The sequence below is a fragment of the Leucobacter viscericola genome, assembly GCF_011299575.1.
Classification (GTDB): Bacteria; Actinomycetota; Actinomycetes; order Actinomycetales; family Microbacteriaceae; genus Leucobacter; species Leucobacter viscericola.
The window spans coordinates 515,472-572,234 of record NZ_CP049863.1 but is presented as its reverse complement, the minus strand read 5'-3'; the positions used below and the strand labels follow the sequence as shown (position 1 = coordinate 572,234).

Sequence of the window (56,763 nt, the reverse complement as noted above, 5' to 3'; positions counted from 1 at the left end):
CTCGCAACAATTACCAGGCATGGCAATCATTGGTTTGCCCGACACCGCGCTTGCCGAGGCGAAGCTGCGTGTACGTACGGCCACGACGCAGGCGGGGATGCCTCTCGCTGACCGGTTCATCACCGTGAATTTGAGCCCGGCAGCGCTACCAAAGCAGGGGTCCGGGTTTGACCTGGCTATCGCACTGTCTGCGCTCGCCGCATCACAGCGCCTGCCACGTGAGCAGTTATCCTCCATTGCCCATCTGGGTGAGTTGAGCCTCGACGGTGAGTTGCGGCGACCCGCAGGGCTTCTCACCGCAACGGTAGCGGCACGAGAACTGGGGTTTCGGCGGGTTATGGTGCCCGAGCGCGGTGGGGCAGAAGCTGCCCTTGTGCCTGATATTGAGGTCATTGCTGTTCGAGACCTTGCGGGGGCGGTTGCGTGGCACCGCGGCGAGCCAGAAGGATGGCGTGTGCTCCCTTATGCGGGTGAGGATACGGAGGCAGGTGCGCACAGCAGTTCCGCCTCTGCATCGGACGACACGCTCTCCGCGGCAGGAGACATAGCCGATATTGTTGGGCAGCCGGATGCGATTGAAGCGCTCACTATTGCGGCTGCTGGAAGACACCACATATCGTTGCTTGGTCCGCCGGGCGCCGGTAAAACAATGCTGGCAACACGATTGCCCACAATCCTGCCCGATCTCACCCCCGACGAGGCGATCGCGGCAAGCAGTATCGCATCGATCGGAGGAGCGCCGCTCACCGGCCTGGTTCAGCGACCACCGTTTGAGAGTCCGCACCACACCGCTTCAAAGATGGCATTGATTGGTGGTGGCTCCAACAGTGAGGTGCGTCCCGGTGCGATCACTCGCGCGTGCCACGGAGTGCTGTTTCTAGACGAGGCCCCGGAATTTCCTCGCTCGGTTCTTGACGCGCTCCGGCAACCGCTTGAATCCGGGCACATTGAGATTCACCGCTCTCGAATACGCACTTCGCTCCCAGCCCGTGTGCAATTGGTGCTCGCCGCAAACCCCTGTCCGTGCGGATACGCCGGGTCGCCAGACACGGTGGCGCAGTGCAGCTGTACCCCCAATGTTCGGATTCGATATTTGCAGCGTATTTCGGGGCCGCTGGGAGACCGCATCGACCTGCGACTTGCTGTTCGCCGAGTCCCAAGCGTGATGCTGAACGATATTGAAGCTCCTGCTCCCACGAGTGGCGAACTGCGTGAGCGAGTGACGCAGGCCAGAGCTGCCGCCGCAGTTCGGCTAGAGGACACACCCTGGACGACTAACGGAGAGGTGAAGGGGCCTTGGCTACGCACGACCCAGCTGAGACTGCCTCGCAAAGATACGGTGGTGCTGGATCAGGCGCTCGGACGGGGATCCATCACCCTTCGGGGGTACGACAGAGTGTTGCGTGTGGCGTGGACAATCGCAGACCTCGCCGGGCTCGACCGCCCCAGCCGAAACGAGATATCCAGGGCGCTCGTGCTGCGAGGAGGGGATTTGCTATGAGCAAGTCCCTGGTCCATGTTCGTGCAGACCGTGAACTGTGCAAAGGGTTGGCGTCGCTCCACATAGGCGGTGTGAGCGGCGTGGGTGAGGGCGAACTGTCACAGGAAGCGGCGGATGTGATGCTTGCGAGGGTGGTGTGGTCTCACCTGGTAGAGCCTGGAGACGCCGTCGCGGCTACCCTTATCGACATTTTGGGTGCCGGACCCGCGCTCGATCTGGTCGCATCTGAAGTAAACGCCAGGAGTATAGGAGCCGCGATGAAAACTGCCCTAGGGTGCGCAGACAATAATCTGCCTCTATCCCTTCGGCAGGTGTCTGCCGGTATGAAACGATGGCTGCCCCGTCTCGACCGTGTGGCAGTTCTAGCTGATATCTCACTCGCGGCGGCGGCGAAAGCACACGCCGTTTTGCCCGAGTCAGCAGCTTGGCCTATGCGGTTGAACGACCTTGGGCCGCACGCTCCGGTGATGCTCTGGGCCCGTGGTGAGCCCTCACTCCTGAGTCAAGCCTCGCTTGCCGTGGTTGGGGCACGCGCCTGCACAAGCTATGGAACATACGTCACTGCCGACCTTGTGAGCAGCGCCTGCGCTGCGGGAATCACAATTACCTCGGGAGCAGCCTACGGAATCGACGCGGTGGCTCACCGCGCCGCGCTCGCCGCCGAAGCCCCAACGATCGCTGTGCTGGCGGGTGGGGTTGACCGCCCCTATCCAAGCGCTCACGGGGCGTTACTCGAAAAAATTGCGTCGACGGGAGTTGTTTGCTCGGAGGTCGTGCCCGGCACGGCACCGACCCGATGGAGGTTCCTGCAGCGAAATCGCATTATTGCCGCGCTATCCCAGGCGACGCTGATCACCGAGGCGGGCCTCCGCTCTGGCTCGCTCAACACCGCGGGGCATAGCGCAGAGATCGGTCGCCCCCTCGGTGTGGTCCCCGGGCCAGTCACCAGCCCGGCCTCGCTCGGATGTCATCGGCTGATCCGCGAGTATGGGGCGACGCTTATCTCCAACGGCGCTGACCTCCGTGAATTGCTAGGGCTAAGTGATCTTGAGGTCCTCAACGCCTCTGAGGCGGGTGGCCTGAGCGCAAATGGCGTAGACCAGCCTAGGGAGTCTGCAATGCATCGACGAGTGATCGACGCGCTGCCTCTGCGAGGCTGGCAGACCGTGGCTGTGACAGCTCGAACTGCCGGCGCGGACGTAGAGGAAGTGAGTGCCGCGCTCGCCGAACTGGAACTTCTGGGATGCGTTGTGCGTCGCGAAACACCGAATGGAGGTGATGTGCAATGGTCGCAGAAGCGTGGAGAATGAGGGCATGGGCCTAAGTGAAGCGATTGAGCAGTTTCTTGCGGCTGTTCAAACGGAGTATGGGTACTCCGAGCACACCGTGCGTGCCTATCACCGAGACCTGCACAACTTCAAAGACTATGCAGAAAACCAGGGTGTCAAAGACGTTGACGGCTGCGACATCGAACTCATGCGCGGTTGGCTGTGGGCGCGGCAGCAAAAGCAGCTTGCCCCCACAACGATTGCGCGTAACGTTGCAACGCTGAAATCGTTCGGAGTGTGGCTCGAACGTAAGCGACTCGTACCTGGAAACCCCGCATCGCGGCTGCGGGCTCCTCGAGCTCCCCGTACGCTACCGCGGGTGCTGAGCGATTCTCAGATCACTCGTATCTTGGAGCGTGCTGCGGGGCGTGCGGCGGAAGGCGATCCTGAGTGCCTGCGAGATCACGCCGTATTGGAGCTGCTCTATTCCTCTGCGCTGCGGGTGTCGGAGTTGTGCGGGCTGCCAGTTACGGGGTTTGACCGTCGAGAGCGACTGGTTCGTGTACTCGGAAAAGGAAACAAGGAGCGTGTGGTGCCCGTCGGTGGGCCCGCTGCCAAAGCGGTGGAGCGTTACCTTGAAGAGGGGCGCCCACTGCTCGCTCAACGGAACGCCAGCCCACCCTCGACACTGTTCCTGGGGAAACGAGGGGGAGAGCTCAGCAGTAACGCGGTCTACAGGCTCGTTGCTCACGAACTCGAACAGGAGCCGGGAGGCGGGCCACGGGGACCCCACACGCTACGCCACACAACCGCAACCCACCTTCTGAATGGAGGTGCGGATCTGCGCGTCGTACAAGAAGTTCTTGGCCACTCCAGTCTCGCTAGCACGCAGGTCTACACCCACGTGTCGACCGAGCGTCTTGCGGAAAGCTATCGTCAGGCGCACCCACGCGCCTGACGCACCTGACACGCATGGCGGTCGTGTCGCTGTTGAGTCACCAGGGCCGTAACTTCGGGCGCCCTCGAAAGTAACGCAGCGGGTTCACGTAGTCCTCTTCGACACGAACCCCAACGTGGAGGCACTCCTCGTAGCAATGACCACCACTCGATACGGTGCCAAGAAACTGCCCAGTTGACACAGCATCACCCGCTCGGAGCTCGCTTGTTATCGGTTCGAGCGACAGCACTGTGCGCTCATCAACTCGCACTGACAACACTCCGCGGTCAACAACCGTGCCGACAAAAGTGACTGTTCCTGACGTGGGAGCCCGAACAGCGAGACCGGGGCCTGCTGGAAGGTCAATACCGCGGTGCCCGGAAGCGTAGGGGGTTGGCGGTCCCAGATACGGCCCCGAGACAGTGAGCGAATGGCCGACTGGAGGGATCCACAGCGCGGTTGGTGAGGGAGAAGGTGGGGATGCCTCCAGTGGTGCAGACGAAGCACTCGCGGTTGCGCCAAGAAGCGTGAGACTGATGCCCAACAGAACGGCAGCGAGAGCGCGGCGAGAACGGTGAGTGCGGGATTGCTGGGCGGGGGAGTTCATAGAGCAACGCTGTCACGGCGAGAGAAATGGTGCGGAGCAGAGGGGCAAATGTGGATAAGTAGTGGAGGTGGGAGCGATAAGGCGAGGGTGTGAGCGAACCTGTAAACAAGTCCCGCGCGCACCCCAAGCGGTGATACACTTATCGCTGCGCCTTGAAAGAGGTGACTTCGCGTGCCCACCCATCGGAGTGATGCCACCGGTCTCTGTTCGAAAGAACGGGGCGGCTGATCCCGCGGGCACCAGGATCTGACTGCAACCGCAGTCGATATGCAACCGAAAACGCATGCTCATTGAGCGTGCAGAAACAGGAGACAGCAATGGCTGTTGTAACCATGCGCCAGCTGCTTGACAGCGGCGTCCACTTCGGACACCAGACTCGCCGTTGGAACCCGAAGATGAAGCGTTTTATCTTCACCGAGCGCTCGGGTATCTACATCATCGACCTGCAGCAGTCGCTCGGGTACATCGATGACGCCTACGAGTTCGTGAAGAACACCGTCGCACGCGGCGGCAACATTCTTTTTGTTGGCACCAAGAAGCAGGCTCAGGAAGCAATTGCTGAGCAGGCTACTCGCGTCAACCAGCCCTACGTGAACCAGCGCTGGCTGGGTGGTCTGCTGACCAACTTCCAGACTGTTACGGGCCGCCTTGAGCGCATGAAGGAGCTCGAGCAGCTCGACTACGAGGGCACCACGAGCGGCTTCACCAAGAAGGAGCTCCTCCTCAAGAAGCGCGAGCTCGACAAGCTGCAGAAGTCACTCGGTGGTATCCGCCACATGACCAAGACTCCGTCAGCGATCTGGATCGTTGACACCAAGAAGGAGCACCTCGCAATTGACGAGGCGAAGAAGCTTGGTATCCCGGTTATCGCGATCCTTGACACCAACTGCGATCCCGACGAGGTCACCTACCCGATCCCGGGTAACGATGACGCCATTCGTTCGGTTGCACTGCTCACCCGCGTGATTGCGGATGCCGCTGCTGAGGGCCTCATGGAGCGCCACCAGAAGCCTGCCGAGGGTGCAGAGACCCCCGCTGAGCCGCTTGCTGAATGGGAAGTTGAACTGCTGAACGCAGACGCAAAGCCCGCTGAGGAAGCTGCAGAAGCAGTAGAGGCAGCAGCTGAGGTTGTCGAGGAAGTTGCTGCAGAGGCAGCTGCTGAAGAGGCACCCGCTGCAACCGAGGCACCCGCCGAAGAAGCAGCCGCGAAGTAATTTCGCCCCACCGCTTTCATCTGAACAAACTTTTTAAGGAGTGACACATGGCTGCAGTATCCATGGCCGCTATTAAAGAGCTGCGCGAGCGCCTCGGCGCCGGCATGCTCGACAGCAAAAACGCACTGACCGAGGCTGATGGTGACATCGAGAAGGCCATCGAGATCCTGCGTCTTAAGGGACTGAAGGGTGTTGCCAAGCGCGGCGACCGCGAGGCAAGCGAGGGCTTGGTTGCTGTAAAGCAGACCGACGGCGCTGCCACGATGATCGAGCTCGTTTGCGAGACCGACTTTGTTGCGAAGAACGAGAAGTTCATTGCGCTCTCCGAGCGTGTGCTTGACGCAATCGCAGCCGCTGGTGCCGCGAACGCTGAGGAAGCACTCGCTGCTCCCGCAGAGGGCAAGACCGTGAACGACATCATCACCGACGAGTCCGCCATCATCGGCGAGAAGATCGTGCTCCGCCGCGTTTCACGCGTCGAGGCTCCGGCGACCGCTGTCTACCTGCACCGCACCTCGAAGGATCTGCCGCCGCAGATCGGCGTGGTTGTGGGCTACGAGGGCGACGACGCAAAGGCTGCTCTGAGCATCGCTCAGCACATCTCCTTCGCTGATCCGCTCTACGTCACCCGCGAAGAGGTTCCGGCTGCTGACGTCGACAAAGAGCGCGACATCGTCACCGAGATCTCGAAGAACGAGGGCAAGCCCGAGGCTGCTCTGCCGAAGATCGTTGAGGGACGTCTCAACGCGTTCTTCAAGCAGGTCGTTCTGAACGAGCAGGTGCACGCACTTGACGAGGAGAAGCGCGACGTGAAGAAGGTTGCTGAGGCAGCTGGCATCACCGTTAAGAGCTTCGCCCGCAGCAAGGTTGGCGCGTAACGTTTACACACTGGGAGGCCCGAGCATTTGCTCGGGCCTCTTTGCTGTGTGCTCCGCAGGGCGCGCAGCATCATCACCGGTAGGCCCAGTAGTCTGTTCTGAGGCCAGCCCGAGAAGGAGAAACACCCATGCCCGAGACTGTCGATCGCAAGCGCCGAGTGATGCTCAAGCTTTCAGGAGAGGCGTTTGGGGGTGGCACTCTCGGTGTGAACCCTGACGTTGTGAGTCAGATCGCCCGCGAGATTGCGGCCGCCGTTGAAACCTCCGAGGTTGCGGTTGTGGTGGGCGGCGGCAACTTCTTCCGCGGCGCTGAGCTCTCACAGCGCGGCATGGACCGCGCCCGTGCAGACTACATGGGCATGCTCGGTACGGTCATGAACGCCCTCGCGCTGCAGGATTTCCTCGAACAGGCCGGCGTCGATAGCCGGGTGCAGTCGGCAATCACCATGACTCAGGTCGCTGAAACGTACATTCCGCTGCGCGCAATCCGCCACCTCGAAAAGGGGCGCGTTGTCATCTTCGGTGCGGGCGCCGGGCTCCCGTACTTCTCAACTGACACCGTCGCGGCACAGCGTGCGCTCGAGATCCACGCCGATGAGGTTCTCGTGGCTAAAAACGGCGTCGACGGTGTCTACACCGCCGATCCCAACAAGGATCCGAACGCCACACTCATCGAGCAGATCACCTACAACGATGCGCTCGTGCGTGGCCTCAAGGTCGTAGATTCGACCTCGTTTAGCCTCTGCATGGACAACGGCATGCCGATGCGCGTTTTTGGTATGGAACCGGCTGGAAATGTCACCGCCGCGATCCGTGGCGAGAAGCTCGGCACCCTCGTACACCGCTAAGCTTGATTGACGAACCACTTCAGAAGGAGAACACCGTGATCGATGAGGTCTTCGCAGACGTAACTGACCGCATGAATAAGGCGGTCGAATCCGCGAAAGAGAGCTTCGCCACGGTGCGCACCGGTCGGGCAAACCCCGCACTGCTGCAGAACCTGATGGTTGACTACTACGGTACTCCGACGCCTCTGCCGCAGCTTGCCTCGGTGCAAAACCAGGATGCCCGCAGCCTTCTCATTACCCCTTACGACAAGGGTGCGATGAAAGACATTGAGCAGGCGATTCGTGACATGCCAAACCTGGGTGCAAACCCCTCCAACGACGGCACCGTTGTTCGTGTCACACTTCCCGATCTCACAGAGGAACGCCGCAAGGAGTTCGTGAAGATCGTTAAGGGCAAGGCTGAAGACGCTCGTGTTGCGATCCGCAACGTTCGCCGTCACGGCATGGGGGAGTTTGACGCGCTGAAGAGTGAGGTCGGCGAAGATGAGATTGGTCGCGCCGAGAAAGAACTCGAAGCGATGACCAAACAGTACGTCGAGCAGATCGACGATGCGCTGAAGCGCAAAGAGGCTGAACTGCTGGAGGTCTAGCCACAATGTCGGGCGCGGATCGGCGGGACGAGATCAGGGCTCACCTGGAATCGACCCGCGCGCAACTTGAGGCGACCAACGCCAAAATCGAAGCCAGGGCTGGGCGGAATCTTTTTTTCGCGATAGCTTCAGGGCTCATTTTTGGTGCGGTCTTTCTCGCCAGCCTGTTTTTGATCAAGCAAGTTTTTGTGCTGCTGGTCGCGATCATCGTGTCGATCGCCCTGGTTGAGCTGGCTTCTGCGTTCAGAGTGGCTGGCAGGCGTGTTCCGCGCATTGGAGTTGTGCTGGGTGGCCTTGTGGTGGTCGCCGGAGCCTATTTCTGGCACGCAGAGGGCATGCTCATCGGGTTGTTTGCCGGATCGGCGATAATTACCGTTTGGCGGCTCGTTGAGGGCCTGATGCCCCGCTGGGAGATGCCTCCTCGCACGCTTGTGCGGGATGTCTTCTCGGGACTGTTTAGCCTCGTCTACGTCGCGTTTCTCGCCTCCTTTACGGTGCTGCTGGTCGCAAAAGAGAACGGTGAGTGGTGGGTTCTCTCGCTCGTCGCGATTGTGGTGTCGGTTGACGTTGGCGCCTATGCGGCCGGTGTCACTCTCGGTAAGCACAAAATGACTCCGCGCATCAGCCCAAATAAAACCTGGGAGGGTTTCGCGGGTGCCGCAGTTGCCTCGGCCGCGGTTGGTGTTGTGGTGTCGATTTTTGCGCTGGATCAGCCGTGGTGGGTCGGTATTGTGCTCGGCGTAGTTGTGCTGCTCACTGCTACCGGCGGAGATCTCACGGAGTCGCTCATTAAGCGAAACCTGGGGGTTAAAGATATGAGCAGCTGGATCCCCGGCCACGGTGGGTTCCTCGACCGCCTTGATTCGATTTTGCCCTCTGCCGTTGGAGTGTACGGTGTGGCCTTAATTCTCGGAGTTGTTTCATGACCAAGTCTTCACAGCGGAAGGAGAAGCGCGCCATGCAAAATGGAGTGGTGCACGCAGCTTTTCCCCTCGCAACAAAACGTCAACTCGGATACAACCAGGAGCAGGTCGACAGCTTCCTGAGCCGAGCTCGTGCAACCTACGAGGGGGGTGCTCCCGACGAGAACCCCCTGACAGCCGACGATGTGCGTCGGATGGCCTTCGTAGTGAAGTCGGGCGGATACTCTGCGCGCTATGTTGACGCCGCGATGGACCGCCTTGAAGAGGTCTTTTTTGAGCGTGAGCGACGCGCGCAGGTGCGCTCCGAGGGTGAGGACGCGTGGTGGGACGACACCAGGGCTCTTCTCTCCGAGGTTCGCGGCAGGCTGCAGCGCCCCCGCGGCAAGCGTTTTCGCAGGCGAGGCATCTTTGCAACGGGTTATCGTCGTGCCCAGGTAGACGCGTTTCTGGATCGTGTTGCCGGCATGTTTGAGAACCGAGAGCTGAGCTTGAGTCCTGCCGAGGTTCGTGACGTTGTGTTCCATTCCCAGTGGCGCGGCTACGACGAAGACCAGGTGGATGCCCTTCTTGACGGCGTGGTTGAGCTGATTCTGGCAACGCGTTAACCGATCGGCTGTGTTCAAACTGTGATTAACGTACAGTGGCGTTGAGTGACGCGCCCGCCTGATATAGAATCGTAATATTGTGGCTTCTTCGAAACCTTCTTCCATGACCTTCTGGTCCCGCTTTCGTGCACCCCTCGCGGTTGTTGCCGTAGCCGGATTTCTCGGAGCTGCTGTCGTCGCTCCCTTCGCAATGCCGGTGGCTCCTGCTGAGGCGGAGACGATGGCCTTTAAGGCTCGTATTCACCAGGAGTTCGTGCCCAACGAGTCTGCCGATGCAGACCTCGTGTACACGGATGTCTCGGTGGTCGAACTTCCTGATCCCGCAGAGGTGAAGCGCAAGCAGGAGGCCGAGAAGGCTGAAAAGGCGGCAAAGGCCGCGGAAGCAGCCGGTGCATCTTCGGGCCAGTCTTCATCGAGTGCGCCGCCGAAATACAGCGGTGGTGGATCACCCGCCGAGTGGATGGCCGCTGCTGGCATCGCGGAGTCGGACTGGGGCTACGTCGACTACATCGCCTCGCGTGAGAGCGGCTGGAACCCCAACGCCACGAATGCTGGCTCGGGTGCCTGCGGACTCATTCAGGCGCTGCCGTGCAGCAAAGTTCCTGGAAATGGTTACGACCCCGTCGATAATCTGCGGTGGGCGAGTGGCTACGCGGTTGGCCGTTACGGAAGCTGGGCTGCTGCCTACGACTTCTGGACTTCAAACCACTGGTGGTAAGCCACCCTCGACATGGCGCGTAATCGGCGACCCAATAAGTACCAGCGCGCGGCCCAAGAGCCACCTCGCGACGTTACTCGTCTTGCATATGGGGGAGCGCGCAAGGAGCTGAGGCGCGGCGTCGAGTGGTTCGTGCGTGAGATCCCGGCACATCGTGCTGAAAAAGCTTACCGATGCCCGGAATGCGGCACCGAAGTGCCCATAGGGCAGGCGCACCTGGTCGCCTGGAGTGCCGAGCACTTTTTCGGTGACGAGGCTGCGGTGCGGGATCGCCGCCACTACCACCTGCACTGCTGGCGGCTTGCCTAGTCGGCGTTGACGCGCGCCTTAGAACAGCGTTGGGGGTGCCGCTGGTTGCTCTAGCGATACCTCAGGGGTTGGTGAGGAACTCACACCCGCGAGACCTGGTCCATGATCTGGAGTGCGACCAGCCTGAAACGCCGTGGCCGCGGCCCGGGCGCGATCGTCCGCTGCCTCGTTGAGCGGATGCCCCGCGTGTCCCTTCACCCACTCAAACTGCACCTGACGTCCCGTGAGAGCCGCATCGAGCTGCTCAAGGAGCTCGCGGTTCAGAACCGGTTTTCCGTCGGCCTTGCGCCAGCCGCGGCGCTTCCAGCCCGGCATCCACTGCGTGACCGAGTTAATCACGTACTGACTGTCACACAGCACGTGCAGCGGCTCCTCGGCGCGATCAGCGGTTGCGTGCAGCAAATCCAACACCGCCATAAGCTCACCCTGGTTGTTGGTCGCACGAGGCCACCCGCCTGCGCGCCACTGCTGCTCATCGACGACCCAGGCCCAGCCTGCCGGACCCGGGTTGCCGAGTGCTGATCCGTCTGCCGCAGCGGTGATTGTCATGCGTCTATCTTGCCAGAGTGTGTCGCTCGGGTTGGGTAGGCTGAAGCGCGAGAACAGAACTTACCCGTGTGAGATTCAGAGGAGACGGTGTGACAACGACGATCAGAAGTAATACGGTGTTGCGCGCGAGGCGTGAAGACATCGAGTTGCACACGTCGGACGGCTTAACTCTCGTTGGGGAACTCGCCCTGCCACAGGATCGGGATCCAAAGGTAACCCTTGTCTGTCTGCACCCGCTGCCAACTCACGGGGGTTTTATGGACTCCCACATCTTGCGTAAGGCGGCGAACAGGCTGCCCGAGCTGGCTGACCTTGCCGTACTGCGATTCAACACCCGGGGGACAAGCTCACCTCGGGGAACAAGCGAGGGGGAGTTCGGTGAGGGCATCACCGAACGAGCAGATGTTGCCGCGGCAATGGCGTTTGTACAGGATCGGGGGCTACCGAACCCTTGGCTGCTCGGCTGGTCGTTTGGAACTGAGCTCACGCTGAAATACGGGCTGGAGCACAATATCGAGGGCGCGATCCTGCTCTCTCCTCCGCTGCACCGCGCCACGGAAGCAGACGTTGCTGCTTGGGCAGACGCGACGCCGCAGTTGGTTGCGCTGATCCCCGAGTTTGATGACTATCTGCGCCCTGAAGAAGCCAGAGTGCGCTTTGCCGCGGCGCCGAACGCGCGGCTTGTGGCCGTCGAAGATGGCAAGCACCTGTGGGTGGGGGAGAACCAGACTCGCCGGGTGCTGAACGAGATCGTTGCGACGGTCGGCACCGCTGCGACGCCGCTCCCCGGTGAGGTGAGCGACGCGCAGCTGGCCTAGAACCTAGCGGTCGGTTTCGGCCTGGGGAATCTGCACGGTTACGTCCGTGTCTTCTTCAGAAAGCTCGCTGTCCGTTGCCTCGGCAACTGGGCGCTCCACGAGTCGGCCAGCAACCGTGCTCATCTTCTGAGCGTTGGTGATGACCTCACCGAGGCTCTCGAAGTAGCGGGCGACCGCACCTCGTTCGACCTTCAGCTGGGTCATACGATCTTCGGCAGCGGCAAGCACCTTCGTAGCGCGATCCTCGGCTGCCGCGAACGTGGTCTGCGCGCGTCGTTCTGCCTCGAGGATCGTCGCTGCGGCCTGCTGCTCTGCCTCCGCACGGAGGTTGCGTGCAACCTGCGTGGCCTCCTGCGAAATGGTTTCGTATTCTTCGCGGGCCGCCTCAAGCTGTGAGCGAAGCTCAGCCAGCTCGTTTGTTGTTGCCTCGATTTCGCGCCGCGATGCTTCTGCGGCCTCGTGCTGGCGAGCGGCCAGATCCTGCTCGAGTTGTTCGCGCTGTTGGGTCGACGAGGTGTTGAACTCGAGCGTGTCGTGCTCAATGCGCTCGCGCAGCTCGCGGACGTGGTCCTCAGTTTCTGCACGCGCCGCCGCGAGGCGGGCCTCTTCTTGAGAACGGTACTCGGCGAGTTCTTCGACCGTGTTTGCGCGCAGCAGGTCTGTCTCTTCGGTTACCGCGGCACGCTTTGCTGCGACCTCGCGGTCGATGGCTGCCGTCGCGGCTTCCTGCTGCTGGGCGAGGTTCGCGCGGTGCTGCTCAGACTCTGCCGCAATGATGCGGGCCTGTTCCTCTTGCTCGCGGGCAATGTCTGCCGCGAGTTTGCTGCGCTCGCGCTCGATTTGCAGTTCGAGCTCTTCGCGCTGCAGACCCAGTGCTGCGGCGGCCTCTTCGCGCTCGATACGTGCCTGAGTTTCGGCTGCGGAGCGTTCGTCGTCGAGGCGCTGCTGGTGCTCCCGCAGCTGAGCCGCGATGCGCTCCTCGTGCACGGTGGTTTCGTCGGACATGCGTCCTTCGTGCGTGGTTCGTTCTGCGGCCAGCTCGCGCTCCAGCTGGTGGCGAGCGTTCTCAACGTTCTGCTCGTGGGTCGCGAGTTCAGCAGCGATTTTCTCCCGCTGCTCGTTCCACTCGGCGATGAGGCGATCCTGGTGGGCGGCGAGTTCGCCACCAATCCGGGCTTCGTGCGCTTCGCGTTCCGAGTGGATCTGTGCCTCGTGCGCTTCGCGCTCCGAGTGAATCTGCGCTTCGTGTGCCTCGCGCTCGGCCCGAATCTGGGCTTCGTGGTGCGTGCGCTCGGCGTGGAGCGCGGCTTCCTGGCTTGTGCGCTCGGAGTGGAGTGCGGCCTCGTGTGCTTCGCGCTCCTCGGCAATTGCCGTGTTGTGCGCTTCTAGCTCTTGCGACAGGCGGGAATTGTGAGCATTGAGCTCGGCAGCAAGTTTGACCTGCTGCGCCTCCTCGGTGTTGCGCAGGCGCACGTCATGTTCCAGCGCTTCCGAGCGCAGGTTCTCGTCGTGGGTGCGGCGTTCTTCCGCCAGTTCGAAGTCGTGGTGCGTGCGCTCCTCTTCGATGCGTTCTTGGTGTGCGGCGAGTTCGGCTGCAAGCTGCTGCTCCTGTGCGGCCTTGGCTGCCGCGAGCTGCTCCTCTGCAGAGGCTCGCAGATCCTGGCGCTCAGTTGCTGCCTGCTCGTTGGCGCGTGCGCGCTCGCGCGCACCCTGGTCAGCGAGAGTTGCGAGTTCGCTCTTCTGAGCTTCTAGCTCGCGCGAAATAGTTGCCTCGTGCTGGAATCGCTCCTGCGTAATACGATCCGTGTGGGTCTGCAGTTCTGACGCGATCTTCTGCTCGTGCAGCTCGCGCTCGCTCGTGAGCGCCTCGTCATGCTCGGCGCGTTCCTGGGCGATCTGGCCGCGAAGGTTTTGCATCTCCGCCTCAAGCGAACGACGCTGAGCCGCGATGCCTGCTTCTAGCTCTCGCTCGCGCTCGGTGTAGCGCTCTTCGAGCTCTGACTCTTCGCGCTGGCGCTTTGCCTCAAACTCGGCACGGGCCCGCTCGCCCTCCTGGGTGAGGCGGGCGCGCTCAAGTTCAGCTTCGCGGGTGTCTTCTGCCCGCTGACGCTCGAATGCCTCGGCTTGCTTCTCGGTCTGCTCACGCAGTTCATTCGCCGCTGCCTGGGCCTCGGCCGTAATGCGCTCTGCTTCGGCTGTTGCCTGGGCTAGCTTCGCGCGTGCGTCCCGCTCCGAGGTTTCGCGCTCGGTAGCTGCCTCGCGCTCTGCCGAGCTGCGTGCGAGCTCTGCCGAGCGACGCGCCTCTTCAAGCAGTCGCTCGCGCTCGGCGTTTGCCTCAGCTGACTGCTGGGCAACGTCGGTGCGCACACCCGTAATCAAGATCTCGGCCTGCTCGTGCGCCGAAGCGAGCATCTCGTCTGCGCGCCGCTGAGCCTGGGTAAGAACCCTGGTGCTCTCTTCTTCTGAAGAGTTGCGCAGCTTCTCTGCGTCGAGATCCGCCTGCGCCATGAGGCGCTGGGCGTGATCCTCAGCAACCTGCAGGCTCTTTTCGACCCTGAGACCGAGGCCGGAGTAGCCGCTCGCACCGAGTTCGGCAACCTGCTCTTGCAGGTCGGCGACGAGCTGGCGCTGCTCCTGGCCTACCTGGGTCGCCTGCTGGTGCGCGAGCTGTAGCGCTTCGAGGTGGGTCTGCAACGTGCCGATGTGCCCGGTGAGAGCAGAAACTCGCTCATCGACCTCTTCGCGGTTGTAACCGCGGAAGGCTTGGGAAAATTGCTGGGCTGGTTCAGACACGAGGCCTCCGGGTAAGACGAAAACTCAGCTCCATCGCAGCGAAATCCGCGCGTGGGCATACAAGTACACATAATAGACTAATTAATGAGTTGCGTATGTAAATTGCAGAGCGGATCGAAGGGTGTGGTTGCGCGCCGCGCTGCAAGATGTTCATCTCTTCCTCGGAAAGCTCCGGTAGCGTTAAACGTTGAAATCTTTGTCTGTGTCGTCGCTCCCACTTGGAAAGCGCGGCTCAGGCTCCATGTAGTGAGGAGCCCCCGTGCGATATGTGCTTGCGATTGCGGCACTCGTGATCTCCGGCGTGTTGCTGTTGTTGGGTATTGGGCAGCGCACTTTTCTTGCCGGACCCGCGGAGATCAGTTACCCCGTCCAAATCAAATCTGAGACGGGATACGCGGCCATCGACGGCAAGGAGTTCGCCAAAGTGCCCGGCCAGGCAAACGTCGTCGTGCGAGGATCCGAGGCTTTTGTCTCAACCGGAGCAACTCGAGATGTACAGGGGTGGCTCGCTCCATTTGCTCACGCTGAACTCTCTGTTGACCAGAATAAAGAGAAGGTACTCAGCGCGCACGTCGCCGCATCGAGTGCCGCTGAAGACGGCGAAGACATGAGTCCCATCGATCCGCGGGGAAGCGATTTGTGGCTCGAATCACGATCGATTAAAAACCAGGGCAGCGGGACCGAAAAAGAGACGCTGCGTGTGCCTGTTGCGCTCGCAGAGGATCAATCTGTGCTGATCGCCTCCAACGGTGTGAAGCCGGTGCCGAGCGACGTCTCACTCGTGTGGGTTCAGGATCGCACGACCCCCTGGGCGGGGCCGCTGCTTGCAGCTGGAGGTCTATTTGCCGTGATTGGTGGTCTGCTCTATCTGTTTGCGGTTGACCACGATCGCCGTGGTCTTGGGCCACGCCGCGGGCGCCGCGGGCCTTTCCAGGGCATTCGAAACGCGTTTCGTAGGCGAAACAAGAAAGCTGGCACCGTGAAATCGAGTGTGGAACCTCCCGTTGCACCGATGCGGGCACTTCGACGAGGCACGATCCCGGCCCTGGGCCTAGTTGTGGCCTTGGGTCTTAGCGGGTGCTCCGCGAGCTACTGGCCAGACTTCTCCCCGCAGCCAACGAAGACGGCACCCACCAAAGATTCCACTACCGCCCTTCCGCCTGTGCCGGTGACCGAGGGGCAGATGGACCGTATTGCGGATCAGGTTTCGGAAGTTGCGGGCGCCGGTGACGATTCGCTTGATGCAGAGGCATTGAAGCCCCGCTTTGACGGGGACGCTCTCGCCCAGCGCACCGCGAACTACACCATTCGTAAGGCCATTCCTGATTACGGAGTTGTGCCCCCTCGTATTACAAAAGATCGTCTGGACTACGAACTGGTGCAGACCACCGACTCGTGGCCGCGCACGATGTTCATGACGGTCGCGTCTGAGTCTAAAGACGATGCGAATACACAGGGTAAAGACGAGAGCAAAGAAGGATCTTCGCCGTCACTCGCGCTCATTCTGACGCAGGAGACCCCACAGGAGAACTACCTCACATCTCGTGTGATTGCGTTGCGAGGCGGTATTTCGATGCCTCAGGCCGCGCCGGCCGAAGACGGAACCGCGCTTCTTTCGAATGACCTGGAATCACTTGAGCTGCCTCCTGGAGAGGTGGGGACCGCCTACGCCAACGTGTTGCAGAACGGCAAGGAGGCTCCCGAAGCGGATTCCTTCGACCTCACCACCGACACGCTTCTTGACAACTACGGGCTCGCCCGCGCGCAGAAGGCGCAACAGGAGTCCGATGCCAAGGGTCAGACGATGAAGTTCTCGGTGCAGGCTCGCCAGGGTGACCTGGAGCCCGTCGCACTGTCGACGGGTGTGGGCGGTGCACTCGTGGCAACTACCGTCATTGAGGAACAGATTGTTGACTCCGCCGGGGGACGCTTCAAACCACAGGCCGCGGGGGCAGTGACTGCGCTTTCGGGCCTCACCGGTGAGCAAGACGTGCTCGTGCAAGAGGTTGCGCATCAGATGCTCTTTTTTGTGCCGAACAAGTCTGAACATAAAAAGATCGAGCTGCTCGGTGTAACCAGCGAGCTTGTGGGAGCGAGGAATTCACTATGACACCGCAGCAGATGCCGGAACGGATTCCTGGCGGCGGGATCGACCTCAGCCACCTCGCGGCAGCGCGAAACCAGGGTGCTGCGACGGCGGCGGTACCCGGTGCGCCTGAGGGTGCACCGCAGGTTGTTGATGTTCCTGCGCTGGTAATCGATGTGACAGACGCGGGGTTCGAACAGGTCGCCCAGCTCTCCTCGGTGGTGCCGGTTGTGGTGCTGCTGTGGGCTGGTTGGTCAGAGCCGAGCAAGGCACTGAGCCCCCTGGTCGAGCAGGTGACCCGAGAATTCGCCGGTCGCGTGCTGCTTGCGAGGGTCGACGTTGACGCGAACCCGGGGCTTGCTCAGGCGTTCCAGGCGCAGTCGATCCCGACCGTTGTGGCACTTGTTGGTGGCCGACCCGTACCGCTGTTCCAGGGAGAGATTCCCGCTGAACAACTTCGTGAACTGTACGCGCAGCTCCTGCAGCTCGCTGAGCAGCAGGGTGTCGTTGGGCGCGTCAACGCACCTGCAGATGAGGGCGCCACCGATGCGCCGAGCGAGCCCGCAGAGCCTCAGATTCCTCCCGCGCACCTCGCAGCGGTGGAAGCTGCGGAGCGTGGGGACTATGCCGCAGCGGTTGCTGAGTGGGAAGACGTGCTGCGTAAGGCTCCGGCCGATGCCGAGGCCCGCGCAGCTCTCGTGCAGATGAAGCTTCTGCAGCGCTTGGAAGGGCTCACACTCGAGCAGGTGCGTGCCGAGGCCGCAGCCCAGCCGGAAGACCTGCAGGCGCAGCTGCGAGTGGCCGATCTGGATCTTTCGGGTGGACACGTCGAGGATGCCTTTTTGCGGCTGCTCGAACTGTTTGCAGCAAGCGACACCGATGGGCGTACCGTCATTCGTGAGCGGCTGCTCGAACTGTTTGAAGTGGTCGGGCCCGCTGATCCGCGCGTGATTGCAGCGCGGGGTCGTCTCGCGAATCTGCTGTACTGAGTCCAATGGCCCGCGCGTACCTTGACCACGCGGCGACCTCGCCGATGCCGGAGGTCGTGCTTGAGGCGTACACCGAGGCACTGCGAAGTGTCGGCAATCCGGCATCCACACACGCGCACGGCCAGCAGGCAAGTGAGCTTCTGGAATCGGCGCGTGAGCGCATCGCCGGAGCCCTCGGCTGCGACGCTGCAGAGGTCACTCTCACTGCCGGGGGCACAGAAGCGGTCAACCTCGCGCTGAAGGGCATCTATTGGGCCCGCAGGCGTGCCGGATCCGGACCCATTGTGCTTGTTGCCCAGGGAGAGCACCACGCGACGATCGAGGCAGCCGAGTGGCTGCGCGACAGCCAGGGCGCTGAAGTGGTGTGGTTGCCGATTGATGCAGACGGTGTGCTCCAACCCTCGACGCTGTCTCGCGCGATCGAGCAGGCTGGTGCCGAGAACGTTACACTGATTTCGTTCTTGTGGGTCAACAACGAGGTGGGATCGATCCTGCCCGTCGCCGAACTGTGCGGGATCGCTGAGGCCGCCGGAATACCGAGCCATGTGGATGCCGTGGCAGCGCTAGGGCAGGTTCCGATTGACTTTGCCGCGTCGAGTGCTTCTGCGTTGAGTGTGTCGGCCCACAAAATCGGGGGACCGGTGGGGGTCGGTGCGTTGGTTCTGGGGCGTCGCACCGTCGCCGATTCGCTGCTGCACGGTGGTTCGCAGCAGCGCGCGCGTTCTGGGTCACAAAACGTTGCGGGGGCTGTCGCGTTTGCGGCGGCCCTGGATGTTGCTCTGGGGGAGAACGGGGTGCCTGATCCTGAGCGAACTGCCCGGCTCGCACGATTGCGCGATCGATTAGTTGCGGGCGTTCGCGAGATTGATCCCTCGGCCGTGTTGCGGGGAACCAGCACTGAACACACCCGTGTGCCGGGCAACGCCCACTTCACCTTTCCTGGCTGTCAGGGCGATTCGCTCGTGTTTTTGCTTGACGCGGCTGGAGTTTCTGTGTCGGTGGGTTCCGCGTGCCAGGCGGGAGTCGCAGAAATCTCGCACGTTTTGCTTGCCATGGGCCTCACCGAAGCGGAGGCTGCGGGGGCGCTGCGTTTTACGCTCGGGGCCGACACGCGGGAGGCAGAAGTGGATAGTTTACTCGCGGCACTCCCCAGTGCACTAGAGCGGGCACGATCAGCCGGACTGAACTAAACTTGCTCGGATGAGAGTTCTTGCGGCAATGAGTGGTGGGGTGGATTCCGCCGTCGCTGCGGCGCGCGCGGTTGATGCCGGCCACGAGGTAGTTGGGGTGCACCTTGCACTGAGCCGAATGCCGGGTACGTTGCGCACCGGATCACGCGGCTGCTGCACAATCGAAGACGCGATGGATGCGCGGCGAGTTTCGAACCTGCTGGGTATTCCCTTCTACGTGTGGGATCTGAGCGAGCGTTTTAAAGAAGACGTGGTCGATGATTTCATTGCGGAGTACGCGGCCGGGCGCACGCCCAATCCCTGCATGCGATGCAACGAAAAGATCAAGTTTGCCGCGCTGCTCGACAAGGCGATCGCGCTGGGTTTCGACGCCGTTGCGACCGGACACTATGCGACGCTTGTGGACGGCCCAAACGGGCGTGAACTGCACCGGGCGAGTGCGTGGGCGAAAGACCAGTCGTACGTGCTTGGGGTTTTGACCGACCAGCAATTGGCTCGCTGCTATTTTCCGCTGGGCGACACCCCGTCGAAGGCTCTGATCAGGGCCGAGGCTGAGGATCGCGGGTTGCAGGTTGCGAAGAAGCCCGACAGTCACGACATCTGCTTTATCCCCGACGGTGACACCCGCGGGTGGCTCTCGGAGCACCTGCAGCGTGAGCCGGGCGAAATCTTGGACGAGGCGGGCGAGGTTATCGGCACGCACGACGGGGCGCTCGGTTACACCGTGGGGCAACGACGTGGGCTGCAGCTTGGCAGGCCCGCTCTCGACGGTCAGCCGCGCTATGTGTTGTCGATCCGTCCGGTCTCAAACCAGGTGGTTGTTGGTCCCAAAGAACAGCTCGGGATTGGCCGCATCGCTGGTGGGCGTTTCAGTTGGGCGGGAGAGCCCGGCATGAACCTCAGCGAGACCTTCAATTGTGACGTGCAGATCCGTGCTCACGCAGATCCTGTGCCCGCTCGGGCAAGCCTGCAGCCGATCCTGCCGGAGGAACGAACCGAACTTCATCGCGCTGACGCGACTCACGAGGTTGTCGTCGACATTGATCTAGACCGCGCTGAACCCCTGCTCGGGGTTGCCCCCGGGCAGACGGCGGTGCTCTACGTCGGCACTCGGGTGCTTGGCCAGTTCACCATTGATCGTGCAGTTGCGGCGCAGAGCGCTGCCGTCTCGGAGGTAGGCGCGTGAGTGTGTCGGAGAATATCGGGGATCTCGCGTTTGAAGACGCCCGGGCAGAGGTAGAGAGCCTCACCGCCGAGATCGAGCGTTTGCGAACCGCCTATTATTCTGAGGCCACAAGCCTGGTCTCTGATGCGGAGTACGATGTTCTCTTCCACAGGCTCGAGGCCCTAGAACGCGCATTCCCCGAGCTTGCCGGGCAAGACAGCCCCACGCAAGAGGTCGGTGCGGCGGTGGTGTCGGCGGGGTTTCCCGAGCACGAGCACGCGGAGCGCATGCTGAGTCTTGACAACGTGTTCTCCATCGACGAGTTTCGGGAGTGGGCTGAGAAGACCCGTGCCGTTGCGGGTCGTGAGGTGCGCTGGCTCACCGAACTCAAAATTGACGGCCTGGCGATAAGTCTCGCCTACAGAAACGGCAAACTTGAGACCGCAACCACCCGCGGTGACGGGCGAGTCGGAGAAAACATCACCGAAAATGTGCGTTTTATCCCGGTGATTCCGCGTGAACTGCACGGCGACGATATCCCCGAGTTCTTCGAGGCGCGGGGTGAAGTGTTCCTGTGCCGCGACGATTTTGAAGCGCTTAACGTGCGACAGCACGAGTTGCAAGCGTCCTTTGTTGCTGAACAGCTGGCGAAGGGCCGAGACGAAGACGCCATTCCGGTGCGCTACCCCGAATTTGCGAACGCTCGTAACACGGCGGCCGGTAGCCTGCGGCAGCGCGCAGATAAGAAAACTGAAGCCGAACTGGAACTGATGCGAGATCGCCTGGGGCGGCTCTCGCTGTATGTGCACGGGATCGGGGCCTGGGCCGGTGTAGCTGACAGCCAGTCAGACGCCTACCGCTTGCTTGCCTCGTGGGGGCTTCCTGTCTCTCCCTATTCCCGAGTGCTCGATACGGTGGATGAGGTCGTCAGCTTCATCGCGGAGCGCGGTGAGAACCGGCACGATGTCGAACACGAGATCGATGGCATCGTCGTCAAGGTTGATGAGCTGGAACTGCACGCTGAGCTGGGGGAGACCAGCCGCGCGCCGCGCTGGGCAATCGCCTACAAGTATCCGCCGGAGGAAGTCCACACGAAGCTCATTGACATCAGGATCGGCGTGGGGCGCACCGGGCGTGCAACCCCCTACGCGGTGATGGAGCCCGTGAAAGTCGCGGGGTCCACGGTGCGCCAAGCTACGCTGCACAACCAAGAAGTGGTGAAGGCGAAGGGTGTGCTGATCGGCGACACTGTTGTGCTGCGTAAGGCTGGCGATGTGATCCCAGAGGTGCTCGGGGCCGTTCTTGAGCGCCGCGACGGGTCTGAAGTTGAGTGGCAGATGCCAGCTGATTGCCCCGAGTGCGGCACCCCTCTGCGCGCGATGAAAGAGGGCGACATCGACCTGCGCTGCCCGAATGCGCGCGCCTGCCCAGCGCAGGTGCGCGGGCGAGTGGAGCACATCGGATCACGCGGGGCGCTCGATGTTGAGGTGCTCGGTGAGATCACCGCCGCTGCGCTCACGCAGCCTGAGGTGCCCTCAACACCCCCGCTCGAAACTGAAGCCGGGCTGTTTGAGCTGACGCTGGAGCAGTTGGTGCCGATCGAGGTGATCGTGCGTGACAGCGAGACCGGTGAGCGCCGTATCGATGAGGCGACGGGTGAGTACGTGCGGCGGGCACCGTTCCAGAGGGTGTCGATGGAGTACCCACCGGAAGCCGAAGGGCTCACACCGGCTGAGCGACGAGCCGTTGGGTACAAGAAGGATCACCGCGCTGTCACGCCTTCGAAGGACGCGGAAACGTTCCTCGCGGAGCTGGAAAAAGCCAAGACTAAGCCGCTGTGGCGACTGCTCGTGTCGCTGAACATTCGACACGTCGGTCCCGTTGCCGCCCGTGCACTCGCGGAGTGGTTCGGATCACTCGACGCGATTCGGGCCGCCTCCGTTGACGAGCTGTCTGTCGTTGAGGGCGTCGGGGGCATTATTGCTGAGTCGCTCAAAGAATGGTTTGAGGTCGACTGGCACCTGGAGATTGTGGAGCGCTGGACCGCGGCCGGAGTGCAGTGGGCGACACCCGGGCATCCTGGGCCGGGGGCTGCCATCGCCGAGGACGGGGTGCTCGCCGGGCTGACGATCGTCGCGACCGGCACACTTGACGGCTTTACGCGTGATGGCGCGAAGGAAGCGATCATTCAGGCCGGTGGCAAGGCGGCCTCGAGTGTCTCGAAAAAGACTGACTATGTTGCCGCGGGCCCCGGTGCTGGCTCGAAGCTCACGAAGGCTGAGGAGCTCGGAATTCCCGTGCTGGACGCGGAGCAGTTTGCTGTTCTCGTGACGGAGGGACCGGACGCGCTCGGACTGTGATTGAGTCCTCCACAGGAGCGCACTCGGCCGAGTTATCCACAGATTTGCGGGAGCGGCCCACGGCAAATTTCATTCTGCCTAGAGTGGTCTGTGGGTCCCATCGACAACTCCACACCAACTGACTCATGTTTCAGAACACACCTGAGACAGAGAGGTAACTACACGATGCCAGAAGCAACTTCCTCGCCCCTTATTCGTGCGGCCTGGGCCAATACTGACCCGCTGATGCAGGAGTACTACGACACTGAGTGGGGAATGCCCGTTCGCGACGAAGCCGGGGTATTCGAGCGGTTGACGCTTGAGGCATTCCAAGCTGGGCTCTCCTGGAGCACGATTCTGCGCCGACGAGAAGGCTTCCGCAGCGCGTTTGTGGGCTTCGACGTCGACAGGGTCGCTGAATTTGATGATGCTCGGGTTGAGTCGCTCATGCAAGACACCGGCATCATTAGAAACCGCCGAAAAATCGAAGCGGCGATCACTAACGCTCAAGCGACTCAGCGGCTACGCGAAGAGGGCACCGACCTTGCTCAGCTGGTCTGGGCTTATCAACCACAAACCTCTCCGAGCCCGGTCTCGGATGACGAGGTACCAACCACCTCAGCGGAGGCTACGGAACTCGCCCGAGAGCTGAAACGACGCGGCTTTAGCTTTGTCGGGCCAACAATGATGTACGCGCTCATGACCGCAATTGGAATTGTTGACGTTCATCTGGTCACCAGCCATCGCCGCGGCTGTTCAGGGCTGTGGAACATTGACGGCACCCGGGCAGGCTCAGGCCCCGGCCAGCCCGCTCAGAGATAGGATGGTGTGGTTCACCGAACCACCCACTCCCGACTTTATCGATGGAGCAGCATGTCTGAAACCAGTGCGGCAACTCGCACCGCGTCGAACGGCGAGATCACGGCAGAAGTCGTGCAGCATCTTGCCGGTCTCTCCCGCATCGCACTCACCGAAGCCGAGGTTGTCTCCTTGACAAACGACCTCGGATCAATTCTCACCAACATTGCGAAGGTGAGCGAAGTTGCAGGGGCCGATGTGCCCGCAACAAGCCACCCGAATCCGCTCAACAACGTGACCCGTAAAGACGAGGTTGCCGATTTGCTGACTCGTGAGCAGGCGCTTGCAAACGCGCCGGAGGCTGCCGATGGCATGTTCCGGGTTTCTTCGATCCTGGGGGAGGAGCAGTAATGTCAGACCTCACACGAATGACCGCGGCCGATCTCGCCGCGAAGCTCAGCTCACGCGAGGTGTCCTCTGAAGAGGCCGTGCGCGCCCACCTCGATCGTATTTCCGAGGTTGACGGCTCAATCGGTGCCTTCCTCGCGACCAACGCCGATGCCTCGCTCGCTGCTGCTCGTGCCATCGACTCCCGCCGCGCTGCCGGCGAAGAGCTTGGCGAACTTGCTGGTGTGCCGCTCGCCGTGAAAGACGTGCTCGTAACCACCGACATGCCGTCGACCTCGGGCTCTCGGATGCTCGAGGGGTACATGTCGCCCTACGACGCAACACCGGTTGCGAAGGCGCGTAACGCGGGTCTCATCTCCATTGGCAAGACGAACATGGACGAGTTCGCAATGGGTTCCTCCACTGAGAACTCGGCCTTTGGGCCAACGAACAACCCCTGGCAGCTTGATCGTGTGCCGGGTGGCTCCGGTGGTGGCTCCGCTGCCGCCGTCGGCGCGTTCGAAGCACCCCTCGCACTCGGCTCAGACACGGGCGGTTCGATCCGCCAGCCAGCCGCGTTGACCGGCACGGTTGGTGTCAAGCCCACCTACGGTGGTGTGAGCCGCTACGGCGCGATCGCTCTCGCGTCCTCGCTTGACCAGGTCGGTCCCTGTGCTCGCACCGTGCTTGATACTGCCCTGCTGCACGACGTTATCGCGGGCCACGATCACCACGACTCGACCTCCCTTGACTTCGCCTGGCCCTCGATGGCCGCTGCGGCGCGCGAGGGAGCCGCGGGTGACACGCTGCGCGGACTTCGTGTTGGTGTGGTCAAGCAGTTGATGCTTGATGGCGTGCAGACCGGTGTTAAGGCACGCTTCGAAGAGGCACTCGCACAGCTCACAGCGCAGGGAGCAGAGATCGTTGAGATTGACGCGCCTCACTTTGAATATGCCGTGGCCGCTTACTACCTGATTCTGCCGGCGGAAGCCTCGAGCAACCTCGCAAAATATGACTCGGTTCGCTTCGGCATGCGCGTGACCCCGCAGGGTGGCGGCACCGTCGAGAACGTAATGAGCGCAACACGCGCTGCGGGCTTCGGTGCTGAAGTGAAGCGCCGCATCATTCTGGGTACCTATGCGCTCTCGGCCGGCTACTACGACGCCTACTACGGCAGCGCGCAGAAGGTGCGCACGCTGATTCAGCGTGACTTTGCCAGCGCCTTTGCGCAGGTCGACGTCATCGCATCGCCGACCGCCCCAACAACCGCGTGGAAGCTGGGCGAGCACGGAGCAGATCCGATGCAGGACTACCTCAACGATGCAACGACCATTCCCGCGAACCTCGCGGGAATCCCCGGTCTCAGCCTGCCCATCGGCACCGCGGCTGAAGACGGCCTGCCGGTTGGCCTGCAGCTGATGGCTCCGGCGTTTGAAGACGCACGACTGTACCGCGCGGGCGCCGCAATTGAGCGTTTGATCGAAGAGCGCGACGGAACTCCGTTCTGGGCTCAAGCGCCGTCCCTTGCGAACGCAACAACCGGAAAGGCGGCCCGCTAATGGCGAAGGTCAAGCTGATGGACTTCGAGCGTGCGCTGGAACTCTTCGAGCCGGTCATCGGGCTCGAAGTTCACGTTGAGCTCAACACCAAAACCAAGATGTTCTCCTCGGCGCCCAACCTATTTGGGTCCGAGCCGAACACTAACCTGACCCCCGTATGCCTCGGCCTGCCGGGTTCGCTTCCCGTTGTGAATGACCAGGCGGTTCGCTACTCGATCCGACTGGGTCTCGCACTCGGTTGCGAGATCGCTGAGGTCTCGGGTTTTGCGCGCAAGAACTATTTCTACCCAGACATGGCCAAGAACTATCAGATCTCGCAGTTTGACGATCCGATTGCGCACGACGGCTCGGTTGAGGTTGAACTCGCTTCGGGGCGTGTGGTGCACGTGCCCATCGAGCGCGCTCACATGGAAGAGGACGCTGGCAAGCTCAACCACGTTGGTGGCAGCACCGGTCGTATTCAGGGCGCAGAGTACTCGCTCGTAGACTACAACCGAGCCGGAGTGCCGCTCGTTGAAATCGTGACCCGTCCCGTGTTCGGCGGCGAAGCTGATACCCCCGAAATTGCCGCGGCCTACGTCGCGACGATTCGTGAGATGGTTGTCGCACTCGGCATTTCAGACGCTCGTATGGAGCGCGGTAACCTGCGCTGCGACGCAAACGTCTCGCTGCGTCCGCGCGGCAACGAGGGTGCGGGCATGGCAGTGCTTGGCACACGCACCGAGACAAAAAACGTGAACTCTCTTCGCTCGATCGAACGAGCGGTGCGCTTCGAGATTCAGCGGCAGGCTCAGATCCTCGCCGACGGTGGCTCGATTACGCAGGAGACCCGCCACTGGCACGAGGACACCGGCGAAACCTCGCCGGGACGCCCGAAGTCTGACGCCGACGATTACCGCTACTTCCCTGAGCCCGACCTGGCCCCGCTGACGCCGTCGCGTGAGCTCGTGGAAGAACTGCGTGCTGGTCTGCCCGAGCACCCGACCCTGCGTCGTCGTCGCTTGCGTGACGAGTGGGCCTTCTCGGCACTGGAGTTCCAGGACGTTGTGAATGCCGGGCTTGTTGGCACGATCGAAGCGACCGTCGCCGCCGGTGTCCCACCGCAGACCGCCCGCAAGTGGTGGACCGGCGAGATCGCGCGCATCGCAAACGAGCGCTCCGTGACCGCGGCAGATCTCATCACACCCGCGCAGCTGGTGGAACTCGTTGCGCTCGTCGATGCGGGCACACTGAACGACAAGCTTGCGCGTCAGGTGATCCAGGGGATCATCGACGGCGAGGGAAGCGCTGAAGAGATCGTGGCCGCTCGTGGCCTCGCGATCGTCTCAGACGACGGCCCTCTGATCGAGGCAATCGACGCAGCGCTGGCTCAGCAGCCCGACGTGCTCGAGAAAATTCGCGACGGTAAGGTGCAGGCCGCTGGAGCCGTCATCGGCGCCGTCATGAAGGCCATGCGCGGCCAGGCAGACGCAGCTCGCGTGCGCGAGCTAGTGCTTGAACGAGCGGCGCAGTAACGAACCCAGCAGTCATCTTTTCCTTGCTGTTCCCCGGTGGTGCGAGTTAGCCTAATCGCATGAACACTCACACCGCTGGGGAGCAGGGGTGGAAGAAGCTGGGCACGCTTCCATTTGCTGCGGCCGTCTTTGTTTTTGTCAACGCGCTTTATATCTTTTTAGTCGCGCTCGGAAACATCACCGATTACGGTACGAACTTCGCGTTTGTACAGCACGTGCTGTCGATGGACACCACCAATTTTGGCCAGCCCGCTGGTAAGGGGCTCGATCCCGATGTCATGTGGCGCGCCATCGACAACCCGGTGCTTTGGCATCTCGGTTACATTGGCGTGATCCTGATCGAATCTATTGCTGCGATCGTGCTGATCATCGCGTTTGTCGACTTTATGCGCGCCATCTTCGGCTCGGCGAGTTTCGCGCGAGCTCGCCGCTGGGCAAGCCTCGGGCTCGTACTGATCGTTCTGCTCTTCGCCGGCGGATTTATCGCGGTGGGCGGGGAGTGGTTCCAGATGTGGCGATCCACGGACTGGAATGGGCTCGACCCCGCGATTCGAAACGCCATGCTCGCGGGCATTGGTCTCGTGCTGCTTCACCTACCGAGCCCTGCCTGGGCAAAAGGCGAAAGCGCCGAGCCCGCGTCCCAGCACTGAGACTGCAGACGTAAGACGCAGGCTCGGTGTTGTAACGCAGGCTCGGCGGTAGAGCGTGAGCTTAGCTCAGCTAGGGGAGCGGAGTCGCTCCCGTGGAGGTGCCTACCTTCTCGCCTTGCGGCTCCGGGACCTTCTCACCGCGCTTCTCCGCGAGGAGTGCACGCTCGGCCTCAAGGGCCTCCTCGCCGTCGATGGCCTCACCGCGAGCGACCATACCGGACTCGTGTGAGAGCGGGATTTCCTTGAGGAACAGCGAGAGCACAAACGCGATCAGCAGGAACGGGATCAGATACCAGAACACGGGTGCGAGGGAATCTGCGTACGCATTCACGATGCCGTCACGCACGGTCTCGGGCAGATCCGCGAGGATCGAGGGATCCAGGGTCTTTGTCGCCTGCTCGGCCGCGCTCGGATCCGCACCCGACTTGGTGAACACACCGAGCAGGTTGTCGGAGAGCCTGGTGGTGAACATGACACCGAAGATCGCGACACCGAGTGAGGCGCCAACCTCGCGGAAGTAGTTGTTTGTGCTGGTGGCGGTGCCAACCTCGGTCGGGGGGACCGCGTTCTGAACCACGAGCACCATTATCTGCATGATGAGGCCGAGACCAGCGCCGAAGAAGAACAGGTACACGCAGATCAGCCAGATCGGGGTTGTCGCGGTGAGTGTGGTCATCGCGAGCATTGAACCGGCGGTCACGAGTGTGCCGATAATCGGGAACATCTTGTAGCGCCCGGTCTTTGACACGATGATGCCGGAGCTGATCGAGGTGCCCAGCATGCCCACCATCATCGGGATCATCAGCAGGCCTGAGACTGCGGCGGATGTGCCCGAGGCCATCTGCAGGAATGTGGGCACAAACGCGATCGCAGCGAACATACCGAGTCCGAGCGTGAAGCCGATCGCGGTGGTGTTCAAGAAGATCGGGTTGCGGAAGAGCGACAGTGGGATGATCGGATCTTCGGCGCGCGACTCGACCCACACAAACGCGGCAGCCGCGATCAGCAGTCCGGCTCCCCAGGCCCAGGTCTCAAGAGCGCCCCAGCCATGATCCTTATTGCCACCGAAATCGGTGAAGAAGATGAGGCAGGTTGTTGCGATCGAGAGCAGCACAACACCGGCAATGTCGATGCGTTTCGCGGCCTTGTGGGTGGGAATCGTGAGGGTGAACCAGGCGATAGCGAAGGCAATGATTCCGACCGGAATGTTGATGTAGAACGCCCACTGCCAGGTCATGTGATCGACGAAGTAGCCGCCGAGAAGGGGGCCGGCAACGGCCGAGAGACCAAAGATGCCGCCGAGCGGGCCCATGTACTTGCCGCGCTCTGAGGCCGGAACAATGTCGGCGATAATCGCCTGCGAGAGGATCATAAGACCGCCGCCACCGAGGCCCTGAATTGCGCGGAAGACCACAAACATCCAGAAGTTACCTGCGAACGCGCAACCCACTGAAGCGAGGGTAAAGAGTGCGATCGCGATCAAAAAGAGGTTGCGTCGACCGAGCACATCACCAAACTTGCCGTAGATCGGCATCACGATGGTGGTCGCCAGCAGGTATGCCGTGGTGATCCAGGCCTGGTGTTCCACGCCGCCGAGCTGCCCGACGATTGTCGGCATTGCGGTGGAGACGATGGTCTGGTCGAGGCTCGACAGCAGCATCCCGGCGATGAGTGCCGAGAAGATAATCCAGATGCGCCGTTGAGTGAGCAGCACCGGATTTGCGGTGAGGGAGGTCATTCGAAGTATTTCCTTTGGGGTTATTGCGTGAACAGCGTGCGAGCTGTCTCGAGAGACTCTGCGAGTAGCTCAGCAAGTGGGGTTTGGTTATCGGGTTGGAAAAAACGGTATGCGGTGCGCCAGACAAGTGTGGTGAAGAGTCCCACCATCATTGCAACGGCAGGATCGTCTGCACCGAGACCTTCCCGGTTTTGGATGAGCACTGCGAGCTCACGCTCGGCCTCTTCCCCCGCTCCGATAAAGCGGTCGAGCAGCTGTGGCTCGCGTGCGATGACGAGGCGGGGATCGTCAAACTCATCGAAATCGCCAAATTCACCTATTGCATCGATGGCGAGTGCGATGAGGTCGTCAGCGAGTGTGGGGGATATGCCGGTGATCCCCTCTGGCCTGGCACGCATGAACGTGTCCAAGATGGAGGGATCAATCTCTTCAGCCCCACCCACAACGGCATCTTCTTTGCTGGGAAAGTAGTTGAAGAAGGTGCGGCGGCTGACTCCGGCGAGCTCACAAACCTGTTCGATTGTGAAGCCACTCAGTCCATGTTCAATTGTCAGACGCCGTGCGTGTCTGCTTAACGCGCGGCGGGTCTGCCGCTTGCGCAGCTCGACACCAGTTGCATTTACACTTTCGGGCACAAAGTGCAATTATGCACTATTTAATCGATAGTGCAAAACCGGTGGAGGTGCGTGTCGTAGGTGAATTGCCGCGGATTAGGCCTCCGTGGCTGGTTCTGTGTCGTCGTCGATCCAGTCCATCGATTTCGTGACTGCCTTGCGCCACAGTCGGAGCTGGCGGTCACGCTCGTCGGCCGCCAGTGACGGCGACCAGCGATGATCCTCGCGCCAGTTCGCACGCAGTTCTTCGAGCCCCGACCAGAAGCCGACCGCGAGGCCCGCTGCATAGGCGGCCCCGAGCGCGGTGGTTTCAGCGACGACGGGGCGCACGACAGGCACACCCAATACATCTGCCTGAAACTGCATGAGCATCTCGTTTGCGACCATGCCTCCGTCGACACGCAACTCTGTGAGGGGCACTCCTCCAGAGGCCGACACGTCGGCGTTGACAGCGTCGAGCACGTCTCGCGTCTGGAACGCAACGGCCTCAAGCGCCGCGCGAGCGAAGTGCCCGCGGTTGGAGTACCGCGTGAGCCCAACGATCGCACCGCGAGCGTCGGGGCGCCAGTACGGTGCGAACAAACCGGAGAAAGCGGGCACCACATAGATACCGCCGTTGTCTGGGACGGAACGCGCGAGTTTTTCTACCTCGGAGGCTGAGTGGATCAGACCGAGCTGATCCCGCAGCCACTGAATGAGTGAGCCCGCGACAGCGATCGACCCCTCGAGTGCATAGTGGGTGGGGCCATCCCCAAGTTTGTAGCCAACGGTCGTGATGAGCCCGTTCGCCGAGTGCACGATTTCTTCGCCGGTTTGGAACATGAGGAAACAACCGGTGCCGTAGGTGTTCTTTGATTCGCCCGGCCCAAATGCCGCCTGACCAAACGTGGCCGCCTGCTGATCGCCAAGAATGCCGGCGATGGGTGTTCCTCGCAACAGCGAGGAGTACTCGGCCTCGCCGTACACCTCGGAAGACGAGCGGATCTCAGGCATCATAGAGCGCGGGATATTGAAGGCTGCCAGAAGGTCATCTCGCCAGGCGAGCGTCGTGAGATCCATGAGCAGCGTGCGAGACGCGTTGGTGACATCGGTGAGGTGCACACCACCGTCGGCTCCGCCGGTGAGGTTCCAGAGCACCCAGCAATCGGTTGTGCCAAATAGTAGGTCGCCAGCCTCTGCGCGTGCGCGTGCACCCTCTACGTTGTCCAGAATCCACGCGATCTTGGAGGCGGAGAAGTAGCTCGTGAGTGGCAGGCCAGTGATCGCCTTGAACCGATCAGCGCCGCCGTCTTCCGCGAGCCGGTCGACCATCGCCTGCGTTCGAGTGTCTTGCCACACGATTGCGTTATAGACGGGCACGCCGGTGTGCCGATCCCACACCACCGTGGTTTCACGCTGGTTCGTGATCCCAATCGCCGCAATATTGCGATCGGTCACATCGCCTCTGCCGAGCGCCGTGCCAATAACCTCTTGCACGTTCTGCCAGATCTGAACTGCGTCGTGCTCGACATGACCCGCCTGGGGCATGATCTGCTCGTGCTCTTTCTGGCCGACGGAGACAACACTGCCGTCGTGATCAAAGACGATTGCGCGAGTGGAAGTGGTGCCCTGATCGATCGCGATCACGTACTGGGGAGTGTTAGACGCTGACATGAGTTGCTCCGTCTGTTGTTGGTGCTGGTGCGATCCCGGTGCTGCCCAGTTCGACGCGGTGGACATCGAGCAGGATCTGTGCCGCTCGGCTCACCTCACGCTTTTGTGCCGCCGCACTCCACCCGAACGCGGGTGCGATCGCCGCGGCGATCTCCGTAAGAGCCTCGCGGGTGAGACCTCCGGTGAACGCCAGAGAGGTTCGTCTCAGGATCACGTCGTCGAGGTGCACCACGTCTTCGTGCCCCGCGACATATTCCAGCTCCTCACGGAAGTGCCCGGGCGCCCCCGTCAGCTCCTTCGGGGCGGTTGGAATCGCGGCGAGTAGCTCTGAAGCCCGAGTTCCGTAGCGCTTGAGCATCAGTTCAACGAGTTCGCGACTGTGTCCGTTGGCATTGCGTGAGATCCAGATCTTTCGGGCGGACTTCTCCTTCGGGAAGCCAGCGCCGCCGCCGATGGCTGTGTTGCGTGTGCTTGAGGTGCGTGGCACTCGAATGATCTGAAGTGCTGTGTCACCGAGGTGTTCTGCGAGGGCCCGAAATGTTGTCCACTTGCCCCCAACCAGGCTGAGGAGAGGAACGCCACCTACTGCGCCGTGCTCAATGCGGTAGTCGCGTGAGACAAAGCCAGGGACGGTGTCATCGTGCCGCGGGAGCGGCCGGATCCCTGAGAACGTATAAACGATCTGCGAGCGGTCAACCGAGATGCCAGGAAACACGTGACCTATCAGCTCGAAGAAGTAGTCAACCTCGTCGTCAGTGCACACCGGCTGCTCGCTAGGGTCAGCGTTGATGTCGGTCGTGCCGACCAACACGCGACCCTTCAGGGGGTAAATGAGCACCACTCGACCGTCTGAGTGCTCAAAAAAGATCTCGCGTTCGGCAGTCGCCGCTAGAAGCTCTGGATTGTCTAACACGATGTGCGAGCCCTTCGTGCCGCCCATAAAGTTCGTGGGGCGGCCGAGCGCGGTGTTTGTGAGGTCGGTCCAGGGGCCGCTCGTGTTGATAATGAGGCGCGCTGATAGCGAGAACTCTTCTCCGCTGACTTCGTCTCGCAGAAGCACCGAGCTGCCCTCGTTCGGGCCAGAGTCGCCTGCTCCCGAGCCTTCCGTGAGCCCAACCACGGAGACGTAGTTTGCTGCCCTCGCGGTGTTGTTCTCACCGGTTTTGGGTGCCGCGCCCGCTGCGATGCCGTCGTAGAGCACATCGAGTGCGAGGCGCTCAGGCTCGTGCATTGAAGCGTCGTAATAGCTCGCGGTGTATTTGATCCGCGAATTTAAGCGGGGGAGTTCTCGAAGCGACCGCTCTCGGCCGTGAAAACGGTGGCGAGGAACTCGTCCGCCGCCCCGCGAAAAGGTGTCGTAGATCATCAGTCCGATTTTGATGAGTAGGGCACCGCGCTCGCGTGGTTTGCCGCGACCGTGCGAAACCAGCAGCCGGAACGGTGCCGTAAGTACCCCTGAAAAAGTCTTAAAGATCGGAATTGTTGTGAGCAGCGGGGCCACGTAGTGCGGTGCGTTGCGAATCAGACGGTTTCGTTCTTGCACCGCCTCTTTCACGAGGCGGAGTTCACCGTTTTCGAGGTAGCGCACACCACCGTGAACCATGTGGCTCGACGCGGCCGAGGCTCCCGAGACAAAGTCGTTTCTCTCCACGAGCGCGACATCAACTCCCTGGAGCGCCAGCTCGCGAAAGGTGGCGATGCCGTTGATTCCACCACCTATGATCAGCACGTCGGCAGTCGGGCGATCTCGAAGCTGCTGAACTGTGTGACGCAGTTTGCTCATCGTGTTCCCACTTTCAGGAGAATCTGGCGTGAAGTATCCGTCACCACAACGCTACAAGAGACCACTGACATTCCGGCAGAACTCGCGGCCGAAAGCTCGGGCCCAACGAAGAATGTCAGTGGTCTGTGATGCAATGGAAGCATGGATGGTCCGAAACGCGAGATTGCGTCAATGCTGCACGTTGACATGGACTCGTTTTTTGTGTCGGTTGAGCTCTTGGATCGGCCGGAGCTGCGAGGGCTTCCGGTGGCCGCTGCTCACGACACCGGGCGCTCTGTTGTCTCGAGTGCGAGCTACGAGGCGCGTCGTTTTGGGGTGAGGTCGGCTATGCCGATCGCGCGCGCAAAGCAGCTGTGCCCGCAACTGGTTCTCATCCCGCCGACGTATGAAAAATATCGCAAGGCCTCACACGCCGTGATGCGCATTTTTGAGGAGTTCACGCCGCTGGTTGAACCGCTCAGCATCGACGAGGCATTTTTAGACGTGGCAGGATCCGTGCGTCTCTTTGGGTCGCCGTTTGAGATCGCCCGACAGCTGCGCGAACGGATCCGAGAGCAAACGGGGCTTCCCGCCTCCGTGGGTCTCGCCGGCACAAAGTTCATTGCCAAGCTGGCTTCGCAACGCGCAAAACCCGACGGCATTCTCGAGATCCCACCCGAGCGCACACTTGAGTTTCTGCACCCACTTCCCATCTCGGCGATGTGGGGAGTGGGGCAAGCAACAGAACGAGCCCTGAGCTCGCGGGCGATCCACACAGTTGGAGACCTTGCCCGAGAGCCACTCGCGTCACTCCGGCAGGTTGTGGGTGAGGCAAGCGCACAAAAACTTCACCTGCTGGCCAACGGTTACGACGCGCGCGGGGTGGAGACAACGCGGATCGAAAAGAGCATCGGCCACGAAGAGACCTTCGCTTTTGACGAGCCAAACCCAGAGGTGCTGCGCCGTGAGCTACTTCGGCTCTCAACCCGCACGGCCGAGCGGCTTCGCGCGGCGGGTGTCGAGGCGCGCACGGTGGCGATCAAGGTGCGCTGGGCGAACTTTGAAACGCTGAGCCGATCCCGAACCTTGCAAGAGGCAACAAACGCGACCCAGCGCATTTACCAGACCGCCAGCGAGCTTTTTGATGGCCTCAACGCGGTGGGCAAACCCGTCAGGCTCATCGGTGTGCGGGCTGAACAGTTGGTTGCGGAGGGGAGTGATGCGGCGGCGCTGTGGAGCGATGACGAGGACTGGCGAGCCGTCGATCAGGCGGTCGACGAGGTGCGCAGTCGATTTGGCAGCAGCGGGGTCACCTCTGCAAGCCTGCTCACGGAAAGGGGGCCGGTAGTAGACCCAAGGTCACTGCAGAACCCGAGTTAGACGGGGGTGCTCCCGACGCCGTCACTGGCTTCGTCGTCTTCGTCTCGTGACAGCCTCATCATGAGTGCTGATTCCAGGATCGCTGCGAGCCAGTCGAACACCAGCACTGTGCCGCGGGTTTCTTCCTCTGAGAGCAGGCGATCGTGATCCTCAGCCGTGTTCAGCCCGATCCTTGCCGCGATGGCGAGACGCAGGGCCGTGATGGTTTTTACCCAGGCGGGCAGCGTTGATGCCAGAATGTCGACCTCAAACTGTGTGTCTTCGTCGGGCAAACCCCCGCCGAGTCCGAGCGCCGACGACACCTGGGCTGCGTCTTGAAGCTTTCGGTTGAGGAGTCCCTGCTCGGTAACCCGACGAAACTGCGAAGACTGCTCATCTCCTTCGTAGGCGTTTGGAAACAACCGAGCAAGAGCCGGATCTTCCGGGACCTCTTCTGAGCCACCAATTTCGAGGCTTGCGAACAACGGGTCGGGGTCGAGAGCTGTTCCACTGTGGCTCTGCAGCAACTGCATGAGCTGGGTGATGAGTTGGTCGAGCATCGCGGCTTCGTCGTAGTTGAGGAGGAGCCGCAAGCCGCCTTCGGGCAGTGGTTGGAGTTTCATGATCCACCCGCCTGCTGCACAGTCGCCCACAAGCCATAACTGTGCATCGCCTCAACGTGCATTTCCATTGTCTCCCGCGATCCTTCCGCAACGACGGCCTTGCCGCGGTGGTGCACCTGCAGCATGAGCTGCTCGGCGTGATCCGCATCGAAGCCAAAGTGCGTCTGGAAAACATAGGAGACGTACGACATCAAATTCACTGGGTCGTCCCACACCACGGTCTGCCAGGTGGGCTCCAAACTTGGCTGTTTCGATTCCACCCGGGTTGCGTCCGGTTGTACTTTTGTTGCGAGCATCAGCCCCACCCGAGTTCGTGAATGCGTTCTTCGGAGATGCCGTAGAAGTGGGCGATCTCGTGAATGAGCGTGATCCGGATCTCTGCGATCAGTTCGTCCATGTCGGCGCAGTGCTCAAGCAGGTTCTCCCGGAACAGGATGATTCGATCTGGTTCTTCGCCGTACCCGTAGATGTCGCGCTCGGCGAGAGAGAAACCCTCATAGACCCCGAGTATCGGGCTGTTGTCTGCCGGGCGGTCTTCGATCAAGAAGATGACGTTGTCGAGTTTTGAGAGCATGTCGTCGTGGAGCGAGTCGAGGCCATCCGCAACCATCGACTCAAACTCTTCGTGTGACACCTCAAGCATGCTTTTACCCTACCCGGCTGGCCTCAAAATTGGGGAGAGTGGACACGGTAGACCGAAGTGTCAAAACTGGTGCTCAAGATGGGCTATGATCGTAGGGTTGCCTCGTTCGCCTCAGGGAGATCGCGGTTGCATGGTGGCTATAGCTCAGTTGGTAGAGCACCGGCTTGTGGTGCCGGTGGTCGCGGGTTCAAGTCCCGTTAGCCACCCCATATACCTTTAGTGTGTAACTAGATATACTTAATCCTGCGCGGGCAAATGATTGGGTTCATTGTGCCGTGTAGTTTCTACACTTGTTTATAATTAACTTGGATTTCCGGACCGGTCCGCAAGGGTCAACTTCAAGGTTGTAGGTGTGCGACAATCTGGAAATCAGTATTACTCCAGACGAAGGTGCGGGGGAGATCACCATGAAAGATACCGGAAAACAGGCGCGAGGCATCGCCACTAAACTGGCTTTGCTCGAGGCCGCCGGAAGAGTCTTTTCTCGTATGACCTACGACAAGGCAAAGCTGAAGGATATTTCTGACGAGGCCGGGATCAGTCTTGGATCCCTGTACTTCCACTTTGGAAACAAGGACGACATTGCTGAGGCCGTGCTGCAGACGCAGCGGGATCGCCTGTCTGGCATCGCGCTTGAGGCGGAAGAGGGTAAGGGCACCGGTCGGGAACGCCTCTTCCAGCTCTTCGAAGGCTACGCCAAGGTGATCTCCGTCGACACGATTGTGCAGGCTGGAATCCTGCTCGTCTCTTCGCTTCCGGATGAGCTGAAAAGCTGGGGTCAGGGCTTCCACAATGAGTGGGAGCAGCTGTGCCTCTCGCTGATTAAAGAGGGCGTTGCCGACGGCTCAATCACTTCTTCCTGGTCGGTAGAAGACCTGGGGGAGCTGCTCAACGAGCTATTTGCGGGCGCTCAGACGCTCTCGGGGGTTGAAGACGGCTGGGCCTCGTTCCCGAAGCGGATCACTCGCGCGAAGCCGCTCTACGACTTGCTGCTGACTTCATAGCAGGACGAGCAATCAGAGGCGGGCTTGCGGTGTTTGTTAGGACGCCGCAGGCCCGTCAATAAACTCGGCGTAACGCTCGCTGGCGGCTGCGGCTACAGCGGCTACCTCGTCTTTGCTGGATCCCGGCTTCGCGACCATGACGGTGTCGCGGAAGTAAGCCAGCTCTTGGATCGACTCGGCAATATCTGCGAGTGCGCGGTGCCCGCCGCGCTTGGTGGGGGCACCGAAATAGCTCGCGGGATACCAGCGGCGGCTGAGCTCCTTGATCGTTGAGACATCAATGCTGCGGTAGTGCAGGGTCTCATCGAGTTTGGGCATGTACTTGGTGATGAACCGGCGATCCATGCCGATAGTGTTTCCGGCAACGATCGGGCGGCGGCCCGTTGCGACCAGTTTGCTCAGGTAGTCGATAACCTGTTGCTCAGCATCTTCCACTGAAACACCGGACTCGATGCGGGTGATCAACCCGGATTTTGTGTGCATGTCACGAACGAAGTCGTTCATGTGGCCGAGCGCGTCTCCGCCTGGATTGATGACAACCTCAAAACCGGGGTCGAGGGGAGTGAGATCAAAATCAGTCACAATGACAGCGATCTCGCACAGCCCATCGTTGTCAATATCGAGGCCCGTCATCTCGCAATCGATCCAGACAATTTGCTCGGCTGGTGTGCTCGACACGATGATCTCCTCAACAAGACGTGAATGAGCGAGAGTGCCGTATGGCATCGCTCCAAACTAGAGTCTATCGCTGCCGCATCAAGTTACCTACCCACACTAAGCTTGAACCTATGTCTGTTCTCCCCATTACTATCTGCGGCGAGCCCGTGCTGCACCGCCCCGCGGCAACCGTCACCGAGTTTGATGCTGATCTTCGGCAGCTCGTTGACGACATGTTTGAGACGACCGTCGCGGCACCGGGTGTGGGGCTTGCGGCGCCACAGGTTGGTGTCGGTAAGCGCATTTTTGTGTGGATGTACGAGGATCAAGATGAGGCGCCGTCGCAGGGCGTCGCGATTAACCCCGAGCTGTGGATCAGCCCGCCGGATCCTGGCCTACCCGATGAGAGCGAAGAGGAAGGTTGCCTCTCGTTCCCCGGTGAGCGCTTCGCGCTTCGGCGCTCGGAACGCGCTCTGCTGCGCGCGCAAGACATTGATGGTAATCCCTTCGAAATTCAGGCGAGCGGCTGGTTCGCGCGCATCCTGCAGCACGAGTTCGATCACCTCAGCGGTTTGCTCTACGTGGATCGGCTGGTTCACCCCGAAAACCGAGCGGCCCAGAAAGCGGAACGTCGTAACGGATGGGGCAAGCCCGGCCTCACGTGGATGCCAGGGGTCGACAACCTCGAGAGTTAGCTCGTTAGAGGTGCTGCTTTTGCAGGCGGCGTGAATCGGGAACAAAGCTCCAGATCACGGCGGCTGCCGCAAGGATCGCCGCCGTAACCCCGAACGCCCAGCCGAAGCCCGCGAAGTCAACGATTGCACCCGCGATGAGTGGGCCGAGGACGCCTCCCAGGTCACTCGTCATGGAGTAGCCAGCGACAACACTGCCGCCGTTGCGGAGCCCGACGACGTCTGCGAGCGTGGCCTGCTGACCCGGATTTACGAGTGCTGATCCTGCGCCGGCTACAAACATGACGAGTAGGGCGACCCACAGCGAAGATGACGCGGGGAACACCGCGTAGGTGGCGGTGAGCACCGTCAGGCCCACAATAATCATTGGCTTGCGACCGACGGTGTCGTTCCAGCGCCCCGAGGGGAAAATGAGAATTGCATTGCCGGCCGCGTAGGCGGCGAGCACCCAGGCCGCAACCCCGGCATCACCGTCGAGGGCAACCTTCACAAAAATCGGAATGACCGAGACTCGCACTCCGAACGAGGCCCAGCCAAAGGTAAACACCGAGGCCAGAAGGGCACGATACTGCGACACCCCAAGCGCTTGCACAAAGCCAATAGATTCGGTGTGCGTCGGGGAGGCCGACGTGGCGCCCGCAAATGTGGAGTTGCGCAGCGCAATCGCCACAACCGAGGCGGCAACCACAAGCGTGAAGAAATAGAAGACAAAGGGCGCGCGCAGGCCAAAACTGGCGACAAGTCCGCCGAATACCGGGCCTAACAGGCCACCGAGCAAAAACCCCGCCGAGTTGAGGCTTGCAACTCGACCACGGGCCGCAGGTGGGCTCACCTTAATGAGAAGCGCCGTGGCGGCAACCGTGAACATCGTAGACCCGATGCCCCCGAGGCCGCGCAACACAACAAACTGAGTGTAGTCCGCAGCAAACGCGGCCGCACCGGTGGACGCCGCGACGATCAAAATGCCGGTTGTGTAACTTCGCCGCTCGCCGAACCGACCGACCACCCAGCCCGCCAGGGGTGCTGAGAGCAGCCGCATCAGGGCGAACGCGCTCACGATTGCGGAGGCGGCGAAGTTGCTGACCCCAAATTCGAGAGCGAACTGGGGGATCGCCGGAGCGACAATGCCGTATCCGAGTGCCACGGCGAAACCACCGGCGACCAGGGCCCAAACTTCGAATGGAAGCTTGGGTTTCTGGGTATTGGACATCAGTTAAGCCTACCGAGTGAACAGGGTGCGGTTCACCAGGCAGTATCCGAAACTGCGTGGTGCTCGGCGTGGTCTTCAAACCTGGATTCAAGTTTGCTTAAAGGTGCACAGGTCGTTTTGCGCGCCGGGGGAAACGGAGAGCGGATACGACGTCCAACACTTACAGAGGAGCCTGTTCACCATGCACGCCGACCTTTCTCCGCCACGGCTCACTCGACGGCGCGGCAACGCAGCAGCCGTGCGATTATTCGGGGCTGCCCTCGCCGTGTTCACGTTGTTTTTTGCTCCGGTAGCGCCTGCTCAGGCCACCTATGCTGATGCGGGTGACGGCCAGCACAGGGGAGCCGTCGACTGGATCGAGTGGGGCAGCGACAAAACTCCGATCGTCAACGGTTCGGTTTCGAGTTCGACCCGCACGCTCAACAACAAGCCACTCACCATCACCTGCACCGCCAGCGAGGTTGAGGGGCGAGCTGAAGCGTACCGTTCCGGCCGCTGGAAGGGTGACGCGCTACCGATCCTCTACAGCAAGGGCAGCACCAGAGAAAACACACTCGTCGCGGGAATTGCGAACACCGTTGATGGCACCACAGTGCGGTTCCATCTCGACTGCGCTGCAAGCTACGGCGGAGAACGTGTCCCGATTAACGGACTCGTGATCTCTGACGCGGAGTCGAATAACGCGGGCCAGGGTGAATACGTCAGTGCGCGTCCTTCTGGAACAGCAACTTGGCGTCTGCTCGACCGTGCACGCAATGAAGGCTGTACAGCCGCGACGCGGGCACAACTCTCCGCAGAAGGAATGCTCAAGCTTGACTCGGACGGACCAGAATGCACGTACCAAAATGGCTCTTGGCGCGGACCCGTTGCGACCGCCTTCATGGAGGGAGCTACGAGTGCATCCTTCGAGCTCAAGGGTGGTGGCCGCAGTGCCATCGCTATCGGCGTTGTGCTCGCCTCTGACTTTGGTGATGCGCCAGAGAGCTACGGGGATGCGGGTGCTTTCATTCATCAGGAGTGGTCTGGAGGCATTATTCCGGTTGGCACTTCGAACCTGTTTGAAGACGTCGCCCTCGCCGACACAACCTCCGGCGATGTGGCACTCGGTGAGATCATTGATGCCGAAGATTCGCCGCTGAATAGTGTCGATGCTCTCGGTGACGACAATGACGGGGATTCCGACGAGGATCTGATTGTTCCTGCTCAATTTGACGTGGAGCCCGGTGAAGTCTTCGAGTTGCCGCCAATTGTGTGTGGCACGAAGGCGCACGCTGCTGCCTGGGTTGACTGGAACCGAGACGGCGTGTTTAGCGATGCTGAACGTTCCAACGTTGTCTCATGTGAGAACGGCACCGCGACTCTTCGCTGGCAGGTGCCGGGTGAGGGCAGCGAGGCGCTCAAAGAGGGAGCGAGCTTTGTGCGTTTCCGGTCTGCAGGTGATCCCGCACAGCTAAACTCGCCTGTCGGCATGACATCGGACGGTGAGGTTGAGGATCATGCTGTGCAGCTCTTCACCCCGGCGCCCGGACTCGCGCTCAGCAAAACCGCCGAACCGGTTACCGAATCGACCCTGCAATCTGGAGAGACTGTCCATTACACCGTCACCGCGAGTAACACCGGTAACCAGACCCTGAATCCGGTGACCGTGACCGACGATCTATCTGGCGTTTTGCCCTACGCCGCCTACGACGAGAATGCCGTGTCTTCGCGAGGAGCAGAGCCCCTTCTGTCAGGGGAGATTCTGAGCTGGGAAGGTCAGCTTGAGCCTGGGGAGTCGGTCACTCTCACGTACTCATTCACGGTAAATGAGGTTGAAGCTGCCGAGACCATTCTCAATCTGGTACAGGCCAAAGGTCTGCCTCCAGCGGGCGACCTCATTGTGACGCCGAAGGTATCGACCGTCCATTACCTCACTGTGCCTCGGATTATCTTGCGAGAGCCGGGACCTGATCCGGAACCAGAACCGGGCCCAAACCCGAAAGCAGGGCCAGGGCCCCTCGCTAAGCCTCGGCCAACTGATCGACCAACGCCCACTTCAACAGGGCAGAACGGCGCCAAGCTCGCGACTACGGGCGCATCAGCATCAGTACTGCCCGCTGCGCTCGCAATTGCACTCTCGAGTGGCGCGCTGCTGATTCTCGGCGCACGGCGCAGGTTTTCGAAAACTCGACGGCCTTAGAAAACGGCGCTGCCGCACAAATGACCGCACTCCCGGTGGGATTAGGGAAGCTCGGAGAGCTCCCTAATCCTGCTGCGGTCTACCATGGCCTCTGAGATCTGCCCGTCTTCTTCATAAGCAATTGCGCGAAAGGTGAGGATCACGGCCATGAGCGGGTGTGTGGGGAGATAGTCAAACTTGTTCAACGCACTGAGTGCGATGGTAGACGCCTCAATAGTTGCTTTCCAATTGCCAGTCTCACGGTTAGTCTGCGCGATCAGGCGTGCTCCGTTCGCGTGAGCGAGAGTCGCAGCGAGGGCGCCAATGGATTCTTGATGAGTGAGAAACAGTGCTCGGGACTCCCGCAGCACCTCCAGCCCTTCTTCGATGCGCCCCAGCAGGATCAGAACTTCTGCCTGCTGTTGCAGCGCAAAGAGAGCCACTGCGGACTCGTTCATTGCCCTCATCGTTTCGGCGGCCCGCGTTGCTGGGATGAGCGCTTCGGTGAGTTGCCCTCGAACCAGCAACAGTCTGGCGCGATAGTAGTCCGCCCATGCGAGCACACCAGGGGAGTCTGCCTCAATCGCCGCCTGGTCCATGAGGTTCGCCACCGCATCCGCTTGTGCGTGGTTTTCGCCCTCTGAAAGCAGAAACCACAACTGCTCGCCATAAAACAGGCAGCTTGCCGGGTAGTGGCCAATCTGTTCGGCCGAGTAGCCCCCCAGACCAAAGAGATCTGCCCACGGACTCTGGTAATGCCAAACCTTCGAAAACCAGTGCAGATGGCGAAGAGCGATGCCGAGACGTTCATGCTCGTTCTGGGCTGCTGCTCTGTGCATGGCGCCGTGCCATTCTGGGCGTTCTTCGTTGAGCCACGCAATGGCTTCTTGCGACGAATCACCTCTAAAAAGAGGGGCGTCGAACCAGTCGGTGGCTATGAAATCCTTGCTGCCACTGAGAAAGCTGCCCGCAATGGCGGCCGATTCGAGAACTCGTTGGTCGGTAGTCGCGCGCGCTCGCAAAAGATCTTCGCGGCTGTCGGTCTGCTCCAGGCGGTTCTTGGCGAACAGCCACAGAAGCTCATGGACCGTGTATTTGTCGACATCGGTGGGATCAAGGAGGGAAAGCTCGGCGAGGTGATCCAGAGCTTGCCTGGTCTCCAACTCTGGAAGCTCAGAGAGCAGCGAGGCGATCCCAATAGACACAACTGCTGAGTCGGCGAGACCCAAACGGCGAAACACAAGTTGTGTTGTCGCGTCGAGTTGTTCGTAAGAGGATTGGCAGGCCGCAGCCAAGCTGAGGTCGCCCGCGGTGAGCGTGTCGAGCCTGTACTCCGTGCTCTCAAGTCTGGCAACAACATGCGCCACGGTTCGGGCAGGGAAGGCGTTGACCTGGTTTGCCGCTATCCGGAGGGCAAGAGGAACATTGCTGCAGAGTCTTGCGAGATCATGAAGATCGGTTTTGTTGTGTGGTCCGCTTGAGAGAACCTGCTCCAAAAAACTGACTGACTCAGTCGTTGACAGAGGCGGAAGTGCAACGTGAGTCACCCCAACAAGCCCGGCGAGGCGGTGACGGCTGGTTACGAGAACAGCCGATGGTCCACGAGGGGGCAAAAGCGGTCGGACCTGCGTCTCGTTGTCTGCGTTGTCGAGAATGATCAGCACTCGACGATCTTGGATCACACTCTGCAGTTGATCGAGCACCTGGTTGGAAGGTGCCTGGATAGCGGTGGGAGCAATTCCAGAGATAAGGCGTCTCGCTACTTCCACTGAACTAAGTGGCACCTCTCCGAGCCCTCCGAGATCGACAAACGCGACGTGTTGAAAGCCTTTTTCAACCGCGTGCGCCACCCTTACAGCGAGTGAAGTCTTCCCGATGCCGGGCGAACCCGTCACAACAACGACCGCCCCTGTCTGATCGTCGGACAGCGCCTCACATATCTCAAACTGCTGATCTGTTCTCCCGATGAATTCCGGTGAAATTCGGGGTAGTGGCAGCGAATCATAGGTTGCGGCCGTGTTGCGCACTCGAGTCATGTGGAACTTCTGCTCAAGCTCCGATGCTTCCTCAGGCGACAGCTTCATTCCGCGCGAGAGTGCAGCGATGGTTCTGCGGTGGGGAGTCTGCCTCACACCACGCTCGATATCGCTAATGGCGCGCGGGCTCACCTCTGAGCGCTCTGCTAGCTCCTCGATGGTCATTCCGGCTCTCTGTCTGAGGCTTCGAATGAGGGCGCCGAGGGGCGAGTCAGAACGTGAAGACATACTTCTAATAATGGCGCGTCAGGGCGCCCTCGACCAACAAAAAATGACGTGTGTGGCTGAGTAAACGGTGTCAAAAGTGAGTCGCTAGAGGTGCGGCCAGAAAGGATCATTCTCACCTGCATGGCTCCGGAAACTCAGGACTCGTTGAAACCGGCGTATCAGTGGGACGTGCCGTGTCGGAGTCAGAGGAATACGCTTCGACGATGCGCGTTGTCTCCTACAGCAGCAGAAAGCTTCTGCGAAGCAGGAAAACAGAACGACAAAGGAACACAACAATGGACTGGTTGGATGAGCATTCTTCGCCCGAACTGGCGGCTCGGTTTCGCGATCGCATCGGCTTTCCCATCGAGCGGGCGCTGTTCGGTGGGGAGACCGGTTCCCGCGTGGATCGGGACGCTCTTGAGGCCCTCCTGGTGGCGGTGGGGCGGAGTATCCCGTTCGAGAATCTGGCCCTGATGGAGGGCAACGCGGAGAAGATTAACCCCGTGACCATCGTCGCGAAAATCCTCGATCGGTGGGAAGGTGGGCTCTGCTACGAGATTAACCCCCTGCTCGCGCTTGCGCTGCGAGGCGAGGGGCTCGACGCCCGAGTCATCCGCGCGACGATCGCTGACCCTGACACCGACGACGGCTGGTTCGCGCTTTCTCGAACGCATGTGGCGGTGCTGCTCACCATTGGCGGAGACCTGTTTCTCGCCGACGCGGGCTTCGGTCTCAAGCAGCCGCTCGGTCTTGTCCCGGTGGGGGACGATGAGGGAGTCCGCACGCCGCACGGCCGGTATCGCGTTGTCGCCGGGTCGCAGGGTGCCCAGTGGATGCTTCAGTTCGATCACGGCGGCGGCTGGACGAACGGGTACGGGTTCTCGGCCGATGACCAGATTGATAACGCGGAAACCCTCGACGAGATCCGCGACCTCATCGCGTATCGGAGTGAGTCGGTCTTCAACCGGGGCCCGCTGGTCGCTCTGCCGACCGAACGCGGCCGACTGGTGCTGAGCGTTTCCCGTCTGACCGAGGTCCGTGACGGTCGGAAGAGCGTTCACCCGCTTCGCCCCGAGGAGATCGACACCGTGGCCCGGCTGTTCTTCCGCTCGTTCGCCACGGCCTGACCTGGCGGTGTGCTCCCATGAGTGATCAGCCCCCGCACCACGGAGGATCATGACGCTAAAGATTGAGTGCCCCCGGCAGGATTCGAACCTGCGACCAAGAGATTAGAAGGCTCTTGCTCTATCCCCTGAGCTACGGAGGCGACCCTTCGAGCGTACACCGAGTTGGAGATACTCAGGATCACGCATGGCCCTGCCTCGCAAAATACGACTATGATGACAGTGATTATTGGGGAATAGTCGAAGTCCGTGTCATGAACCACTGGACTTTGGGGGTGTCGGCTGTCTTGAGTACAGATCGAGCAGACACCGTCTGCCACACCCACTTCCGGAGGAAGCACTTGAAGCGAAATCGCGTGACCCTAGCGGCCGCCCTCACTCTGGCATTGACGCTTATCGTATCTGCGCCAGCACTCGCGCTTACGATTTCGCCGAATCAGGGGCCAACGGCAGGGCTCACGCCGGTAACGCTTCAAGACGGCAATGAACTCTTCGCCACAATTTCCACGGGGTCCCAGAACGACCTGTTTCTCGATGCTGCGGGGCACGTGTGGGCCGCGGGAATCAATACCAATGGTGAACTCGGCAACGGCACAGTTACGTCTTCTCGTAATCTGCTCGCGCCGATACTGCCTGCCGCGACAACCTTTACCTCAGTTGCCTCGACCAAGGCGATACCCGGAGCCTCTTTTGCCGTCACCAGCGCCGGCGCTGTTTGGTCTTGGGGTGCTAACTCAACCGCCCAACTGGGCAGTGGCAGTGTGACTCCCTCGCGAACAACTCCGGCGGTCATTACTGGGATCCCAGCGATGTCAACCGTATCCGCCGGCGTTGGCTACGCAATGGGTCTTACTCCGGACGGTGCTGTCTGGACCTGGGGTACCAACCTGTTGGGGCAACTGGGGCGAACGGGTGGTGCCGCGCCACAGCAGGTAACCGGTCTTCCCGCCGGGATTACTGCTATTTCAGCCGGTGGTGACTTTGGACTCGCCCTCGCCGCCGATGGCACCGTGTGGGCCTGGGGTAACAACGCAAGCGGCCAGCTCGGACGCGGTACAACGACAGGATCATCCGCCACGCCCCAAGCCGTTACCGGACTTCCTCAGATCGCGGAGGTCTCTGGAGGTGGAACCCACGTTCTTGCGCGCGCGACGGATGGTCGGCTGTACAGCTGGGGAGGCAATGCCAATGGTCAGCTCGGGATCGGCGCCGCCTCTGGCAACTACGGGACTCCGCAGTTGGTTACGATTCCGACCGTTGCAGGAGTTTCTGCTGGCGGCGCTCACTCCATGGTGAAGCTGGCAGACGGTACGTCGCGGGTGTGGGGCATCAATGCGAGTGGTCAGCTGGGCAACAACTCCACGACAAACTCGAATGCTCCGATTACTCCCCAGCTTCCCGCGGGTAAAACAGTTGCCGAGGTACACGGCGGAGCAAACACGAGCGTGTGGATCATGACCGATCACACGATCTACTACGCGGGAGACAACAACAGCGGCCACATGGGCACGGGCAGCGCCACCAACTACTTCTTTGTTCCCACCCTTGCGGCAGCGACCCTGAGCTCGGTGGCCTTTGGTGGGACCGCCGCAACAGGGGTGTCAGTTACCGGCGCGAACATTAACGCAACCACTCCGGCGCACACATCAGGCCATGTCCCCGTCGACGTGAACTGGGTCTACGGCACAACCCCGGTAAAGGTGACACAGCAAAACGCCTACACATTTGGTGTTGCCCCAACGCTCACCGGTGCCGCTGGCAACCACCTCGCTGGAAGTAGCGTCAACTACAGCTACACCCGCGCCGGAGACGAACTGCCCTCCGTCGCCGTCACCGCGGGATCCCTCCCGCCCGGCCTCACCCTGAGCACGTCGGGTGTACTCACCGGCACACCAACGAACGCGGGAACCTACTCGTTCACGCTCACCGCGACGAATGGCCTGGGCACAGTCGATCTACCCGATTCGATCACGATAACGGCAATCACCGTCACTCAAGATCCGGTCGATCAGACCGTCAACGATGGCCAGACTGCGACGTTCACTGCATCAGCGACCTCGCTGCTGAGCCCGCTTACGGTGCAGTGGCAGTCGAGCACCGATGGTGGAACAACCTGGGGTGATATTGCCGGGGCAACTGCGACAAGCTACACGACTCCTGCTACGACACTGTCAGACAGTGGCACGCTCTTTCGAGCGGTCTTTACCGTTCCCGGAGATGGCAATTCCGCTACGACCGCGAGTGCCGAGCTGACGGTCAATATTGTTCCGGTGCTGGTCGTGACAAACCCAGCCAACCAGACGGTCTCCGATGGCGATACGGCTTCGTTCTCGGCGGTTGCTTCGGGATCGCAGCCGATCACGGTGCAGTGGCAGTCGAGCACAGACGGCGGAACGACCTGGGCTGACGTTACCGGGGCGACCGACACTACCTACACAACTCCCGCGACGGTTCTCGCCGACAGTGGAACCCAGTTTCGGGCGGTGTTTACTGGCCCGGGCGCTGCCAATTCCGCGATCTCGCAGGCAGCCACGCTCACAGTCAACCCGGTGCCGGTACTTGTCGTGACTGGCCCCACTGACCAGACGGTTACGGTCGGAGATACGGCTTCGTTTGTGGCTGCGGCTTCAGGGTCCGAACCCATTACGGTGCAGTGGCAGTCGAGCACAGACCGAGGAGCGACCTGGATCGATATTGCCGGGGCGACCGACACCACCTACACAACCCCAGCAACCGTTCTTAGCGATAGTGGTACTCAGTTCCGTGCGGTGTTTACCGGTCCTGGAACAGGGAACTCCGCGACTTCGCAGGCTGCCACGCTCACGGTGAAGTTTGTGCCCGTTACGGTCGTGACCAACCCGCAGAATCGCATTGTGAAGCCCGGCGAGAAGGCCACGTTCAGCTCAACCGCCAGCGGAACCGGGCCGATCACGGGGCAGTGGCAAATGAGCACTGATGGCGGATCCACCTGGACCAACATCGCGGGTGCAACCTCAGACAGTTATACGACTCCAGCGGCGGTGCTCGGTGACTCAGGGCAGCTCTACCGCAGAGTATTTACCGGTCCGGGAGAGGGCAACACTGCAACGAGTGAGGCGGCGACGCTATCGGTGCAGCGGATCATTCCGCCTAACCCGCCGAAGCCTCCTACTCCTCCAACTCCACCCAAACCTCCGGCCACACCACCAAACCCGGCCAAGCCTGGAACGGGAGGGCTGGCTGTCACGGGTGGTGACATCGCCCTCGCTGCTGGTATTGGCGCTGTGCTGCTAGCGGGTGGAGCCACACTTCTGGTTCTGCGCAAGCGTCGCAAAAAAGACGATCAAACACTTCAAAGCTAGTTCACGAGCGCGGTAGCATTCTCACATGGTGTCGCTTGAAAACTTGCTCGCGTTCGGTATCGCCGCGGTGATCCTGATCGTTATTCCGGGGCCGAGTGTGCTGTTTACAATCGGGCGCACGCTGGCGCTCGGGCGAGTGGGTGGTCTGCTGAGCGTCCTCGGGAACTCTCTCGGGTCGGCCGTGATTGCGCTTGCCGTCGCACTGGGAGTCGGCACACTGGTTTCGCAGTCAGTGGTCGTGTTTACTGTCGTGAAGTTTGTCGGCGCCGCTTACATGGTGTACCTGGGGATACAAGCGATTCGGCATCGCAAGAGCGCCGTGAGTGTGACCGAGAACCCGGTTCGTCTCACCTGGCGTCGTCAAGTATTGCAGGGGTTTGTGGTGGGGGTCTCGAACCCCAAATCGATCGCGTTTTTTATTGCGGTGCTGCCGCAGTTTGTGTCGCACGAAGCAGGATCGGTTCAACTGCAGATGCTCGAACTCGGTCTGCTGTTTTCGCTTCTCGCGGCGATCTGCGACTCCGTGTGGGCGATGGTGGCGGGTGCTGCCCGTGCCTGGTTTGGCAAATCACCCGCCCGCATGTCGGCGATGAGTGCAACCGGCGGCGGCTTTATGATCGCGCTCGGCGCTGTGCTTGCGCTCAGCGGCACTCGTCAGCCGACGGGTTAGCTGCTCGCCACTTAGTCCAGGCGATTCACCATCGCCTGGGCTGCGCGGTCAACGTAATCGCGGAACGCCGCGTCGTGCATGGGGGAGAGTGCCGCCTCGTCGAGTGCGGCATTCATGTGAAAGAGCCAGCGATCCCGTGCCGCGGGATTGACGTGGAATGGCTGGTGCCGCATGCGCAGGCGCGGGTGACCGCGCTCCTCCGAATAGGTCGTTGGCCCGCCCCAGTATTGCTCGAGGAACGTGCGCAGTCGCCATTCTGCGCCCTCCCAGTCGTCGTCGGGGTACATCGGAGCGAGCACGGGGTCCTCGCGTACGCCACGATAAAAGCTGTGGGCAATCTTCTCGAAGGTTGCTGTGCCGCCCACTTGAGACCAGAGTGTCTCGGTGACCGCATCGCCGGACTCGCCCGTGCGCAGTGTCAGTCTCGGTGCTGGCGGTTGCTGGTCGTTCATTTATGGCCTCCTGGCCCCTTCGGAAACTCATCTGCAAGCTTGATTTCGTGCTCGCGGAACTTGCGACGCAACTCGGCGCGGATTCCGCGCTGCACTTCCCACTGCGCCTCTGGCCTGGTGCGCACCGCAAGTCGCAGTGTTGCCCGATCCCCAAAGACGCTCTCGAGCCCCATGATTTCGGGCTCGCCGGTTACCTTGCGTGCGTAGCGGTCCGACTTGAGCAGAGCGCGGGCCGCGTCGAGCATGACATCTGACACGTGGGCGAGATCTTGGTGGGCATCAACGGTGACGTCGATAAGTGCCCGGCCCCAGCCCTGCGACGAGTTGCCGAGGGTGAGGATCTCGCCGTTACGAATGAACCAGAGTGTGCCGTCGAGTGCCCGCACCTGCGTTACTCGGATGCCTACGTCTTCGACAGTGCCGGAAACGGTGCCAATGGTCACAACATCGCCCACGCCCAGTTGATCCTCAAACACCATGAATATGCCGTTGAGGATATCTTTCACGATGTTCTGGGCGCCGAACGCGAGTCCAGCCGCGACAATGCCTGCCGAGGTGAGTAGGGCAGCGAGGTTTACCCCCAGATTGCCGAGGATCATGATGAACGCGACGGCCACAACCGACCAACTGATGATGTGGCGCCCGACCGTGCCGAGCGTGCGGGTGCGCTGCACCGCACGCGCATTCACGTACGGTGCAGCCTGCATCTCAGAGGTCGTGTCGACATCCTGCGATTTCTTCACACCGCGCACAATCTGTGTGACCGTGCGCATGAGAATGCGCCGAAGGATCCAATTGACCAGGATCGCTCCGAGAATAATCGCGATGATGTTAATCGGATGCTCCCAGGTCAGATAGAAGGACCCGATTGTGTCTTGCACGACCTCCGTTACGCCGCCACCGTCTTCCTCGTTCAACTAGACCACCTGATCTGCTTGCTGCGCCGCGATTGCTCGGGTAACTCCAGCGAGGTACTCGGTGATCAGTCGACGAAGCGCTGCTGGCGCGTCCGAATTCGCCTCGAGCCAACCGCGAGTTGCGTTGGCAAGCGTTTCGTTTGCGAGGGGAGACGGGTAGAAACCGTCGATCATCTCTTCAGCGATGGCGTAGCTGCGCGTCTCCCAGACCGTGAGGAGCGAGTCAAAGAATCGTGACACGAACGGCTCGAGAACCGTGCGATCTGCTGCGCGCAGGAAACCGAGTCCCGTGGCGCGCACCGTCAGGTTCGAGGGCCCAGCTGCGTCGAACACGGACGTCCAGGCGGCTTCTTTGTCAGCAGCCGTCGGAAGCGCGGCCCGGGCGTGGGCCGCGGACTGCTCACCACTCGCCGTGCGATCGTCGGCCAGTGCCTCCTCGATTTCGGCGTCGGTAGCTCGGCCACCGGCAGCGAGTGCGATGAGCAGCTCCCAACCCAGATCCGTGTCGATGTCGAGACCCTCAAGCTCGGTCTCGCCAGCGAGCAGGCGCAATACGGTGTCGAGCTGCTCCTCGGTCTGAGCAAGCCCGGAGAACATCTTCAAGAACTGGAACTGACGATCCGAGCCTGGCTCTGCGGTGCGGGCGAGATCCCACATGGCGTCTCCGAGGAGGCGAAGCGCTGCCTCTCGGCGCAGCGGTGCGACATAGCTCGAAGCCGAGAGCACAAGCTGCTGCAGGAGGGTGCGCAGCGTTGTGGATCCGGTCTCTTTGCTGATGTGCGCAAGTGCGATGTCGATGAATCGGCTCGCGGGGAACTCCGCGTCGCGGGTCGCGTCCCAGAGCGTGCCCCAGATGATTGCCCGGGGGAGTGACTCGGTGATGTCGCCGAGACGCTGCGACACGGTTTCGAGTGACTGCTCGTCAAGGCGAATCTTGGCGTACGTGAGGTCGTCGTCGTTGAGCAGCAGAAGAGCTGGGCGCTTGGTACCCACAAGTTCGGGCACCGCAGTCTCTGCACCGTCAATGTCGATTTCTAGGCGCTGCACGCGCTCGAGCTTGCCATTCTGATCTTCGTAGAGGCCGATCGCGATGCGGTGGGGGCGCAAGGTCGGGTAGTCGACCGCAGCGGTCTGCTCGACAGAGAAGCTCGCGTAGTTACCGGCGTCGTCAAGCGTGAACTTCGGGCGCAGGGTGTTGACGCCCGCGGTCTCCAGCCACTTCTGCGACCAGCCGGTGAGGTCGCGCCCGCTCTGCGTTTCCAGCTCACCGAGTAGATCTGGCAGCTCGGTGTTGCCGTGGTGATGCTTCACGAAGTACTCGTGCACACCCTTCATAAACGAGTCCTGCCCGACCCACGCCACCAGCTGCTTGAGCACGGAAGCGCCCTTCGCGTAGGTGATGCCGTCAAAGTTGACGAGCACGTCTTCGAGATCCCGAATTTCGGCCACGATGGGGTGCGTCGACGGCAGTTGGTCTTGGCGGTAGGCCCACGACTTCTCTGACGCGACGAAGGTAGTCCAGCACTCGTTCCACTCGGTGGCATCAGCGGTTGCAAGCGTTGACATGTACTCGGCGAACGACTCGTTCAGCCACAGGTCGTTCCACCAGCGCATTGTGACGAGGTCGCCGAACCACATGTGCGCGAGCTCGTGGAGGATCGTGATGACCCGACGCTCACGCATCGCATCGGTGACCTGGCTGCGGAAAACGTAGGACTCGGTGAGGGTGACGGCGCCGGCGTTTTCCATCGCACCCGCGTTGAACTCGGGAACAAAGAGCTGGTCGTACTTATCGAAGGGGTAGGGGTAGTCGAACTGCTGCTCAAAGAACGCAAAGCCCTGGCGGGTCTTCTCGAAGATGTACTCGGCATCGAGGTACTCCGCGAGTGACTCGCGGCAGAACACACCGAGCGGAATCGTGCGCCCGTCGTGGCTCGTCAGCTCGCCGCGCACCTCGTGGTAGGGCCCTGCAACGAGCGCGGTGATGTAGCTAGAGATAACGGGGGTGGGTTCGAACGCCCAGGTGGCGATTGCCTCGCCGTGTGCTTCGCCCGCGGGCGTCGGCTCAGGTGTCGGCTGGTTGCTCGACAGCTTCCAGCGGGCGGGAGCGGTGACGGTGAACTTGAAGGTTGCCTTCAAATCTGGCTGCTCGAACACCGGGAACACCCGGCGAGAATCGGGCACCTCAAACTGCGTGTAGAGGTAGACCTCGCCGTCGGCGGGGTCAACAAAACGGTGCATGCCCTCACCCGTGTTGGTGTAGCGCTGGGTTGAGGTGATGTTCAGCACGTTTTCTGCAGCGAGACCGGGCAGCTGAACGCGAGAGTCAGCAAACACCTCAGCCGGATCCAGAGCGACCCCATTAAGTTCAACCTGCTCAACCGAATCGGCAATCAGATCGATAAACGTAGAGGCACCCTCGCTAGCGCTAAAACGCACCGTGGTCACGGAGTTGAAGGTCTCGGCTCCGGTGGTGACGTCAAGCGAAACGTCATAGCTCTCGGTGCGAACGATGCTGGCGCGCTCTTGCGCCTCGACCCGGGTGAGATTTGTTCCTGGCACTGGTGCTCCTGGTTTCGGGATTGAGCTGATGGACTAATGAGACCACCCTATTCCCAGCCACTGACAGAGTGCAGAATCTCGTGGTTAAACTTGACGACATGACTCCCACGGATTCCTCTGCAGCAACCCCGACCGTTGAATTCTGGTTCGACCCGATCTGCCCGTGGTGCTGGATGACCAGCCGCTGGGCGAGTGAGGTCGCGCAACTGCGCGGTTTTGAGATCGCCTGGCATCCCATTAGCCTCGAGATCCTGAACGAGGGCAACGACGTCGGCGACCACGCCGAGGGCATGCGCATGGGTTTGCGGCTCGGGCGCGTTGTTGAAGCGGCTCGCCTGGCTCACGGTGAGGGAGTCGTTGGCAAGCTTTACACCGCCTTTGGTACGAGGATCCACCCCGGCGGTCAGCAGGACTTCGAAACCATCGTGAGTGAGTCTCTCGAAGAGCTGGGTCTGCCGAACACGCTGCGCGCCTCCGCCGACGACGAGACTCTCGACAAGCAGCTTCGCGCCAACACGGATCACGCAATGACTATCGCGGGCCCCGATGTGGGTGTTCCGATCATCTCGGTGAACGGGAACGCGTTCTTCGGTCCCGTGGTCACACCGGCGCCGAAGGGTGACGACGCGCTCAGGCTCTGGGACGGCATCGTGATGGCTGCGAGCGTGCCCGGATTCTTCGAGTTGAAGCGTGGTCGCACCACCGGGCCGCAGTTCTAACGCGGGGGCCTCTCTATACAATGGACACCATGCGCCTTCACGTTGCCACGGACCACGCCGGACTCGAATTTAGCCAACAGCTGCAGCAGCACCTTCGCGACCGCGGCTTTGAAGTGATTGATCACGGGCCGGCGGAGTATGACGCGCTCGACGACTACCCCTCGTTCTGCATCAATGCGGCCCTCGGAGTGGCTCGAGACGAGCGCGACGGTGTGCCCGCCCTCGGCGTGGTGTTCGGTGGATCCGGTAACGGCGAGCAAATGGCCGCCAATAAGGTCGAGGGGATCCGTGCCGCTCTGGTGTGGAACGACTCCACGGCCGAGCTGGCTCGCGAGCACAACAACGCCAACGTCATCTCGATCGGCGCACGTCAGCACCCCGTCGAAGACGCGATCCGCTTCATTGACCTCTTTATTGACACCCCGTTCTCGGGCGATGAGCGCCACGTGCGCCGCATCAACCAGCTGGGTGAATACGAGCGCACGGGCGCGATCGCTGGCAAACAGGTCGACCAGCTCTAAACTCTCTCGTTCGGGGGTCAGTTTCTGGTACTAAACAGCGGTTTACTGCCAGAAACTGACCCGCAAACCGTGGAACCAAGCAGCGGGAAAGGTGGATCATGCCCGAGGGACACTCCGTACATCGCATCGCGCGACAGTTTGCCACCAACTTTGTGGGGACCGCACCTGAGGTATCCAGCCCCCAGGGGCGGTTTGCCCAGGGCGCCGCGATCCTGAACCGCCGCGAGATGCTTGATGCGCGCGCCGTCGGTAAGCAGATGTTCCTCGAGTTCGAGGGTGACCACTGGCTGCGTGTGCACCTCGGCATCTACGGTGCCTGGGATTTTGCGGGCGACGTGCGGGTTGACTCCTCGATCCAGATTCACGGGCAGACCCCCGGCCACTCAAAGCTGGGGCAGACGGGGGAGTACTCGCGCCCGGACTCGGCCAAGCCTCTCGACCGCGAGGCTGAAGACTCGGTCACCTCTATCGGTGCCCCGCGTCGAACGCGCGTGCGTATGGCCGAGCAGGATCGCGAGACCGAGGTCGAGGGATCCTTTCCGCCGGACCCCGTCGGTCAGGTGCGTGTGCGCCTACTCAACGAGGCGGTGTGCGCAGATCTGCGCGGGCCGACGGTGTGCGAGGTGCTCACTCCCGCCGAGGTTGATGCGGTGTTCCAACGCCTTGGGCCCGATCCTGCCAACGCCAACACGGAGGCCGAGAAGCAGCGCTTCGTCGAGCGTGCCCGCAAGAAAAAGACTCCCATCGGGCTGGTACTCATGGACCAGTCGGTCGTGGCGGGGATCGGCAACGTGTACCGCGCCGAAATGCTGTTTCGTGCCGAGCTCAACCCGCACACGCCGGCTAACCAGCTCAGTGAGACCGTGCTCGAAGAGCTCTGGGACGACTGGGCACATCTGCTCGAGATTGGGATCACGGTCGGCCAAATGATCACGATCGACGGTCTCACCGGTGACGACTATCTGCGGGCGCTGCAGGAGCGCGACGAGCGGCACTGGGTCTACAAACTTGAGGGAACGCCGTGCAAGCGTTGCGGCACGAACATCGTGCTCGAAGAGTTCGGTGCTCGCAAGCTTTACTGGTGCCCCGGGTGCCAGTCTTGATTCTGCGACTCATGCCTCGCGCAGAATGACGTGAGGCGCCAAGAAATGTGCCATAATAGATCCTTGTGCCACGGTGCGATACTGCCGCGAGGGTCCGCACAGACCGTGAGCCAAAACCATTTGAACTTTTGAAATCAGTGTTCCGACTCGCGGCGGGCGCAGAGAGAGAACATCATGCAGAAGCTCGACCACGTCGATGCCCCGTCGCTCCGCAGCGACATTCCTGAATTCCGTGCAGGCGACAACGTCAAGGTGCACGTAAACATCGTCGAGGGTAACCGCTCGCGTGTTCAGGTTTTCCAGGGCGTCGTTATCTCCCGCCACGGCGAGGGTGTTCGCGAGACCTTCACCGTTCGCAAGATCAGCTTCCAGGTAGGAGTTGAGCGTAAGTTCCCTCTCCACGCGCCCACCATCGACAAGATCGAGGTTGTGACCCGCGGTGATGTTCGCCGCGCGAAGCTGTACTACCTCCGCGGTCTCACCGGCAAGAAGGCCAAGATCAAGGAGAAGCGCGACCGCTAGTCCGCGCCACTTTTAACGGATTTCGAATAGAAGTCTGTGACACTCTCAGGCTCCCCTCTGTAAAAGATGGGAGCCTGAGATGTCTCTGCCGCACGTGTGCGGCACGCACTTCACCGCACCTCGCAGAACACAGGAGTAACAATGAGCGAAGCCGCAGTTCCCGAGCGTCGCCGACGTCAGCGTCGTGGCGGCATAGTGGGGTTTCTACGTGACCTCCTCGTTATCTTGGTGGTTGCGTTTCTCGTCTCCTTTCTGCTGAAGACGTTTTTGGTGCGCAGCTTCTTTATTCCCTCGGGGTCGATGGAAAACACGCTGCAGATCGATGACCGCATCCTGGTCAACCAGCTTGTACCCGACGTCGTAGACGTTCAGCGCGGCGACATTGTGGTCTTTAAAGATCCGGGCGGCTGGTTGGCACCGCGCGGCACCTTGCCCCCGCAGGGTTTTGAGAAGTTCTTGCAGACGATTGGCCTCGCCGCCGACACGAGCGAAGAGTACGTCGTGAAGCGGGTTATCGGCGTTGGCGGTGACCGCGTCTCGTGCTGCGATGCGCAGGGGCGAGTGCAGGTGAACGGCGTTTCGATCGACGAGCCCTACATTGTGATCCCGCCGGGGGAAACGGCAGCTTCTGCAAAAACCTTTGACGTCACAGTCCCTAAGGACTCCTTCTGGGTGATGGGCGACAACCGCTACGCGAGTAAAGACTCCCGTTACAACCAGGATCAACCCGGCAAGGGATTTGTGACCAAGGGTGAGATCGTCGGTCGCGCGTTTGTGCTGAACTGGCCGCTGAATCACTTCAAGTGGCTCAATGTGCCGGACGGTACCTTCACCGGCGTTGACGAGGCAAAAAAGAAGTGACGCTCGAGCGGGCTGACGCAGAAGTCATCTCGAAGGATCCAACGCTCGATGTCGAAGCCGCGCTCTTTGCGGAGGGTGCCCAGATCGTCATCGGCATGGACGAGGTCGGCCGAGGTGCGATTGCCGGGCCGGTGGCCGTCGGAGCGCACGTGATCCTCACCGGCACTGACTCCTTTCCTGAGGGCCTGCGCGACTCCAAGCTGCTGAGCGAGAAGCGCCGTGATGCGTTGGCGCCCCTCGTCGCCGAATGGGGCACGGGGGCAGTTGGATACGCGAGCGCCGAAGAAATCGACGAGCGTGGCATCACCGCCATGCTTGGAGAAGCCGCGCGAAGGGCGCTGCTTGAGCTTCACCGAGCAGGTGTGAGCGTCGACACC

The 56,763-nt window shown here is 61.2% G+C and carries 51 protein-coding genes and 2 tRNA genes (2 of these 53 running past the window's edge); 36 read left to right on the top strand and 17 right to left on the bottom strand.

The features are described from left to right. From G7068_RS02735 to G7068_RS02725, 3 genes are all read left to right on the top strand, one after another. A protein-coding gene (locus tag G7068_RS02735) for a YifB family Mg chelatase-like AAA ATPase (protein ID WP_166288518.1) crosses the window boundary here: on the top strand, positions 1-1,501 show its 3' portion. 80 nt of this gene lie to the left of the window's left edge; 1,501 of the gene's 1,581 nt are visible here — the last part of the coding sequence; the start codon falls outside the window, past its left edge; the stop codon is at positions 1,499-1,501. 323 nt (positions 1,502-1,824) lie between these two features. Further along, positions 1,825-2,811, top strand: coding sequence for a DNA-processing protein DprA (gene dprA / locus G7068_RS02730; RefSeq protein ID WP_244304629.1), 987 nt, complete (start codon positions 1,825-1,827; stop codon positions 2,809-2,811). Between the two features lie 4 nt (positions 2,812-2,815). Next, positions 2,816-3,727 carry a tyrosine recombinase XerC gene (locus G7068_RS02725; protein ID WP_166288512.1) on the top strand — a complete coding sequence of 304 codons (912 nt, stop codon included), beginning with the start codon at positions 2,816-2,818 and terminating at the stop codon, positions 3,725-3,727. Positions 3,728-3,764: 37 nt separating this feature from the next. Here G7068_RS02725 and G7068_RS02720 read toward each other — a convergent pair whose 3' ends face one another. Then, positions 3,765-4,313: a murein hydrolase activator EnvC family protein gene (locus tag G7068_RS02720; RefSeq protein ID WP_166288509.1), complete on the bottom strand. Its 549-nt coding sequence runs from the start codon at positions 4,311-4,313 to the stop codon at positions 3,765-3,767. Between the two features lie 317 nt (positions 4,314-4,630). On the opposite strand from G7068_RS02720, the gene rpsB reads away from it, so the two are divergent. The 8 genes from rpsB to G7068_RS02680 all read left to right on the top strand — a co-directional run bounded on the left by rpsB (position 4,631) and on the right by G7068_RS02680 (position 10,398). After that, positions 4,631-5,527 carry a 30S ribosomal protein S2 gene (rpsB, locus tag G7068_RS02715; protein ID WP_166288506.1) on the top strand — a complete coding sequence of 299 codons (897 nt, stop codon included), beginning with the start codon at positions 4,631-4,633 and terminating at the stop codon, positions 5,525-5,527. A gap of 47 nt (positions 5,528-5,574) precedes the next feature. Continuing rightward, a complete protein-coding gene (gene tsf, locus G7068_RS02710) occupies positions 5,575-6,405 on the top strand; it encodes a translation elongation factor Ts (protein WP_166288503.1) in 831 nt (276 codons plus the stop codon). Between the two features lie 128 nt (positions 6,406-6,533). Continuing rightward, entirely contained in the window at positions 6,534-7,253 is a 720-nt protein-coding gene (gene pyrH, locus G7068_RS02705) for a UMP kinase (RefSeq protein WP_166288500.1), read from the top strand. Between the two features lie 35 nt (positions 7,254-7,288). Further along, a complete protein-coding gene (frr, locus tag G7068_RS02700) occupies positions 7,289-7,843 on the top strand; it encodes a ribosome recycling factor (protein ID WP_166292964.1) in 555 nt (184 codons plus the stop codon). A 5-nt stretch (positions 7,844-7,848) separates the two neighbouring features. Continuing rightward, positions 7,849-8,769 carry a phosphatidate cytidylyltransferase gene (locus tag G7068_RS02695; protein WP_166288497.1) on the top strand — a complete coding sequence of 307 codons (921 nt, stop codon included), beginning with the start codon at positions 7,849-7,851 and terminating at the stop codon, positions 8,767-8,769. Then, positions 8,766-9,371, top strand: coding sequence for a DivIVA domain-containing protein (locus tag G7068_RS02690; protein WP_166288494.1), 606 nt, complete (start codon positions 8,766-8,768; stop codon positions 9,369-9,371). The genes G7068_RS02695 and G7068_RS02690 overlap by 4 nt, the downstream gene beginning before the upstream one ends. Before the next feature lie 103 nt (positions 9,372-9,474). Further along, positions 9,475-10,089: an aggregation-promoting factor C-terminal-like domain-containing protein gene (locus G7068_RS02685; protein WP_166288491.1), complete on the top strand. Its 615-nt coding sequence runs from the start codon at positions 9,475-9,477 to the stop codon at positions 10,087-10,089. Between the two features lie 12 nt (positions 10,090-10,101). Continuing rightward, on the top strand, positions 10,102-10,398 hold the full coding sequence (locus G7068_RS02680; protein ID WP_166288488.1) for an ATP/GTP-binding protein: 297 nt from the start codon (positions 10,102-10,104) through the stop codon (positions 10,396-10,398). An 18-nt stretch (positions 10,399-10,416) separates the two neighbouring features. On the opposite strand, the gene G7068_RS02675 is transcribed toward G7068_RS02680, so the two are convergent. Continuing rightward, a complete protein-coding gene (locus G7068_RS02675) occupies positions 10,417-10,947 on the bottom strand; it encodes a ribonuclease H family protein (RefSeq protein WP_166288485.1) in 531 nt (176 codons plus the stop codon). Between the two features lie 89 nt (positions 10,948-11,036). Between G7068_RS02675 and G7068_RS02670 the strand changes: the two genes are divergently transcribed. Continuing rightward, complete coding sequence (locus G7068_RS02670) at positions 11,037-11,765, top strand: alpha/beta hydrolase (RefSeq protein WP_166288483.1); 729 nt, start codon at positions 11,037-11,039, stop codon at positions 11,763-11,765. Positions 11,766-11,768: 3 nt separating this feature from the next. Here G7068_RS02670 and G7068_RS02665 read toward each other — a convergent pair whose 3' ends face one another. Then, positions 11,769-14,558, bottom strand: coding sequence for a hypothetical protein (locus G7068_RS02665; RefSeq protein ID WP_166288480.1), 2,790 nt, complete (start codon positions 14,556-14,558; stop codon positions 11,769-11,771). A 259-nt stretch (positions 14,559-14,817) separates the two neighbouring features. Between G7068_RS02665 and G7068_RS02660 the strand changes: the two genes are divergently transcribed. The 10 genes from G7068_RS02660 to G7068_RS02615 all read left to right on the top strand — a co-directional run bounded on the left by G7068_RS02660 (position 14,818) and on the right by G7068_RS02615 (position 27,235). After that, positions 14,818-16,668, top strand: a complete 1,851-nt coding sequence (locus tag G7068_RS02660; protein ID WP_166288477.1) for a DUF8094 domain-containing protein — start codon at positions 14,818-14,820, stop codon at positions 16,666-16,668. Continuing rightward, complete coding sequence (locus G7068_RS02655; protein ID WP_166288474.1) at positions 16,665-17,633, top strand: tetratricopeptide repeat protein; 969 nt, start codon at positions 16,665-16,667, stop codon at positions 17,631-17,633. Before G7068_RS02660 ends, G7068_RS02655 begins: the two co-directional genes overlap by 4 nt. A 5-nt stretch (positions 17,634-17,638) precedes the next feature. Continuing rightward, positions 17,639-18,823, top strand: coding sequence for a cysteine desulfurase family protein (locus G7068_RS02650; protein ID WP_166288471.1), 1,185 nt, complete (start codon positions 17,639-17,641; stop codon positions 18,821-18,823). Positions 18,824-18,833: 10 nt separating this feature from the next. Further along, positions 18,834-20,009: a tRNA 2-thiouridine(34) synthase MnmA gene (gene mnmA / locus G7068_RS02645; protein WP_166288468.1), complete on the top strand. Its 1,176-nt coding sequence runs from the start codon at positions 18,834-18,836 to the stop codon at positions 20,007-20,009. A gap of 2 nt (positions 20,010-20,011) precedes the next feature. Next, complete coding sequence (gene ligA, locus G7068_RS02640; protein WP_166292963.1) at positions 20,012-22,348, top strand: NAD-dependent DNA ligase LigA; 2,337 nt, start codon at positions 20,012-20,014, stop codon at positions 22,346-22,348. Positions 22,349-22,513: 165 nt separating this feature from the next. Beyond that, a complete protein-coding gene (locus G7068_RS02635; protein WP_166288465.1) occupies positions 22,514-23,149 on the top strand; it encodes a DNA-3-methyladenine glycosylase I in 636 nt (211 codons plus the stop codon). A 51-nt stretch (positions 23,150-23,200) separates the two neighbouring features. Then, positions 23,201-23,536, top strand: coding sequence for an Asp-tRNA(Asn)/Glu-tRNA(Gln) amidotransferase subunit GatC (gatC, locus tag G7068_RS02630; RefSeq protein WP_166288462.1), 336 nt, complete (start codon positions 23,201-23,203; stop codon positions 23,534-23,536). Continuing rightward, positions 23,536-25,071: an Asp-tRNA(Asn)/Glu-tRNA(Gln) amidotransferase subunit GatA gene (gene gatA, locus G7068_RS02625; RefSeq protein ID WP_166288459.1), complete on the top strand. Its 1,536-nt coding sequence runs from the start codon at positions 23,536-23,538 to the stop codon at positions 25,069-25,071. The genes gatC and gatA overlap by 1 nt, the downstream gene beginning before the upstream one ends. Continuing rightward, the gene (gatB, locus tag G7068_RS02620) at positions 25,071-26,585 is read left to right on the top strand and encodes an Asp-tRNA(Asn)/Glu-tRNA(Gln) amidotransferase subunit GatB (RefSeq protein WP_166288456.1); all 1,515 of its coding nucleotides are present in this window, start codon (positions 25,071-25,073) and stop codon (positions 26,583-26,585) included. Before gatA ends, gatB begins: the two co-directional genes overlap by 1 nt. 59 nt (positions 26,586-26,644) lie before the next feature. Next, positions 26,645-27,235 (top strand): DUF2165 domain-containing protein, encoded by a 591-nt coding sequence (locus G7068_RS02615; RefSeq protein WP_166288453.1) that lies wholly within the window; start codon positions 26,645-26,647, stop codon positions 27,233-27,235. 70 nt (positions 27,236-27,305) lie between these two features. Here G7068_RS02615 and G7068_RS02610 read toward each other — a convergent pair whose 3' ends face one another. The 4 genes from G7068_RS02610 to G7068_RS02595 form a co-directional block, all read right to left on the bottom strand. Continuing rightward, positions 27,306-28,973, bottom strand: a complete 1,668-nt coding sequence (locus G7068_RS02610) for an MDR family MFS transporter (protein WP_166288450.1) — start codon at positions 28,971-28,973, stop codon at positions 27,306-27,308. Positions 28,974-28,993: 20 nt separating this feature from the next. Then, a complete protein-coding gene (locus G7068_RS02605) occupies positions 28,994-29,608 on the bottom strand; it encodes a TetR/AcrR family transcriptional regulator (protein WP_166288447.1) in 615 nt (204 codons plus the stop codon). A gap of 75 nt (positions 29,609-29,683) precedes the next feature. Further along, complete coding sequence (gene glpK, locus G7068_RS02600) at positions 29,684-31,240, bottom strand: glycerol kinase GlpK (protein ID WP_166288444.1); 1,557 nt, start codon at positions 31,238-31,240, stop codon at positions 29,684-29,686. Continuing rightward, entirely contained in the window at positions 31,227-33,023 is a 1,797-nt protein-coding gene (locus tag G7068_RS02595; protein ID WP_166288441.1) for a glycerol-3-phosphate dehydrogenase/oxidase, read from the bottom strand. The genes glpK and G7068_RS02595 overlap by 14 nt, the downstream gene beginning before the upstream one ends. A gap of 141 nt (positions 33,024-33,164) precedes the next feature. Between G7068_RS02595 and dinB the strand changes: the two genes are divergently transcribed. Then, complete coding sequence (gene dinB / locus G7068_RS02590; RefSeq protein WP_166288438.1) at positions 33,165-34,382, top strand: DNA polymerase IV; 1,218 nt, start codon at positions 33,165-33,167, stop codon at positions 34,380-34,382. Here the strand turns inward: dinB and G7068_RS02585 are convergent. The 3 genes from G7068_RS02585 to G7068_RS02575 are packed head-to-tail and all read right to left on the bottom strand — an operon-like array spanning position 34,379 to position 35,627. Next, positions 34,379-34,984, bottom strand: a complete 606-nt coding sequence (locus G7068_RS02585; protein WP_166288435.1) for a DUF2017 family protein — start codon at positions 34,982-34,984, stop codon at positions 34,379-34,381. The genes dinB and G7068_RS02585 overlap by 4 nt on opposite strands. Further along, positions 34,981-35,244 (bottom strand): ATP-dependent Clp protease adapter ClpS, encoded by a 264-nt coding sequence (gene clpS, locus G7068_RS02580; protein WP_341873762.1) that lies wholly within the window; start codon positions 35,242-35,244, stop codon positions 34,981-34,983. Before clpS ends, G7068_RS02585 begins: the two co-directional genes overlap by 4 nt. Before the next feature lie 35 nt (positions 35,245-35,279). After that, positions 35,280-35,627: a metallopeptidase family protein gene (locus G7068_RS02575; protein WP_166288429.1), complete on the bottom strand. Its 348-nt coding sequence runs from the start codon at positions 35,625-35,627 to the stop codon at positions 35,280-35,282. A gap of 133 nt (positions 35,628-35,760) precedes the next feature. On the opposite strand from G7068_RS02575, the gene G7068_RS02570 reads away from it, so the two are divergent. Then, positions 35,761-35,836 (top strand) — tRNA-His (locus tag G7068_RS02570). Between the two features lie 198 nt (positions 35,837-36,034). Beyond that, positions 36,035-36,631, top strand: coding sequence for a TetR/AcrR family transcriptional regulator (locus tag G7068_RS02565; RefSeq protein ID WP_166288426.1), 597 nt, complete (start codon positions 36,035-36,037; stop codon positions 36,629-36,631). A 36-nt stretch (positions 36,632-36,667) separates the two neighbouring features. On the opposite strand, the gene orn is transcribed toward G7068_RS02565, so the two are convergent. Beyond that, the gene (gene orn / locus G7068_RS02560) at positions 36,668-37,309 is read right to left on the bottom strand and encodes an oligoribonuclease (RefSeq protein WP_205881333.1); all 642 of its coding nucleotides are present in this window, start codon (positions 37,307-37,309) and stop codon (positions 36,668-36,670) included. 110 nt (positions 37,310-37,419) lie between these two features. Here orn and def point away from each other — a divergent pair, with 110 nt between their 5' ends. Continuing rightward, positions 37,420-37,983 (top strand): peptide deformylase, encoded by a 564-nt coding sequence (gene def, locus G7068_RS02555; RefSeq protein WP_166288423.1) that lies wholly within the window; start codon positions 37,420-37,422, stop codon positions 37,981-37,983. A gap of 4 nt (positions 37,984-37,987) precedes the next feature. Here the strand turns inward: def and G7068_RS02550 are convergent, their stop codons facing one another. Continuing rightward, a complete protein-coding gene (locus G7068_RS02550; RefSeq protein WP_166288421.1) occupies positions 37,988-39,190 on the bottom strand; it encodes an MFS transporter in 1,203 nt (400 codons plus the stop codon). A 181-nt stretch (positions 39,191-39,371) separates the two neighbouring features. On the opposite strand from G7068_RS02550, the gene G7068_RS02545 reads away from it, so the two are divergent. Next, positions 39,372-41,369 carry a CshA/CshB family fibrillar adhesin-related protein gene (locus G7068_RS02545; protein WP_166288417.1) on the top strand — a complete coding sequence of 666 codons (1,998 nt, stop codon included), beginning with the start codon at positions 39,372-39,374 and terminating at the stop codon, positions 41,367-41,369. 41 nt (positions 41,370-41,410) lie between these two features. On the opposite strand, the gene G7068_RS02540 is transcribed toward G7068_RS02545, so the two are convergent. Then, positions 41,411-43,612: an ATP-binding protein gene (locus G7068_RS02540; protein WP_280116210.1), complete on the bottom strand. Its 2,202-nt coding sequence runs from the start codon at positions 43,610-43,612 to the stop codon at positions 41,411-41,413. Between the two features lie 275 nt (positions 43,613-43,887). Between G7068_RS02540 and G7068_RS02535 the strand changes: the two genes are divergently transcribed. Further along, entirely contained in the window at positions 43,888-44,721 is an 834-nt protein-coding gene (locus G7068_RS02535) for an arylamine N-acetyltransferase family protein (protein WP_166288411.1), read from the top strand. A gap of 67 nt (positions 44,722-44,788) precedes the next feature. Here G7068_RS02535 and G7068_RS02530 read toward each other — a convergent pair. Then, positions 44,789-44,861 (bottom strand) — tRNA-Arg (locus G7068_RS02530). Positions 44,862-45,059: 198 nt separating this feature from the next. Here G7068_RS02530 and G7068_RS02525 point away from each other — a divergent pair. Further along, positions 45,060-48,059, top strand: a complete 3,000-nt coding sequence (locus G7068_RS02525; protein WP_166288408.1) for an RCC1 domain-containing protein — start codon at positions 45,060-45,062, stop codon at positions 48,057-48,059. A gap of 25 nt (positions 48,060-48,084) precedes the next feature. Further along, on the top strand, positions 48,085-48,729 hold the full coding sequence (locus tag G7068_RS02520; RefSeq protein ID WP_166288405.1) for a LysE family translocator: 645 nt from the start codon (positions 48,085-48,087) through the stop codon (positions 48,727-48,729). An 11-nt stretch (positions 48,730-48,740) separates the two neighbouring features. On the opposite strand, the gene G7068_RS02515 is transcribed toward G7068_RS02520, so the two are convergent. Genes G7068_RS02515 through pepN form a run of 3 tightly spaced genes read right to left on the bottom strand, consistent with a single transcriptional unit; the run spans position 48,741 to position 52,660 of the window. Beyond that, entirely contained in the window at positions 48,741-49,181 is a 441-nt protein-coding gene (locus G7068_RS02515; protein WP_166288402.1) for a globin, read from the bottom strand. Further along, positions 49,178-50,098 (bottom strand): mechanosensitive ion channel family protein, encoded by a 921-nt coding sequence (locus tag G7068_RS02510; RefSeq protein ID WP_244304627.1) that lies wholly within the window; start codon positions 50,096-50,098, stop codon positions 49,178-49,180. The genes G7068_RS02515 and G7068_RS02510 overlap by 4 nt, the downstream gene beginning before the upstream one ends. Further along, a complete protein-coding gene (gene pepN, locus G7068_RS02505) occupies positions 50,099-52,660 on the bottom strand; it encodes an aminopeptidase N (RefSeq protein ID WP_166288399.1) in 2,562 nt (853 codons plus the stop codon). It lies immediately after the preceding gene. A 98-nt stretch (positions 52,661-52,758) separates the two neighbouring features. Between pepN and G7068_RS02500 the strand changes: the two genes are divergently transcribed. The 6 genes from G7068_RS02500 to G7068_RS02475 all read left to right on the top strand — a co-directional run. Further along, complete coding sequence (locus tag G7068_RS02500; RefSeq protein WP_166288396.1) at positions 52,759-53,379, top strand: mycothiol-dependent nitroreductase Rv2466c family protein; 621 nt, start codon at positions 52,759-52,761, stop codon at positions 53,377-53,379. Between the two features lie 29 nt (positions 53,380-53,408). After that, positions 53,409-53,900 (top strand): ribose-5-phosphate isomerase, encoded by a 492-nt coding sequence (locus G7068_RS02495; RefSeq protein WP_166288393.1) that lies wholly within the window; start codon positions 53,409-53,411, stop codon positions 53,898-53,900. A gap of 98 nt (positions 53,901-53,998) precedes the next feature. After that, positions 53,999-55,003: an Fpg/Nei family DNA glycosylase gene (locus G7068_RS02490; RefSeq protein ID WP_166288390.1), complete on the top strand. Its 1,005-nt coding sequence runs from the start codon at positions 53,999-54,001 to the stop codon at positions 55,001-55,003. Between the two features lie 174 nt (positions 55,004-55,177). Further along, positions 55,178-55,525, top strand: a complete 348-nt coding sequence (gene rplS, locus G7068_RS02485) for a 50S ribosomal protein L19 (RefSeq protein WP_166288387.1) — start codon at positions 55,178-55,180, stop codon at positions 55,523-55,525. Between the two features lie 141 nt (positions 55,526-55,666). Continuing rightward, a complete protein-coding gene (gene lepB, locus G7068_RS02480) occupies positions 55,667-56,386 on the top strand; it encodes a signal peptidase I (protein ID WP_166288384.1) in 720 nt (239 codons plus the stop codon). Continuing rightward, positions 56,383-56,763, top strand: partial view of a ribonuclease HII gene (locus G7068_RS02475; RefSeq protein ID WP_244304626.1) — the 5' portion only. Its footprint extends 288 nt past the window's final position; only the first 381 of its 669 coding nucleotides appear in the window; it begins with the start codon at positions 56,383-56,385; its stop codon lies beyond the right edge, outside the window. Before lepB ends, G7068_RS02475 begins: the two co-directional genes overlap by 4 nt.

Excerpts from the sequence above, each read along its gene's own strand:
- dprA (WP_244304629.1), top strand. The coding sequence starts at position 1,825 with ATGAAACGATGGCTGCCCCGTCTCGACCGTGTGGCAGTTCTAGCTGAT.
- G7068_RS02725 (WP_166288512.1), top strand. The coding sequence starts at position 2,816 with ATGGGCCTAAGTGAAGCGATTGAGCAGTTTCTTGCGGCTGTTCAAACG.
- G7068_RS02720 (WP_166288509.1), bottom strand. The coding sequence starts at position 4,313 with ATGAACTCCCCCGCCCAGCAATCCCGCACTCACCGTTCTCGCCGCGCT.
- rpsB (WP_166288506.1), top strand. The coding sequence starts at position 4,631 with ATGGCTGTTGTAACCATGCGCCAGCTGCTTGACAGCGGCGTCCACTTC.
- tsf (WP_166288503.1), top strand. The coding sequence starts at position 5,575 with ATGGCTGCAGTATCCATGGCCGCTATTAAAGAGCTGCGCGAGCGCCTC.
- pyrH (WP_166288500.1), top strand. The coding sequence starts at position 6,534 with ATGCCCGAGACTGTCGATCGCAAGCGCCGAGTGATGCTCAAGCTTTCA.
- G7068_RS02695 (WP_166288497.1), top strand. The coding sequence starts at position 7,849 with ATGTCGGGCGCGGATCGGCGGGACGAGATCAGGGCTCACCTGGAATCG.
- G7068_RS02690 (WP_166288494.1), top strand. The coding sequence starts at position 8,766 with ATGACCAAGTCTTCACAGCGGAAGGAGAAGCGCGCCATGCAAAATGGA.
- G7068_RS02685 (WP_166288491.1), top strand. The coding sequence starts at position 9,475 with ATGACCTTCTGGTCCCGCTTTCGTGCACCCCTCGCGGTTGTTGCCGTA.
- G7068_RS02680 (WP_166288488.1), top strand. The coding sequence starts at position 10,102 with ATGGCGCGTAATCGGCGACCCAATAAGTACCAGCGCGCGGCCCAAGAG.
- G7068_RS02675 (WP_166288485.1), bottom strand. The coding sequence starts at position 10,947 with ATGACAATCACCGCTGCGGCAGACGGATCAGCACTCGGCAACCCGGGT.
- G7068_RS02655 (WP_166288474.1), top strand. The coding sequence starts at position 16,665 with ATGACACCGCAGCAGATGCCGGAACGGATTCCTGGCGGCGGGATCGAC.
- G7068_RS02650 (WP_166288471.1), top strand. The coding sequence starts at position 17,639 with ATGGCCCGCGCGTACCTTGACCACGCGGCGACCTCGCCGATGCCGGAG.
- mnmA (WP_166288468.1), top strand. The coding sequence starts at position 18,834 with ATGAGAGTTCTTGCGGCAATGAGTGGTGGGGTGGATTCCGCCGTCGCT.
- G7068_RS02635 (WP_166288465.1), top strand. The coding sequence starts at position 22,514 with ATGCCAGAAGCAACTTCCTCGCCCCTTATTCGTGCGGCCTGGGCCAAT.
- gatC (WP_166288462.1), top strand. The coding sequence starts at position 23,201 with ATGTCTGAAACCAGTGCGGCAACTCGCACCGCGTCGAACGGCGAGATC.
- gatA (WP_166288459.1), top strand. The coding sequence starts at position 23,536 with ATGTCAGACCTCACACGAATGACCGCGGCCGATCTCGCCGCGAAGCTC.
- gatB (WP_166288456.1), top strand. The coding sequence starts at position 25,071 with ATGGCGAAGGTCAAGCTGATGGACTTCGAGCGTGCGCTGGAACTCTTC.
- G7068_RS02615 (WP_166288453.1), top strand. The coding sequence starts at position 26,645 with ATGAACACTCACACCGCTGGGGAGCAGGGGTGGAAGAAGCTGGGCACG.
- G7068_RS02610 (WP_166288450.1), bottom strand. The coding sequence starts at position 28,973 with ATGACCTCCCTCACCGCAAATCCGGTGCTGCTCACTCAACGGCGCATC.
- glpK (WP_166288444.1), bottom strand. The coding sequence starts at position 31,240 with ATGTCAGCGTCTAACACTCCCCAGTACGTGATCGCGATCGATCAGGGC.
- G7068_RS02595 (WP_166288441.1), bottom strand. The coding sequence starts at position 33,023 with ATGAGCAAACTGCGTCACACAGTTCAGCAGCTTCGAGATCGCCCGACT.
- dinB (WP_166288438.1), top strand. The coding sequence starts at position 33,165 with ATGGATGGTCCGAAACGCGAGATTGCGTCAATGCTGCACGTTGACATG.
- G7068_RS02585 (WP_166288435.1), bottom strand. The coding sequence starts at position 34,984 with ATGAAACTCCAACCACTGCCCGAAGGCGGCTTGCGGCTCCTCCTCAAC.
- G7068_RS02575 (WP_166288429.1), bottom strand. The coding sequence starts at position 35,627 with ATGCTTGAGGTGTCACACGAAGAGTTTGAGTCGATGGTTGCGGATGGC.
- G7068_RS02565 (WP_166288426.1), top strand. The coding sequence starts at position 36,035 with ATGAAAGATACCGGAAAACAGGCGCGAGGCATCGCCACTAAACTGGCT.
- def (WP_166288423.1), top strand. The coding sequence starts at position 37,420 with ATGTCTGTTCTCCCCATTACTATCTGCGGCGAGCCCGTGCTGCACCGC.
- G7068_RS02550 (WP_166288421.1), bottom strand. The coding sequence starts at position 39,190 with ATGTCCAATACCCAGAAACCCAAGCTTCCATTCGAAGTTTGGGCCCTG.
- G7068_RS02545 (WP_166288417.1), top strand. The coding sequence starts at position 39,372 with ATGCACGCCGACCTTTCTCCGCCACGGCTCACTCGACGGCGCGGCAAC.
- G7068_RS02540 (WP_280116210.1), bottom strand. The coding sequence starts at position 43,612 with ATGTCTTCACGTTCTGACTCGCCCCTCGGCGCCCTCATTCGAAGCCTC.
- G7068_RS02535 (WP_166288411.1), top strand. The coding sequence starts at position 43,888 with ATGGACTGGTTGGATGAGCATTCTTCGCCCGAACTGGCGGCTCGGTTT.
- G7068_RS02520 (WP_166288405.1), top strand. The coding sequence starts at position 48,085 with ATGGTGTCGCTTGAAAACTTGCTCGCGTTCGGTATCGCCGCGGTGATC.
- G7068_RS02515 (WP_166288402.1), bottom strand. The coding sequence starts at position 49,181 with ATGAACGACCAGCAACCGCCAGCACCGAGACTGACACTGCGCACGGGC.
- G7068_RS02500 (WP_166288396.1), top strand. The coding sequence starts at position 52,759 with ATGACTCCCACGGATTCCTCTGCAGCAACCCCGACCGTTGAATTCTGG.
- G7068_RS02495 (WP_166288393.1), top strand. The coding sequence starts at position 53,409 with ATGCGCCTTCACGTTGCCACGGACCACGCCGGACTCGAATTTAGCCAA.
- G7068_RS02490 (WP_166288390.1), top strand. The coding sequence starts at position 53,999 with ATGCCCGAGGGACACTCCGTACATCGCATCGCGCGACAGTTTGCCACC.
- rplS (WP_166288387.1), top strand. The coding sequence starts at position 55,178 with ATGCAGAAGCTCGACCACGTCGATGCCCCGTCGCTCCGCAGCGACATT.
- lepB (WP_166288384.1), top strand. The coding sequence starts at position 55,667 with ATGAGCGAAGCCGCAGTTCCCGAGCGTCGCCGACGTCAGCGTCGTGGC.